The following is a 57,671-nucleotide window of genomic DNA, read 5'->3' as shown; positions in this document are numbered from 1 at the left end:
GAGTAAAAACTCAACAAAGATCGCACGCTGGTCAGCTAAATTATGTTGGTATTGCCTCGCCCTCTGTTAATACGCCCTACACGATTGCACGATAGCCAAAGGCCACCCTACCGGAGCTGCAAATGCCAAAACTGTCCGAACTCACCCGTTACAGCACCTTTGCTGGTGTTGTTGTTCTCACGTTGTTGAGCTTGATCGCGATTTTTTGGTCTGGATGGTTTTTTGTTCCCTTCCTGATATTCGGCGCGCTTTCCTTGCTGGGGCTGCATGACGTTCGCCAAACCTCCCATTCCATTTTGCGAAATTATCCCGTTTTGGGCCACGTACGCTTTCTGCTCGAAAGCATTCGCCCAGAAATTCGCCAATACCTGCTGGAAGACGACCAAGACGAAGAACCCTTTAGCCGTGATGCCCGATCATTGGTTTATCAACGCGCAAAAGGTCAGGAGGACGCCCGCCCCTTTGGTACGAAGAAACGTGTGTATGAGGGCGGCTATAGCTGGGTTACCCATTCAGTTCAGCCAAAACATATCGAAAACACAGATTTTCGCGTCACTATTGGCGGCAAAGACTGTAAAATCCCCTACAGCGCATCAATCTATAACATCTCTGCGATGAGCTTTGGATCGCTTTCAGCAAACGCGATTACGGCGCTGAACAACGGCGCCGCAGCAGGCGGGTTTGCCCATGATACAGGCGAAGGCGGTATCAGCCGTTATCACCGCGAAGCTGGCGGCGACCTGATCTATGAGATCGGGTCTGGCTATTTTGGCTGTCGAACAGAGGATGGGCAATTTAGCCCTGAAAAATTTGCGAAACAGGCAGAACGGGATCAGGTCAAAATGATCGAGGTAAAGCTGTCGCAAGGCGCCAAACCTGGCCACGGCGGGATGTTGCCCGCTGCTAAGATCACCACCGAAATCGCTGAGGCACGCGATATCCCGATGGGAGAAGATTGCATTTCGCCCGCCTCGCATTCCGCCTTTTCAACGCCGATTGAAATGATGGAATTCTTAGGCCAGCTACGCGAACTGTCCGGCGGCAAACCCGTCGGCTTTAAACTATGCATCGGCCACCAGCGGGAATTCATGTGCATGGTCAAAGCAATGCTAAAGACTGGTATCATACCGGATTTTATCGTGGTCGATGGCACCGAAGGGGGCACTGGTGCGGCACCGCTAGAGTTTGCGAACCATATTGGCATGCCAATGGTCGAAGGTCTGTCTTTTGTCCACAATACGTTACGTGGCGCTGGCATTCGTGACGAGATCAAGATCGGCGCAGCTGGCAAAATCATATCAGCCTTTGATATCGCCCGCGCTTTGGCGTTAGGAGCTGATTGGTGTAATTCTGCGCGCGGATTTATGTTTGCGATTGGTTGTATTCAGGCTCAGGCGTGCCACACAAACCATTGTCCGGTCGGCGTAGCGACCCAAGACCCAACACGTGCACAAGCCTTAAATCCTGTCCACAAAGCTGAGCGGGTTGCACGTTTCCACCGAAATACTTTGGACGCGCTAGGCGAAATGACAGGTGCGGCTGGTTTGACAGACCCAAGTCGTTTCCTGCCGCATCATTTGATGCAACGGCAATCTGACCGTTCGATGGTTCAGGGCAATCAGGCATTCCCCTATCTGCCAATCGGCTTCCTTGTCGATGATCATGCTGCTGACCAGATGGGATATAAAGATCGTTGGTCACGTGCGCGCGCCGAAACCTTCACTCCGCCTGAGTATCTATAGCACAGCCCAGCGCGCCAAAAGCATCTTCCAAGCCTTCGGGCGCCGTTTTGAGAACACGCCCGTTCTGAGCACATCGCCGGATCAATGATCCGCCAACCGGCATCTGCGCATCCTGTGCGGTACCGATGATGCCAGAACCATAAATCAAATAGGTTTGCGAAGCGATGGGCAGGGAAGCATGCCCCTGCCACAGGGCCATCTCAACCGCGCCGCCGAACACACCTTTTGCCATTAGCCGAACATCGAGCCCGCCAGTCTGTGGGCCGCCACTCAACATCCAGATCGAATTGCCGAAACCATTCGTCGGCGGTTCGACATTTCGCAGCTCACTCCCGCCTAAACGCATTTCAGTTGGGTCAACAACGCCGGTGAGGTGCCCAAACCAGCCACCGCTCAATTTCTGGAGTCTGGTTGTGATAACCTTTTCACCGCTCCAAAAACCGCTGACGGCAACCCATTGCCCCCGCCTTACCGAAGCATCCGGTGGCAGATAAACGGGGCTTCCCATGACAGTTGCGGTGCCACCCTCAACCCCCGAAATTGGACCAATGACAGGATAAACTTCAAGAACCCGCACCGCTGTCAGCACATCGTCCTTTAGGGTCACCCGAAGAGCCAATGTATCACCCAGCCCTATTTTTTGCCCCTGCCCCAACAAGCTAATGATAGGCACCTCGTCAGGGATAACGATTTCTTGGCCATTCACCGTAAGCGGGGAAAGCCGCTCGACCACACCAAACACTCCGAATTGTTTCGCGCCATCAGCCTGCGCCGATGTTACGAACAATAGAAACAACACTGATAACCACAGACGCATGAGAAGGCCTCCTCGTCCTCTAGTACCCTCAGGGCGCAATTATCGGTACGAAAAACCGCCGCCCGTTTTCCCCGAAAACCTTCCGCAGCCAAATGAGCATCATTCGCCCAAAACAGAACCAATCACATGCTTATCAATTTGGGCATTCACAACCGCACCCAACAAAATCAAAAAGCTACTGAGCCATAGCCAAAGTAGCATCGCAATCACGGCACCGATCGAACCGTAAACCTGATTATAGTTACCAAAATTGGCCACGTAATAAGAAAATAATACGGATAGGCTGCCCCAACTCACCACTGCAAATATCGCCCCCCACAGAACCGACCGATATGAAGGGCGATCCAGATTTGGGCCAAACCGATAGAGAACACTAACCCCCATCAAAAGAACGCTGACCGCGATCAACCAGCGTAGGGTTTCAACAATGATACCAGCACCCCCCTCCAAAGGGAAAAACGCAAGGGCAATTGGCGCAACAACCAAGGTCAAAAGAGCGACGATACCCACAGTTACAAGGCCAAGCGTCAAAAGCAGCGCTCTGAAATAATGCGAGGCGGCATTGCGGTTATCCTCGCCATAGACCTCGTTTAGGCCCATCATAATCGCAGCCACCCCTGCCCGCGCAGACCAAAGCGCCGCGGCAATCGAAATCGCACCAGCCCACCCCAATGTATCCGAACTAGCTGTGACAAGGCTCACGATCTGTTCGTGCAAAATGAGGTAGACATCTTGGGGCAAAAAGCCCTGCATCTGTTCAAGCTGCGCAATGACGACAGACGGATTAGAAATCAGGCTCAGCAAAGCAATCAGCGCGGCGATAGCTGGGAAAAGGGACAACATGCAATAAAACGCGACACCCGCTGAAATCAACGCAAGGTTCGTCGCTCTGATTTGCACAAACCCATCCCGCAGCGCAGCACGAGTCCTTTTCAGAATTGATGTCATTATCATTTATCCGCCGCATCCCATTTGATGCGAGATTGTCTGTTTCGCCGTGATCCGTAAAGCACCGCGTGAAACTCCAACGCGCTTCGTTGCTTTAATCAAACGCCGTTTGTGCAGCCAAGCTGAGGCCGTCCACGATCGCTGTCAAAGCCGACCCATGATGGGCTGCCGCCTTTGGAAATACAGCTTGCAACGACTCTCTTGTGACGTTCATCAGGCTAGACCCGCCAACGAAAACCAAATGGGTTACCCCGGCCGGTTCGATCCCCGCTTGCGCAACCGTTGCCAATGCTGCGTTCGCCATTTCCTGTGTCAAAGGCTCTAACAGGTCGACCACCGTTTCACCCGACAAGGAAGGTACCAGCCCGCGTTCAACGATTTTTAGATCGATATCACCAGCACCATCGTTGTTCGCATCAATTTTGCCCTGCTCAACGGCAAAGGCAATGTCATGCCCCAACTCATCCGTAAGGACCGAAACCAGCCGCGCGAACTTTTCCGGCTCGACCGCGTATTTTTCCAAATCCTTGGCAAGGCGACGGCTTTCTGGCGCGTAAAGAAACTGGATTTTCTGCCACGTTGCGAGATCATTAAAAATTGTCGCGGGGGCGACATGTGTTTCGTCCCCAAAGGCATGTCGAATGGCACTGCCACGTCCCAGATGCGGCATGACGGTTTCGATACTCAGGACCCGATCAAAATCTGTTCCGCCTAGGCGCACACCGTGGCTGACCAAAATATCAATCGCTTCAGCGCGATTTCGAAACAGGGTAAAATCCGATGTACCACCACCAATGTCGACGATCAGCCCCAGATCCCCTTCGGCCAACAGCGAACGGTTTGCTAGGGCTGCTGCCTCTGGTTCAAACATAAACGTCACATCGTCAAAACCCGCACGCGTATAGGCTTCACGCAGATCAACCTCTGCTTGGGCGTTGCGCGCATCATCGGGATGAAACCGGACAGGGCGCCCTGACAAAGCGCGGTCAAATCTCTCTCCGGTTGCTTTTTCGGCCTGCTGTTTCACCCGCTGCAAAAACCGCGCGACGATGTCGATAAAGTCTAGCTTTTCACCCAGAAGATTTCGTTTTTCCCGCATCAATGGCGCCCCAAGAAGGCTTTTGAGCGCCCGCATATAGCGCCCCTCTTCACCCGCTAACAAAGCAGTGCCCGCCGCTCCGCCGATCAGCATCTTCTTTTCTTCAAAGTCGAAAAAGACCGCTGTGGGCAGGGTCGATTGACCCGTTTCCAATGCAATCAAATAGGGCTCGCCATCTCGCACGATCCCTGCTGCCGAGTTGGACGTACCAAAATCTATGCCTAGAACCGCCATGTTCTGCCCCTTTATTCGTCAGAAGACGACGCCCTAACCCAGCAGGCGACCTGCCGCAAGGTTTCTCCTAGCCAGAAAGGGTTTAGTCCCATAACCTTCTCGTAATCATAAACGTAAGGGAGCTAAAAATGTTGAATCTTCGTACCCTTCTGCTGGGTGTTAGTGCCGCTGCATTGATTGCAGGAACCGCAAGTGCAAAAGACGATATCACCATCGCAATCCAGCTGGAGCCACCTCACCTAGACCCAACCAGTGCTGCGGCTGGTGCGATCGACTCGGTCCTTTATTCAAACGTTTTCGAAGGTCTGACCCGTTTTGACAGCGATGGCGGCGTGATCCCCGGCCTCGCCAAAAGCTGGAATATTTCCGAAGACGGGCTCACCTATACCTTTATGCTGAACGAGGGTGTGACCTTTCATGATGGTTCAACGATGGATGCCGAGGATGTGAAATTCTCGCTGGATCGCATCGGCGCCGAAGACAGCGCCAATGCGCAAAAGGCGCTTTATGCTGCAATCAGCGAAGTGAACGTCATCGACCCAATGACAGTCGAGGTCAAACTGGCCGAGGCGAACGGCAACATGCTGTTCAACCTTGCATGGGGTGATGCCGTGATCGTTGCACCTGAAAGCATCGAAGGCATCAAACAAACGCCCATCGGCACAGGCGCGTTCAAGTTTGACAGCTGGACGCAGGGCGACAAGATCGAGCTTAGCCGCAATGACAGCTACTGGGGCACCCCAGCCGTTCTAACAAAGGCCACGTTCAAGTTCATCTCGGATCCAACGGCCGCGTTTTCTGCCATGATGGCCGAAGACATTGATGTCTTTTCCGGCTTTCCCGCGCCAGAAAACCTGCCCCAGTTTGAGGCCGATCCCCGTTTTCAGGTTCTCACCGGATCAACCGAAGGCGAAACCATCCTGTCCACCAACAACAAGATGCCGCCGTTTGACAACGTAAAGGTCCGCGAGGCTTTGGCCCACGCGATTGACCGCCAAGCGATCATCGACGGCGCCATGTTCGGCTATGGCACCCCAATCGGCACCCACTTTGCGCCGCATAACCCGGCCTATGTCGATTTCACAGGGATGAGCAGCTACGACCCAGAAAAGGCCAAAGCGCTGTTGGCCGAAGCAGGGTTTGCTGACGGGTTTGAAACAACACTCTTCTTGCCTCCACCCTCCTATGCACGCCGCGGCGGAGAAATCATCGCTGCTCAGCTGGCGCAGGTTGGCATCAAGGCCGAGATCACAAATGTCGAATGGGCGCAGTGGTTGGAATCTGTTTTCAAGGGTAAGAACTTTGGCCTGACCATCGTTAGCCATACCGAACCAATGGATATCGGCATCTATGCCAACCCTGAGTATTACTTCCAATACGACAACCCAACCTTCCAAGAGTTGATGACCAAGCTGAACGCAACAACAGACCCCGACATGCGCAAAACCATGCTGGGCGACGCGCAAAAAATCATCTCTGAGGATTATGTGAACGGCTACTTGTTCCAGCTTGCTGCATTGTCTGTCGCAAAATCAGGCCTTCAGGGTCTGTGGGCGAATGCGCCAACACAGGCGAACGATTTAACGGCGGTTAGCTGGGCCGAGTAATCCCACTATTCCGCTTTTGAAATTTGCAAAGGCCCCACAACGTTGGGGCCTTTGCCCTTAACGAGTTTGGGTTTGTTATTGATGTTACTGTTCAAGATGGGGCTGGCCTATGCCGCCCTGATCAATCTGATTACCTTTGGCGTTTTCGCCCACGACAAGCGGCGCGCGCGCCAAAGCGGGAGACGGGTTCCCGAAAAACGGCTGCTGATTCTCGCCGCTCTGGGCGGTTGGGGTGGTGCAAAATTTGCACAACAGCGCTTGCGCCACAAATCATCCAAACAACCCTTCGGAAGGCAGTTAAACGCGATCGGCGTTATATTGGTTTTTGGCATCGCCTGTGCTGGTTACATAGGCATCAAATTTCTTTAACCGCCAATACCCTAAGAGAAACCCAACGTTTTTCTGGCAACTCTTAAATCACACTGGACCACCGCAGATTGACGGCCTACGCTTCCTTCAATGTTGCGCTATACACTCAAACGATTGCTATCATTGGTGATCAGCCTCGCGGTTGCGTCGCTGGTGATTTTTGCAGTGATCGAAATCGCTCCGGGTGATCCGGCATCGTTTATGTTGGGCCTAAACGCGCAACCGGAAACATTGGCAGCTCTGCGCAGTGAGCTGGGACTCGATCAATCAAAACTGCAACGCTACTTTAGCTGGGTCAGCGGCATGCTGGCCGGAGATTTCGGGACCTCCTACACCTACCGAACCCCTGTCGCAGATATGATTGCTCAAAGGCTTTGGGTTTCTTTACCGCTGGCAATTTACGCGCTTACCCTATCGACCCTCATTGCCTTTCCAGCAGGTATTTTCGCTGCGTCGCGTCGCGGTAAGGCAGGCGATATTGGCGTGATGGGGGCGACCCAACTGGGGGTGGCTATTCCCAATTTCTGGTTCGCAATGATGCTGGTGCTGCTATTTGCCATTAACCTGCGATGGTTTTCGGCAGGTGGGTTTGTCGGTTGGGATGAGGGCCTATTCACTGGACTCCACTCCCTCACGTTACCTGCTATTGCTCTTGCCCTGCCACAGGCGGCAATCCTTGCGCGGGTGATGCGATCATCTTTGTTGGATGTTTTGGGCGAAGATTTCATGCGCACCGCCCGTGCAAAAGGCCTTAACGCGCGTCAGGCCCTTTGGCGGCACGGGTTGCGCAATGCCATGATCCCTGTGCTGACGATCATCGGCTTGCAGTTCTCCTTCCTTCTCGCGGGTGCGATTATCATTGAACAGGTCTTTTACCTGCCCGGACTTGGGCGGCTCATTTTTCAATCTATCTCTGCCCGGGATCTGATCGTTGTGGAAAGCGTAACCATGCTGCTGGTCTTTGCCGTGATCTTTGTGAATTTCACGGTCGATCTGGCCTATGCTGTCGTTGACCCAAGACTAAGGTCGCGCACATGATCCGTAATCTAATTTTAGGCGGCACGTTAACCGCCGTTTTCCTGCTGGCCGCGATCATTTCCTTTGTTTGGACGCCCTTTGATCACACCGCGCTGAACATCCCGTCAAAGCTGCAATCGCCGAACCTCACCCATCTTCTGGGCACTGATCATTTCGGCCGCGATATCCTAAGCCTAATCATGGTCGGTGCCAGAACATCCATTGCAGTCGCTTTGGTTGCTGTGGGCATCGGCATGGGGCTTGGTATTCCGCTGGGTCTGTGGGCTGCGGCGCGGCGTGGTAGCTTGATTGATGAGGTGATTATGCGCGGCAATGATCTGGTCTTTGCCTTCCCTAGCCTCGTCATCGCGATCCTGATCACCGCTGTCTTTGGCGCAGGTGCCATCAATGCCATCATCGCCATCGGGATTTTCAACATCCCCGTCTTTGCACGCATTACCAGAGGCGCCGCCCTGTCCCTTTGGGAGCGCGAATTTATCCTCGCTGCCCGTGTTGCTGGGAAATCCGCCACCCGCATTTCAATCGAACACATCCTCCCCAACATCACCAATCTGCTGATCGTGCAGGGCACCATTCAGTTCAGCTTGGGGATTCTCGCCGAAGCTGGCCTAAGCTATGTCGGCCTTGGTGCTCAACCCCCGATCCCGTCATGGGGGCGGATGCTGGCCGATGCGCAAACCATGGTCAGCTTTGCGCCCCATATGGCCCTAATGCCCGGTTTTGCGATCATCCTGACGGTGCTAGGCCTCAACCTAATGGGGGACGGGTTGCGCGATTACCTCGATCCCCGCCTAAGGGTGAGCCGTACATGACCCTGCTTTCTGTTCAGAACCTGAGCCTGTCGATTCACCAATTCGACATCCTGCACGATGTCACCTTTGACATCGCGAGCGGTGAAATTGTTGCGATCACGGGTGAAAGCGGGTCAGGCAAATCAATGACCGCACTAGCCGCGATGCAGCTGCTACCTACTGGCGCACAGACCAGCGGCAAAATTCTGTTAGGCGATAAAGACGTAACATCCCTGAGTGAGCCGCAGCTTTGTGACCTGCGGGGCAATGACGTTGGCATGGTGTTTCAGGAACCCATGACCGCGCTCAATCCTGTGAAAACAATCGGGGATCAGGTTGCCGAAACCATCCGCATTCATGAAGCCGTTTCCAAGGTGGACGCCATGGAGCGCGCAGCAGAAACATTGGAACGGGTGGGGCTCCCCCAATCCAGATTTCCGCTCTCGCGGTTTCCGCATGAACTCTCTGGTGGGCAGCGACAGCGGGTTGTGATCGCCATGGCCATCGCGCTTCGCCCGCGCCTGTTGATAGCCGACGAACCCACAACAGCCCTAGATGTGACGACACAGGCCCAGATTTTGGCCCTGCTTACCAAACTTGCACGCGAAGACGGTATGGGCCTGATGATGATCACCCATGATCTGGCCGTTGTTGCCGAAATGGCCGACCGCATCATCGTCATGAGAAATGGCGAAATCGTCGAGCAAGGCCCGACCCGCGATTTGCTAGATAATATGCAGCACGACTATACGAAAATGCTGTTCGCGGCCTCTTCTCACACCGTGCAATTGCCAGCGGGCGGGCCATCCTCTGCCTTGTTAAACGTCACAAATGTCATCCGAGAATACACCACACCGCGAAAAACGTTGTTTGGCAAACCAGGGTCGTTTCGCGCAGTGAACAACGTCAGCTTTACGCTCAATCATGGGGAGCGCTTGGGTCTGGTTGGGGAAAGCGGCTGTGGGAAATCTACGCTTACACGCGCGTTGCTGGGGCTTGATCCCGTTCAAAGCGGCAGTATCCTTTTGGGTGGCGAACCGGTTTTCACCGGCAACAAACCCAATCTGGATGTTCGACGCCGCATTCAAGTTGTCTTCCAAGACCCCTTTGGCAGCTTTAATCCGCGCCACCGCGTAGGGCGCCAAATAACCGAGCCTTTCCACCTGCTTGATAGCCCGCCCATGGGTGCGCAACGCCAGAAAGCCATTGATGAGGCGCTGGTGGCTGTTGGCCTTTCTCCATCTGATGCAAACAAATTCATTCACGAGTTTTCGGGCGGTCAGCGACAGCGTATCGCCATCGCGCGGGCGCTGATTATCCGACCAGAGCTAATCCTATTCGACGAAGCCGTTAGCGCCCTTGATGTATCGGTTCGGGCGCAAATCCTCGATCTGCTGGTAGAGCTTTGCGAGTCCTACGCGCTGAGCTATCTTTTCATCTCCCACGACCTTAGCGTGGTGCGCACGATCACCGATCGTGTTCTGGTGATGAAATCAGGCGAGATCGTCGAGCAGGGAGAGACCGAGACCGTGTTTTCAAACCCGCAACATAGTTACACCCAAACACTTATCGATGCGGCCCCCGTGCTTCCGGAACTGAAAGGCCAACGACCATGAAAACAGGCCCAACCAACAGCATAACAGACATCAAAGGGCTGCGTGTGGGGAACGCGCAGGACCATGCGATCAAAACGGGCACAACCGTCATTGTTGCAGATGAACCGTTTGTCGCCTCCTCTGTTGTCATGGGCGGGGCGCCGGGAACCCGTGAAACCGACCTACTTGCGCCGGACAAATCCGTTGCGGCGGTGGATGCGCTGGTGCTGTCTGGCGGTTCTGCCTTTGGGCTAGATGCCTGTTCCGGCGTTGTTGATGGCCTGCGCGCGCACGGGCGCGGGTTTTCTATTGGCCCCGCGCAAATCCCGCTTGTCCCCGGCGCGATCCTGTTTGATCTGCTGAACGGTGGTGACAAAGGTTGGAGCGAGAACCCCTACCGCGCGCTTGGCCGCGCTGCATATGATGCGGCACAGTTTGAATTCGAAATTGGCACAGTTGGCGCAGGAACAGGGGCGCTCACGGCTATGTTAAAGGGCGGTTTAGGAACTGCCTCACTGCAACTTCCCGATGGAAGCATGGTTGCGGCATTGGTCGCGGCAAATCCAGTTGGCGCTGTTACCACACCAGGGGATCGGCATTTCTATGCAGCCCCCTTCGAGATGGGCGACGAATTTGGCGGCATTGGCCCTGATCCAAATGGGGGGCTTGGCCTCACATTGGAAAGCCGCAAACAACAGGCGATGGTCGCACGGTCAAACACAACCATTGCCATCGTTGCCACCGACGCCGCCCTGACAAAGGCAGAGTGCCACCGCGTTGCCACGGCCGCCCATGACGGCATTGGGCGCGCTTGTGTTCCCGCCCATACGCCACATGACGGCGATTTGGTTTTTGCTCTTTCGACGGCTGAAAAAGAACCCGCTGATGTGCTGTTAACAGGGCACGCCGCCGCCCTATGCCTTAGCCGCGCAATTGCGCGCGCTGTCTATGCGGCCACACCGCAGGACGGAGACATCATGCCTTGTTGGAAAACCGCCAATGCCGATCTTTGAACGCGATACCCTTTCCCTCTATTACGAGATCTCTGGCGCGGGGCCACCCCTGTTGATGATCGCAGGGATGATGAGTGACAGCGCCAGCTGGGCACCCCTAATCCCCTTGTTAGAGCCACATTTCACCCTAATCTGCCCTGATAACCGAACCACTGGTCGCACCACGCCTTGGGACGCTCCTGCATCTGTTGATCTATTCGCAAGCGACTGCGCCGCGCTGCTAAAGCATCTGGAAGTCGGGCCTGCCCATGTCTTGGGTCATTCACTAGGGGGGATGATCGGCATGCGGCTTGCCTGTAAACACCCCAGTGCAGTGAAAACACTAACCCTTGCCGCTTCGGCCCCGTTGAGATTGGAAAGAAACGTTGCCCTGTTCAAAGCATTGCTGGCAATCCGGCGTAGTGATGCGGCCCCTGACGCGTGGCTGAACGCGCTTTTCCCTTGGCTGTTCTCTCCCGCGCTCTACGAAATTGCGGGCGCCGTCGAACAAGCGGCGGCGGCTTCACTGGCCTATCCGTTTGCCCAATCAAGTGATGCCATGGCCCATCAAATTGACGCGCTAGACGGATACACCCCCGAACTCGCGGCAAGCATCCCCTGCCCAACTCAAGCTCTGTTGGCAAAGGATGACCTTTTGCTACCCTATGAACTCGCCCAGCCAACGCTTGGCGGGACGGCATTCCATTCTATCGAAAACGCGGGGCATTCCATCCATTGGGACGCAGCAGACGAGGTCGCAAAGCATGTGAAACGTTTCATCACGCAGCACGAGGGAGCCAACAAATGACAACCGATCTTTATGGCCTTGGCGTGAGTGTCGAAAACCCAAGGACGCTAGAAGGGATCAATGACTTTATTCACGGCTTTCTCAGCTACCAACCCAAGGCCGCAAACATTCTGGCGGCTGCTGATGCCGATCCTGACTGCGCATTAGCAAATGCCTATGCGGCCCTGTTATGGATGTTTTTGGAAGCCCCCATCGCCCCGCAAAAGGCTGCCCCCTATTTGGCCCGCGCCCAAGCCGCCCGCGAAACCGTGACCCAACGCGAGGCGCTCATCATCGATGCGGCGGCGGCGTGGACGCGTGGGGAAATTCCGGCGCTTTTGGACATTTGCGAAAAGATTTTGAATGATTATCCCCGCGACATGGCGGTCCTCAAGCTGGCGCAGTGTCATTATTTCAATCTAGGCGATGCAACGGGCATGCTACGGGTCGCCCTGAAATCCCTCCCCGAGGCGCAAGACATTGCCTATACCCACGGCATGATTGCCTTTGGTTATGAGCAATGCCACCTACTGGATCGCGCCGAAGAATCCGCCCGTCAGGCCATGACATTGCAGCATGACGATGCTTGGGCACACCATGCGATTGCGCATGTCATGCTCACACAGGGGCGGGTGCAAGAAGGTGTCACGTTTCTAGAGAGCGTCTCTGACACTTGGGCCGATCTGAATAGCTTTATGCGCAGCCATAACTGGTGGCACCTTGCATTGTTTTACCTCAGCCTCGGGCGTCATGAAGATGTGCGCCGCACTTATGATACGAACGTCTGGGGGCTGGAAAAGGACATGGCCCAAGATCAGGTTGGCGCGGCCTCTTTGTTGGCGCGGATGGAATTTGCCGGTGTCGACGTTGAGGACCGTTGGGCGGATGTTGCGGAACACATCGCCCAGCGCGGTGCGGATACCGTAAATGCCTTTCTCACCTTGCAATACCTTTATGCGCTGGCCCGCACGAACCACCCCAAAACCGACCTTTTGATGAAAGCCATTCAAGATCGCGCAAATGATGACACCCAACATGATTTTATCGCGTGGCGTGACGTGGCCCTGCCCGCCGCTGAGGCCATCATGGCGCATGCAAAAAACGATTGGGACACGGCCATCACCAAAATGTCGCGCGCCCTGCCTCGGATGTCAGAATGCGGAGGCAGCCACGCCCAACGCGACCTATTCGAACAGATACACCTTGATGCGCTAATCCAAGACGGCCGCGCATCTATGGCCCAACAGGTATTGGAAATGCGACGCGCCTATGACCCCGATGGGGTGCCCCTGAACCTGCAATTGGGCGAGGTCTATTCAAAAACCGGCCTCCCCCGCCTTGCAGAAGAAGCACGCGAACGCGCAGCAAACACTCTGGCCAATCAGCTTCGCTGAAACCGTTGCCCCAATTGATAACGGGGTCTAGGATTAGGATATTGAATTAAGGGATAGATCGATCATGAGTAACGAATGGTATTATGCGGTTGAGGGGACCTCGCACGGCCCAGTCAGCCAAGAAGAATTTGATCAACTGGTAACTGTTGGCACAATCCGTCGAGACACGTTGGTCTGGCAGGAAGGCATGGAGGATTGGTTGCCATTCGGTCGTGCAAACAACAACCAAAACGCCAGCGCAATGCCCCCTAACGCCCCCATCAGCGATACCGTTGATCCTGCAAGGCCCGATGCCAATACCTTTCTAGGTGCCTTGAAGGATGGCTTTGCCCGATACGTAGATTTCAAAACCCGCTCAACACGGTCTCAGTTTTGGTGGTGGACCCTTTGGTCACTCATCTTAAGCATTGGCACAGCCATATTGGATACGATGATCGGTTTTGGGGATAGCGGGCCAATCGGGCTGATATTCTCTTTGGCAACGGTTTTGCCCACGACTGCAGTAGCGATCCGCCGCTTGCACGATACTGGCCGCGTTGGGTGGTGGTACCTGTTGGTTTGCATCCCAATTATTGGCTGGATCGTGTTGATTGTTTTCTTCTGCGGACAAACACAAGCGCACGCCAACCAATGGGGCAACCCACCCAGCCTAGAGTAATCTTGTGGTGAAAAAGCCCAGCCGCAAAACCTTTGACTAGAAAGTCAGAGGTTTTGCTAGGCGCGCGGGCCTATCGTGACCTCAAGCTCTGCAATCCCCTCAACACCTCCGGTGATCACATCGCCCGTCACAACAGCGCCAACACCGGCAGGTGTGCCGGTCATAATCAAATCACCAGCAGCCAAGGTTACGCTCTCGCTCAACGTGGCGATATGTTCGGATACGGACCAGATCAAATCAGCAATGTCACCGTCTTGGCGAACCTCACCGTTTACGGCCAGCCATATGCGGCCTTTTGTCAGGCTCGGCACGTCCTTGATCGGCTTGATCGGGGCGATGGGCGCTGAATAGTCAAATGCCTTTGCCCAATCCCATGGCCGCCGCGTTTTCTTTGCGTCAGCCTGAAGATCACGGCGCGTTAGGTCGATCCCCACAGATGCCCCCCATATGTGGTTCGCAACATCATCAACCGCGATGTTTGCCCCGCCCTTTCCAATCGCAATGACCAGTTCAATCTCGTGATGCAGATCATTGGTCAGCGGAGGGTATGGAAGAGTGCACGGCGTGTCACAGGCAGCATCAGCTGGTTTTGTGAAAAAGAACGGCGGTTCGCGATCTGGGTCATTCCCCATCTCGCGGGCGTGGGCCTCATAGTTGCGCCCAACACAGAAAATCCTGCGCACTGGGAAACGGGCCTCTTCACCCTGAACAGCTAAACTAGCCTGAGGTGGAGCGGCAAACACATAGGACATATCAAAGGCCTTTCAGAATACGCTGGAAACCAACCCCAAGGATCAATCACCCAGCTTGGCGTGAACCTCATCAAGGTCGATCTCACCAATCGGCATTTTATTCCCGGGGTTCTCGAAATCATACTTAAACAGGTTAAAGTCCCGCTTGTAGATTTCATAAACCAGATGCATCGAAAGATCGTCGAAATAGTCTTCGACTGGATGCGCGCGTTTTGGCCCGTGGCCTTCGCTTTCGTTAAAGCGGGGAATCTTGGCTAGGTCGATTGCATGCGGTGTTTCCACCGATTGAAGAACGTCTTGCATGCCGTCATTGAATGCCTCGGTCCAAATAATTTTGTCATAGCGGCCACCATTCACGATAAACGTGCTGACGTGCCCTGACATCCCAGACCAGTGAATATCGGGGTCCATGGGGCGGCGCCAGCGGATGGTATCACGCGCAAACAACAAAAACCGGCGAAAGCTGGCGATCTGGTCAAACTCTTGTTTACCGTCGTCACCGCCGACTTCGATCCCGTATTTCTGAACCAAAAGCGGGACCAAATTGCCACGGTAACGGCGCCCGTTACGCTGGATGCCGCAAATTTTATCAAAAAACGAACTCAGGATCCGCGTGTAAGGATTTCGCACACAAGTGAACGCAAACGATTGGTGGTTTTGCACATTTCGCGAAATCGGCTCTTGGCTTTCGTCGAGGGCCCATTTGTGCATTCCGCCCTTTGCATCATGGATGTCACCATCAAAAAACTCACCATGATCAGAATAATACATGATTTGCCCGATGGTCGAACATGCGCACTTTGGGACAACCCTGTACACAACGCTCTCACTTTCGGTCATCCAAGTTCCCGGAAAACCCATGCCGCTAAACTCCTGCTCATACTGCTCATACTACCTCTGGGGGCAGCTTTTCATCTACAAAAGCAAATATTTGCTGTTTATTCAATGAGTGTTCACCATTATCTATGTAAACAATCGAGCAAATATACGGTGAATAGTTCCTGAATGGCAAAAATCGCCTACATACTCCTGTGTCACAAAGACCCCGACGCCATCATCAAACAGGCTGAGCGGTTGACGGCTGTCGGCGACTATATGGCGATCCACTTTGATGCCAGCGCGGACCCTGCGCAGTACAAGGCCATTCGCGACGCACTTGATGACAACCCAAATGTTACCTTTGCCGCAAAACGCATTCGCTGCGGGTGGGGTGAATGGTCGCTGGTTCAGGCGACCTTGCATGCTGTTGAATCCGCCGTCGAAGCATTCCCGCGAGCGACCCATTTTTACATGCTGTCAGGTGACTGCATGGCCATTAAATCTGCCGAATACACGCATAAATTCCTCGATAATAATGACGCGGACTTCGTCGAAAGCTTTGACTATTTCGAAAGTGACTGGATCAAAACTGGCTGGAAAGAAGAACGCCTGATATACAGACACTGGTTCAATGAACGGACGCAAAAGAAACTCTTTTACGGCATGTTCAATCTTCAGAAAAAGCTGGGCCTCACGCGTGAGATCCCTGCCGATCTGCAAATTCAGATTGGTAGCCAATGGTGGTGCCTAAGACGCCAAACCATCGAATGGATTCTGGATTTTTGCAAAAAGCGCCGTGATGTCATCCGGTTTTTCCGCACGACATGGATTCCGGACGAAACATTCTTCCAGACCTTGGTTCGCCACCTCGTCCCCGAAGACCAGATTAGGGGCCGCACCCTGACGTTTTTGATGTTCACTGACTATGGAATGCCAGTGACGTTTTATAACGATCACTACGATCTATTACTCAGTCAGGACTATTTATTCGCCCGCAAAATCAGCCCAGATGCGTCTGACCTCAAACGTCGTCTAGGGCTGCTATACGCGGCCCAAGGTGTGCATTTCCAAATCAGTAACGAAGGTCGCAGCCTGTTCCGTTTCCTTACTGGTCGTGGTCGGATCGGCCGCCGTTTTGCGACGCGGTTCTGGGAAACCGAAAGCACACTGGGCCGTGAGCGCGAGCTGCTCATTGTCGTTTGCAAGAAATGGCACGTGGCAAAGCGCGTATTGGAACGGATCAGGCAGACCACAAATGTGCCGGCAATCGAATATGTCTTTAACGAAGAAGACGCCCAGCTGCCCGCCCTTGGCGGTATCGAAAAAACCATTGGCAAACGCACACGGCACCGCCGTGCGTTGATGCGTATGCTGTTCGACTATTTTGAAACCGACCGCCTGATCGTCTGCATGGACCCCAGCAATCTGGATCTGCTGGAAGATTTTTCGTCGGATCGCTCAGTGACGCGTATTCTGGAAATTGATTGCAGCTTTACCGATGACTACCTTGTCGGCCATGCAATGCGTGTTGGCCTAGCGGGTGAGCAAACTTCCCAAGAAACATTGGACCGTCTTCTACCCACCATTCGCAATGACATGGTTTTCGAAAGCGACGCCATTCGGGATGCGCAGTTTGAAAACCATTGCCGCATCCGTGAATCCGCTTCTTCCGAGGAAAACGCTGATGAGCTGGTGAAGTTTCTAGGTATCGCGGGTGACAAAGCCCTCGAAATCACCAACACAGATTATCTTTTTTCCGACTAAGGAGTCTCCCTTTGGACTACGCCTACGACGACCAAAATATCTTTGCCAAAATTCTGCGCGGCGAAATCCCCAACACCACCGTGTTAGAGACCGAGCATTCGCTCGCTTTTCGCGACCTTTATCCGCAGGCATCTGTTCATGTCTTGGTGATCCCGAAAGGGCCATACATTAGCTATGACCACTTTGCAGCGGCCGCATCAGATGCCGAGATCGTCGATTTCACCCGCGCCGTTGGCGAAGTTTGCCGCCTTGAGGGTGTATCCCTAGATGCAAATGACGGCTTTCGCCTGATCAGCAATGCAGGCGAACACGGCGTTCAGGAAGTGCCGCATTTGCACGTTCACATCCTTGGCGGCGAACGTATGGGCCGTATGGTGCAGCCCAAGGGCTGACACCTTTATCTAACAACGAAAAAGAGCTGGGGCGGCCCTAGCTCTTTTTACGCCACGATCCTAGCCAGCTGGAAACAGCACCCGACGCATCGGCCAGATCATCTTCGATCGCTTCCATGGTCGGATCGATCCGCGCAATGCGGAACCGACGCCAGCGCACCCAGATCCCATAAACCACCGTCAAGAAGATGGTGATGATAAAGATGTTCAGCCACGGGATACCTTTGGACGCATCAGGCCCATCCACAGGCTTTACGCTGATCGCATTCGGGAAAATTGTCAGGAACTCATTGCGCCAGCCGTAGTGTTTGATCGCGACATAACGGGGCTCTTCCTCGGTTGATTTCAAATCCCCCGCCTCAGCCTGCAGGTTGGACGTGTCGAATTTAAAATACGGCGGCCATCCCCAACCCGTGTCTTCATTGCGGTAGACCATCACATCGCCCTTAACGCGGCGCGTCTGGATAAAAAACACATCGCGGTTCGCGACCGTCCCATCAGACCCAACATCAGCCTGCGCCCAAAACATCGAGTTCTCACCTGGGTCGACACGTTTTTCATAGGTGTCCGTAACCCGAACGATGTCAACTTGCGGGAGCGTATAGTGGAAGGTCGCTGCGATCAGCACCCAAACCGTAATCCAAAACACCCAACGGATAAGACCAAACATGTGGAACCCTTTTAACTAAAATTTGTAAGATAGATGATCACTGACACAAGGATCACCGGAATAACATAGACAGACAGGATCAATTTTCGGCGCAAGGATTGGTCATAGTCCTCCAGCCCCTCGTCCAAAAACTCTTCCAATGTCTGGTCCTGTGGTCCCTCATGCCATTCGGCACGCAGCTTACCTTTGCGCACCGCGCGGGAATAGAGCGACAGGCAGACATAGATCACCGACAGCACGATGAATCCGACAACCATCAATCGGGCAAGTGCGAACATCGGCCTATCTCCTCTTCACAGCGCCCCAAGGGCCAACTGCCGCGATGCGGTCCGGCACGGGGGGTGGTTTTTTGCGTTTACGTGGCAGCGGTGGTGCCTCTAACGCGGGTTCATGACCAAATAGTGCGTCACGCACCCCCGCCTTGTCCACCTGATACTCGCGCTCAAGAAAATCAGCAACATAGGCCTTTTTGGCCTCGGGCCAGCCTGCATAAGTCTCATAGAACAGGTCTTTGTGGCAGATAAACAGCTGGCGGATGTCCTTTGGCGCAAGCTGCGCCAGCAGCATATTCACCAGCTCGGCATCCGGCGTATCGGCGGCGCGCAGCGTATAGAAATACACCGGATCATCGCTGTCGATGCTGGGAAAAGCACCGCCATTTTCGGCCCAATTCACCAACTGCCCCAGCGTGTGGAATTCGGGCGGTAGTTTATCCGCATGCTGGCGCGCAAGGCGGCGCAGATCACCACGGCTCAGGTCGCTCAGATCAGCGCCCTGCCCCGCCACCGCGTCAATCAGGACAAAGTCCAACTTTTGCCGCAGGATCGCAGCCGATTTAATCCCCCGCGCCTCTAGGATGGTTTCGGTCAACCCGTTCAGGCGAAAGAACTGGGCGATGCGGTTACGTTGGGAGGTGTCGAACACATACTCCATCGGAATATCGCCAAGGTCTTCTTTGCTTTCACTGGCGATCACGGCGGGGTGCTCGACATCCTGAAACACATAGAGCCCGCCAAAATGCGCCGTCCAGAAATTGCGCTGATCAAAGCTCATGGATTTGAGCTTGACCGGATTGCGCACAACATCCCCCGTCTTACCCGCAAGCGAGATCATCTCGGCGATGAGCACATCATCGTACCACCCGTCATCGGTATCGCGAAACTGGTCCACCATCTCGGCCAGTTTGGATGCGTCTTTGACGGTGCCGCCTGTGGTGTCGGCGTCAATCGTGATGCGGCGAATATCAAACAGGCGCTTGGGGTCAGACACATCATAGACCGAGTTCACCAGCTCTCCCGCGACGGCATCCTTGGCCGTGAGGGCAAACAGCGCCGCCTCGTTTTCCGCGATGAACTCCTGCAAAATCGCCTTGGAGGTCGAGAACTGCGTATTGAGCAGCGGCGCCGTACGCTGATCCACACTCAGCAAGATAAACTGACGGTTCACGCCCTTGTGGTTGAGATACAGCGGATCGCCCAACTCATCCCCGACCTCGGGCGAATAGCCAGAGATATCGACGTAGAAATCAGAGAGCTTCGTCCGCTGCCCCGTCAGATGATGCAGCGCGCGGTTATACCGCTCGACCAGCGCGGGCGAGTGGACATGAAAGAGGTTGCCGAACATCAGGCCGGCGCGGATGAGGCGGTTCATCTAAATACCCTCAAACCATGATGTATCAATATGGACCTGTTCAACCATCTTCGTCGAAACACCTAGTCCATTTTCCTTCAAAAGCTCACAAAGCCGCGGACCATCAATCAAGTCCAACGCCGTAGCACCATCCCGAGTAGCCTCGTCACGAGCTTGGGCAGTGTAATGGCCTGTTGTAATAAACAACCCTTTATCCGCCCGCCCTTGCATTGCCCCCCGAAAATCCCGAATTTCCCCTGCAGCAACGCCACCTTTGTACCGTTTACATTGGAAATATACTTGGAACGATACCAGATTAACCCGAAGAACTCCGACGCCGTCAATGCCTCCGTCCCCTGATTTTCCACGCACTTCAACCTTTGTAAAACCAGCCTCCCTTAGAAGCCGTTGAGCAAGCCTTTCAAAGGCACTTGGGTCCATTTTACGCAGCACGGACAGTAGCACTTCATCCCAAGTCAGCTCAGATGGACGATCGGGTGTATTTTTAGACTCCGAAACATCTTGTGGGACAACAACTTTTTCTAAAGCTAGGCTCTTATTCTTTGCTTGCCGTTTTTCACGGGCCTTCTCTCGCTCATCTGCTAGAACAAGATCATAAAGGTGTTTGGATTTTTGGTACGAAGTAACATTAGAACCAGCGCTGGTTAGCGACCAAACTCCTTTTGTTGAGTTTTCTAATGCTCCCCCTTTTTTTAGATAAGTTCGGGACCACGCCAAATAATAGTTCAACCGAGGACTGTTCCCGTCCGACATCATATAGGATTGCTCCTCTTCAGAGCACCCTTCTAACTCAGCAACCTTTTCATCCAATTCAGAAATAGCAGCCGAGCCACCCATTTCTTTTAAGGCCTGAATTGTGATCAGCATCATGCCCGCTAAATCAGGGAAACCACTCTCTCCAATTTCGAAGGTTCTACTCATCTCCTACCCTCCAAATACCGCTCCCACTTTCCATCCGACCCAACGCTCTCACGACCGGCCCAAACGGAACACAAACGGCACCGCCAAGGCAAACAACGGCAGGGCAAATGCACGGTAGGTGAGTTGCAAATTATACCCCACATAAGACGCCCATGATTCATTAAAAAACACCAGCGTCTCCGCAAACGGCAGCCCTTCATAGCCCCCTGCGGTACTAACCCCCGCCTGCGCAATAAAGAGAGCGGCACTCGCGGCCAGAAACCCCCACAGGTGCCACCGCAACGGCAGGAAAATTCCCACGGCCAATGCCACCGCGATCATCACATATAGCGTCATCCATCTTCTCCTAAAAATCGCTTCTTCGCCTCAACACTCCGGCCCATATCCCGCACCATGTTTTCAATCGCCACCTCATCCGATTTATCGGCATAGCGGAATTCGGAATCCGCGTAGCGGTTGATCTCTTGCACGACCATGTCCACCGTGATCGGCTGGCGCATGTCTTCGATCATTGCTTTCTTTTCATCGTAGTTTTTGAACAGGAACAGGTCGGGTTGTTCCATCCATTCATCGGGCAGTTCAAAATCCATCGCGCGGACTTTTACCGCGTCGGTGATGTTTTTAATCGCGCGTCCAGTGAACCTTGGGTCGGCCTCTTGGATGCCTTTTAGGTAGGTGCCCAGCTTGTTGATTGTATCCAGCTCTCCGACCTTTTCGCGCACGGCGTCATAAACGGTGAGCAGCCCTGCTTCATGCGGTTTTGAGTGGCCTTCAAACGATGCGGCGACTGCTTTCTTGATTGCCTGCGCCTCAAACACCTCGTGATCGCCCAGCGGGATATCGTGGTTTTTGCCCATCAGCAGATAAAGGATATCGACATAATCATCACGTGTTTGCGGACCATCCACAAGGAAACGCGCACCCGCCCGTTGGCGCAGCGCATCATCCACGTTTTCGGGATAGTTCGAGAACATGCCAAAGGTGCAATTCCCGCGCACAACGGTGTTCGCGCCTGCAAAGCTCTCCATCAGCACAGCGGTGATTTCCAACTGGCCCGCGCTGGATTGGCGATCACCCCGCTTACCCGCCAGCTGGTCGATATCGTCGATCGTGCCAAAGCCAATGACCGAAGGATCAATCACGTTGTTGATAAATGCCTTGGCGTTCTGGCCCGATTTCCCCTGATAGCTGTCGATGTTATCGGTGCTCAGGTTTTGATAGCGGAACGGGTAATCCACGTTGCCGCAATAATCGGAAATCAGCCCCGCCATCATCTGGATCAGGGTGGTTTTACCCGTCCCCGGTGCGCCATCCCCCATGAAGGTAAAGATGAACCCTCCAAGTTCTGCAAACGGGTTCAAGCGGCGGTCAAAGTCATAGGCCATCAGCATTTTGGCCAGCTTCATCGCCTGATATTTTGCGATGTGGTTGCCGACAACCTCATTCGGTTTTTTGAAGGTCATGGTCAGCTTGGATGACTTTGCCTTGGACGCGGGGCTAAACCCGCGCACAGTGAAATCATCCGCCTCGACGTGCCATGCGGCCGCCGAAAACGCCTCTAGCCGCGGGGCAGAGGCGGCGCGAAGGGCGACCTTTTCCATCAACATTTCGGCAAAGGCGCTAACCGTGGCGACAAGGCGCGGGTCATCTTGGGCATGAGCGGCGATGTCCTGATCCAGCTCCCACAGCGCGCCGTGCAGCGCGGTCTGGCCGTTATCGGTCAGCACCTCTTCGACCTCGCCAACCTCAACGGTGGCTTCGGTCAGGTGGGACGACAACAGATAGGCGGTCGCATTGCCAAAGACATATAGCGTGACAAGCGCCTCTGCCGCCAACAGCTCGGAAAATTCGGCCTTGCGCGCCGCAGGAAGAGACCCTTCGAGGTTAGCGCGTTTGAGATCGCCAAGGCTGGACTGCTCGGCAAAGTTTTCGGCCACGGCCAATGCAATGGCAATCGCGCGACGCAGCGCGTGAAGCACTGTAGATTGCAGCGGCGACATCAACGCATCGTCATCGTCAGCCCCCTCAACCCGCGCGATCAACTGAACAGCGCCAGAGGCCGTGCGCCGCTGTGTCACCAACCCTGGCGTGGTTGACCGAAAACGCCGACGCGTACCAACGCCCGATGAACGCTCGGGTGTGGGTTCATCAGCCGATTTACCAATGCGCGGCGCATGATCGAACCCTTCGATCAGTGACTGTGCCATGCTGATGTGTTTGGCGATGTCTTCTTCGCGGAGTTCCATCTGATCTGATGTTTGGCTCATGATAAATTCTCCAAAATTCTAAAATGCCATTGGGCTAAAAATCTGACGCTCGGAAATACGAGGCCTAATATTGCAATACGCGCCCCGCGTTGTTCACAACAAATTTGCGCACACCGGCAAACCCCGGCGGATTGTGTTCTTCGAGGACTTGATAAGGGCGCTGGGGCAAGATGATGCTACGCTCGGTTCTTGTCGCGCCCATGTCGGGCATTTGCCCGCCCATTGGGTCGAGCGCAAAAATCTGACGTTCGACCTTTGAAAACCAGCCTGACTTTTCATGGATCACGCTATCAGACAGCAAATCTTCTTCGGTCCAGACCATCGCCCAATCATCGCCCTCGGGCGCTTTTGCCTCGGCCAGCACATCGCGCAGCGGCCCGTTTTGACGGGTATACGCATGGCTATACATTGGCCCCAAATGGAATCTGCGCAGGCGTTTGGGGTGCAGGTCGTCAAAGTCTTCGTCAAAGCCACGGGCGATGGTCACCAACTTCAGTCCGCCCAGCGCCTGCGCACTGAGGTGGGCCTGCACTTCGGGCCATCTGCGCGTATCGCGAGGCAAGGCTTCGCGGCCTGAATCCTCAACCTCCATGATGTAGATAACTGGCAGGTTCACTTGGCTGTCATAAGTCGCCCAATGGATGCGATAGCTTCGACGGCCATCCTTTTCACCGATCCATTCGATCTGCGCATCATTGCGGACCCAAAACAGATCGCCCCTCAGTAATTCCTCGTAATAGAGCCTTTGTGAGAGACTAAACTGGAGTTTTGTCGGCAGCTTTTGCTCGCTTAGGATGGTCTGGACCATACGATCCTTGTGCACCTCAACCGATGGCATTGTCGAAAGATGTACCTTGGCCTGTTGTGCATCATTCGCCATGGTCATCAATTCTTCGGTGACGGGAAAACCACTATCGCGGCCGTCAATCATAAGAGAGCCGAAAAAGCGCCCTGTTTCGCGCCCAACCAAGAGGTACTTCCAACTCAGCGCTTTGAATGTATAGGTCAGTTTTACCGCATAGCTTGCGAGGATATTCACCTCGTCACGCGACAGTTTACCTTCGGCCTCCATCACACCTGCAACACGCAGCATATGCTGCATGATGCCTTGAAACTTGGCAAAGTAACGGCGGCTGGCGAAAGTATCTTTTAGGCCGTAATGATCGGCGGTTGGGTCCGTCATCGACTTACCCAACCTATAATTTCACGTGGGATCACCAGAATTAGATCAAAAACCAAAGACCAGTTAAACCAACGCCTTGTGGTTTTGGTTATGGCAACTTCAGGTGTTTTGCCATCGGGATCATTCGCCATACGCATTGCTGTCGTGCTTTTCGATGATCTTTTGGAAACGGCGCGCAAAACGTTCGTCTGCTTTGGCTTTCTGCTCTAACACGTCGCGGGCAAACACCATGTGATCTTCGTGCTTTTCCATCATTTCAGCCATACGCGCATTGGTAGCAGAGCCAATACCCGCCATCGCTGATTGCGCCTCTTGGTCTGTCTTTACACCGATCTCGTTAATCCGGTGCGCGACATCCTGTTGCTGCGCGGTTTTTAGGGATTTGGTCAACGCATCGTACAGAACGACACGCTGTTTGGTGTCGGTCTGCAATTTGTTGATCAGCACCATCTGGGTCGCCGCTTGGTTCTGCAAACTGTCTACCCAAGTTTTACCTTTGTCGATGTAGCGTTCCAACGTCTGGGATTTCGCAAGCTTTACCTGCTCTTCCTGAACCATCGCATTGTAGCGGCTGTTTGCCTCGGCCAATTGCGTTTCCAACGCCGTACGCTTTGCCGCATCCGTTTCCGAGGCAATGGCATTTTCCAGCTTGATGATCTCTGGGTCCATGCCAGCAATATCGTTGCGCAACGCTTCCAGCTCGGCCACAGTCATTTCGCGGTCATCCAGAGTTTCGACCAAATTGCCTTCAACCTTGGTTTTCTGCTCTTCCAAAACGGCAAGCTGCCCTTCAAGAAGCTGAACAATTGTATCCGACTTTGCGATCAGATCCTGCAACTTGTCGTCGATCGAGGCCGAGCGAACGCGCTCTTGGCGCATGCTGTCAGACTTTGCAGAAGAGAAAATGCCGATAATGCTTTCCCATCCGGTCTTTGAGCGCATCTCGTCAAAATCTCGGGAAAAGCCCGCAGTAACATCGTCGAGCCCCATAATCAGTTCGGCAATATTGGCGTTCATCACCTCAGTGTGGGCGTGCACATCTTCAAGGGAGGCGTTTTCGATATCAATTTCAGCCGCCTCGCCCGATTTCAGCTTGGCACGTGCTGTTTCAATCCTGCTCGTCAGCTCAGCAATTTTGCCTTGTGCTTCGGCCACCTGAGCCTGAGATTCGCGGACCTGCGCATCGAGATTAGCCATTAAAAACTCCGTATAATCAATTATTTTCACATATATAGGCAATGTAAACTGAATTTACATCCCCTGCATTCATTCTATGAGGGAAGTTTTGCAAAACACCGCCACAATGTGAAGCCTGAACAGCCCCGCCACGAAATGACCTCGGTTAAATAGTGCTACTTTAACCCCAACAGCGCCTTGGTCATCGGGCTATCTGGGTCTGCTAATGAATCAATCACATCAAAATGGTGCTTCCCCTCTTCGGCCACACGTTTTGCACCCCAGCTTCGCGCCAATTTTTCAGATTGCTCCAAAAACGCGGGGCGCTCATCTGCACCAACCCATATCGTCAAATCCAACCCATGGGGGGGCTGCATGTTCACGGGGCTTTCTGCAATTGCTTCTGCCGCATCAATATATAGATCCTCGTTCATGGTGGTTTGCATCAAAGGTTCCAAATCGGCGACAGGAGAGATTGATACAATCTGTTTTATCCGCCCTCTGATTTCCGATGGCAGGATCAACGGATCAGTCATCCGGCATACCAAATGCCCGCCCGCGGAATGCCCTGCCAAAGCCATCGGGCCAAATGTTCGATCAGCAATCTTACTTACCGCAGCGGCGATTTGGCGCGTTATATCGGCGATACGCACATCAGGGCATAAATCATAGCTTGGGATCGCAACGGCCCATCCGCGTGCCAAAGCCCCCGCCGCAAGATGTGACCAAGAAGATTTATCAAATGCTTTCCAATATCCACCATGCACAAAAACCATGGTTCCGCGCCCGACGCCCGACGGTTGAAAGAAATCGAATGTTTGGCGCGCCGATGGCCCATATGAAACACCTAGCTGCGCCCGAGCGCCCAGTTTTTCACGAAAGGCTAAAGCCGCCTCTTCCCAACGGTCTGGATAGGCATCTGCCCCGTCGATATAGGCCCCGTTTGCATAAGCATCGTCGAATTTCATCCCGTGGTTCCTTTCAAAGCGAACTGGACAATCATATCCAGAGTTGATTTCCCTGCCAGTAAGAATTCAAGGAGAATGCGCAATGACTGCTTTGACGACCGATCTAAAATCAATGCTAGCTGACCCTAGCCTATTGGAAACACGTGCTTATGTTGGCGGAAAATGGATCGACGGGGAAGACGGCACATTCGACGTCACCAACCCGTCGCGCGGCGATATCGTTGCAAAAGTCGCTGATCTGAGTCGCGCTCAGGTCGCTGGCGCCATTGCGCAAGCCGAAGCTGCACAGAAAGAATGGGCAAGCTGGACAGGTAAAGAACGCGCTGGTGTTCTGCGCAAATGGTTCGACCTGATGATGGCAAACCAAGACGATTTAGGCATGATCCTGACCGCTGAGCAGGGCAAACCCCTTGCCGAAGCAAAGGGTGAAATCGCTTATGGCGCGTCCTTTATCGAATTCTTTGGTGAAGAAGCCAAACGCATCTATGGCGAAACCATTCCAGGTCACCAGCGTGACAAGCGCATTACAGTCCTAAAGCAACCCATCGGTGTGGCGGCTTCGATCACTCCCTGGAACTTCCCCAACGCGATGATCACACGCAAGGCGGCACCGGCCTTGGCCGCTGGCTGTTCCTTTGTTGCTCGCCCTGCTGCAGAAACGCCGCTCAGCGCGATCGTCATGGGGGTGTTGGCCGAACGCGCGGGCATCCCCGCTGGCGTTTTCAACGTGGTGCCGTCCAGCTCCTCCTCTGCGATCGGCAAAGAGTTCTGCGAAAACCCTGCCGTACGCAAACTGACCTTTACCGGTTCTACCGAAGTTGGCCGCATCCTGATGAAGCAAGCCGCTGATCAGGTCATGAAGTGTTCGATGGAATTGGGCGGCAACGCGCCATTTATCGTGTTTGATGACGCCGATCTGGATGCCGCCGTCGAAGGCGCCATCCTGTGCAAGTTCCGCAACAACGGCCAGACGTGTGTCTGCGCAAACCGCATCTATGTGCAGTCGGGAGTTTATGACGCCTTCGCCAAAAAGCTGACCGCTGCTGTTGAAAAAATGAAGGTCGGTGATGGGTTTGAAGCAGGTGTTGATCTAGGGCCGTTGATCACCCCAGAGGCTGGCAGTAAGGTCAAAGAGCACATCGACGACGCAAAAGCCAAAGGCGCGGAAATCGTGTTGGGTGCGAATGGCGCCATGGACGGCAACTTCCTCGCTCCGACCATCATGACAGGTGTGACACAGGACATGAAAGTCGCCCAAGAAGAAACCTTTGGTCCGCTTGCGCCCCTGTTCAAATTTGATGACGTTGATGACGTGATCGCCATGGCCAATGACACCATCTTTGGTCTGGCCAGCTATTTCTACGCCAACGACCTCAGCCGCGTTTACAAAGTCGCAGAGGCATTGGAATACGGCATCGTAGGCGTCAACACAGGCATCATATCAACCGAGGTAGCCCCCTTTGGTGGTGTCAAACAATCAGGCCTAGGCCGCGAAGGCAGCCACCACGGGATCGAAGACTATCTGGAAATGAAATACATCTGCATGAGCGTTTAACCAAACGCTTTGCCGCCGCCATCGTTCATCTTTAGCGGCGGTTCTATTCCGCAAAGGCCTGCGCCATCTGCGCATCAAATCGTGCCCATGTCATACTGGCCTTATTGCCCGCATAACCTGCATAATGCGACTTGCCCGTATCATTCGGCAAACCCGCCCAAATTTTTGCGAGGTTATTCATAAACGCCCGTCGGCTCAGCCGACCTGCTTTGATGTCGTGAATACCGGCATCAGCCAGCAATACATCTGCCAGTTGATCCTGAAGTTGCGGCGAAAACCGTTGCTGGGGAGAGGCCCCAACCTCTGCCATCACCCGCCGCAAGGTTGCGGGGATGAACTGGTACCGCCCAATAGCATGCGGCTGGTTCGGCGTTGCTGCAATCCAGGCGTAAATCTCGGCAACAGTCATTTGTGTGGGACGTTTGGGCGGCTTAATCCGCGCCCCATGCTGCACCGCGTCATAACCATCATGGCGCGATTCAGCTTGTTCGATGATCTGCCGAACAATCGTAACCGCATCCCCTTTCAAACCAGACCCAGAGTGCAAGAGAGCCTTTTCCACCCGTGGCGGGTGAGCAAACAAACTGGCCCCTTCGCGTCCGATAAACAGGCTGGCGGGCACAGCCGCCTTTTCAGAGGCAGGAGCAGATTTGGGCGTAATCAATGCACCACGCGAGCTGCCAGCCTCAAACAGTGAAACGGCCCCTGCATAAAGGCTTGTCGCGGTGAAAAGACCAACCACCGCGCCCGCACACCAAGACAAATTGAACACCAGACTGCCCTCCTCTGCATCTATTCACAAAAAGATCGCAGCCAGGTCTTTATATTTCGTATGCATCACCCCCAAAAAACGCAAAAGAGGCCCAGCGCCAATTGCGCCGGACCTCTCCGATTTCTAAGGGTCTGGGAAATCAGTTCACAGGTTTTGCACCCGCAACATCCTTGGTGATCTGCGCCCGTTCGGAGGCAATTTGGATCTGTCGCGGCTTTAGCGCGTCGGGCACCTGCCGCTCTAGCTCAATGTGCAGCATGCCATCGGTGTGGGCCGCACCTGTCACAACGACATGGTCAGCCAGATGGAAACGGCGCTCGAACGCGCGCGTTGCAATGCCGCGGTGCAGATAGGATTTTCCCTCGTCTTCATCTGCTTTTTTGGCGGAAACGATCAGAGATTTTTCACGGACCTCGACGCTCAAATCCGCATCGGAAAACCCTGCAACCGCGATTGAAATCCGGTACGCATCGTTTTCCAGTTTCTCGATATTGTAAGGGGGATAGCTTGGCTGGCTGTTGTCGGTTGTTAGCACGCGGTCCATCATATTCGCGATTTGGTCAAAGCCAACAGTCGAGCGGTAAAGCGGGGCAAAATCAAAATTACGCATGTTTTATCCTCATCATAGAGCGATTATCAGTACGGGCCTTCCATGTTGGACAGACCCAATTGCTAAACCGACAAGACCCTATCTAGGCGTCCTGTCCCAAATGATGTGGGGATCGTTTTTCAGGTTTCAAGAGGTAGCCGGGCGAACCTAGGGGCGAACAAACTTTGCGCCTGTATCCGATTTTTCATCGCCAACGCGAATGCGGCGTTCGCCGCGCTTTGCCCCCATATAGACAGCACGCCCTGCAACCAATTCAGCTTGCAGCTCGGCCAATGGTTGGCCCAGCGCAGTCCCCAGCGACACTTGTTCGCCGCGCACTTCGGCCTTGGCCGAGACAACAGACACGATTTGCGCTTCGCCATTTTCAATCACAAAAATAGGCGCCCCGCTGGAGCCAAAATCAACAGCACAAGACGTCACCAGAACACCGTCCTGCCGCGCCAGCACCGAACATACTTCCTGCAATGACGGGGCCTCGGCACGATCAAGCGCATAACTTACAACGCCAACACGATCGCCCGTTCTAGGCCGTGACGTGGTCTTAAAAGGTCGAATGGAATTATTTCTAATGGGTTGATCCAGCTCCAAAAGCGCCAGATCATTTCTTACCCGCTCTGACGACAGGGACTCATCATAGATATACTCAGGGTGCACAACGACACGAGAAATGTTGCGATACGCTCCTGCGCGGCCATTTCGCCATCCTGCAAGGAATTCGATATGGCCTTTGCCGATGTGTTCACCTGTATCACTGTCAAACATGCAATGCGCAGCGGTCAGGACCAGTTTCGGCGCGATCAAAGCGCCGGTGCAAAAGCCTTTTCCGTTGATATCAAGGCGGCCAACTGCTTCCCATGCTTTCGCATCGTCACCAGTATCCAATCTTTTTAGCCGGCCATCCTGCGCCAAAGCGCCAGAGGTCAGGATACAGCCAAAAACCAACATGGTAATCCAACGACGCAAATGACTTCCCCAAACTAATTCTTAGGCCCATCCTCTACATAGAGGTTACGGCGAAATTAGGGCAATCAGTTTATCGCAAGCGGGGGATTTCATCTTTCTGTGTGACCCGCCCCTCTAAGGCTGCAGGTTTTGGTCCGCCCCATGCCCAGTCCAGCAATTCTACCGAATGAACGATGGGCGTTGTTGCGGCCGAACCGATCTGCATCATGCAGCCGATGTTCCCTGCTGCAATCACATCAGGATTTTTTGCTTCTAACGTCTTGACCTTGCGTTCCTTTAACTGGCCTGAAATCTCTGGCTGCATCAAGTTATAGGTCCCAGCGGACCCACAACACAGGTGGGGGTCCGCGGGTTCGACAACAGTGAAGCCCGCCTTTTTCAATAGCGTTTTGGGATGGGTTTTGATCTGCTGCCCATGCTGCAACGAACAGGCCGCGTGATAAGCAACAACCATGCCTTGCCCCAAAACATCAGGCCAGCTCGGGTCTGCATTCCAATCGGTTTGCCCTGTCAATTTCATCAAGACTTCGGAAACATCACAGGCAATTCCAGCGACCCGCGCAGCATCAGCCGCCATTGGATCATTGCGAAACATATGACCGTAATCCTTTACGGTAGTACCGCAGCCAGACGTATTGATCACAATAGCATCCAAGCCGCCATTATCCATCTCTTTGGTCCACGCGCGGATGTTGTTAGCCGCCGAGTCATGGCTTTCGGTTGTTTTGCCCATGTGGTGTGTCAACGCACCACAACAGCCCGCCCCCTCGGCCACGACGACTTCGGCACCTAAACGGGTGAGCAAGCGAATGGTGGCATCATTAATATCCGTGTTCAGCGCCTTTTGCGCACAGCCCGTCATGAGCGCCACGCGCATTTTCTTTGAGACCTGCGGCGCAAATGTTTGCGGATCGTCGTTCCGGCTCACGGGGGGGATATGTTTTGGTGCCATATCCAACATCGCACGCAGCCGTTCATCCGGCAGAAACCGAGCAAAGGGGCGGCCGATCTTGGCGCCTAGCAAAGCGATACGGAAACGCGTGGGATAGGGCAGGATTTTGGCCAAAACCCACCGCAAGGCGCGATCCGAAAACGGCCTCTTGTAACGTTGTTCGATATAGTCCCGCGCGTGGTCCACCAAATGCATATAATGCACCCCTGACGGGCAAGTGGTCATGCAGGCAAGGCAGCTTAGACAGCGGTCGATGTGCTTTACGGTTTTGGCATCAGGGACACGCTCGTTTTCCAGCATGTCTTTGATCAGGTAAATACGCCCGCGTGGGCTATCCAACTCATCCCCCAAAACCTGATAGGTGGGACAGGTCGCCGTGCAAAAACCGCAGTGGACACAGGCGCGCAAGATTTCATTTGCGCGACTTGTTCCAGCGTCTTTTAGCTGCTCATCGGTAAAAGTCGTCTGCATCCCGCTCTCCTAGGTTGCCAGCAAATTGGCGCTGGCCAATCCAAACCAAGGAACCGTTGTACCAACAGATCCCATCACAGCGGTCCATCTGCGCATTCGCAAACCCCCATCCATTCGTCGCATGGCCTGCGCCCCATAGGCCAGCACCCCAATCCAGCCGCCCCAGATAAAGGTAACGCCAGTCCCCGTCACCACAAGGTTTTCACCCCACAATTCAGCAAACCCATACCGCAATGCCAGTCCGGTCGCTGCGCAGATCGCTGTAAACATCGTTAATCGGCGAAATGCCTTTGGCGAAGGGCCACCGTTTGTCAAAGCGCGGAAAGCCAAAGGCCCGCCTACAAAAACGATCAAGAAGACGACGATATAGCTCACCCCATCAGTCCCTTATTGAACAAACCGCGCGGATCAAACCGGGCACGAAGCCCTGCTGACAAGCGCGCAACACCTGCTGTTTCCGGTTCAAACATCGCTTGCCCGTTACCACGCACCAATGTCGCATGACCGTCATAAGACCCAAGCGCCTTTCGCAAATCATACCCTGCGGTTGTTCGCAGCCAGATCAGACCCCCTGCCCAGTCGTATCTAACGCCCAGCGCGCCAGATTTCGCAGCGAGCAGCGGCCCATCAGATGGCTTGCACGATACCCGCCAAACATCGTCACCTTCTTCTGCAAAACCTGTCACATCTCGCCAAGCCTTCCATCGCTCTGCGCATGTTTCATCCACAGAGGTTTCGCCGCCCAATAATGCTTGAAGGGATTGGATGCGGTAGTTCACGGATGCCTCAAAACCTTCAAGACGCAGCATGGTTTGCTTTTCCGCTGGATCATGTGCAGCCGCGGACACCTCAAAGGGGCTACCCAACGCCTTTGCAAGGGCGTTGATCGCGGCAACATCCTCTAGCCCATGCAAAACCAGCGTTGCTTGCGTTTCGGGCTTTGGCAGCACCTTCAAGGAAACCTCGCTCAGCACACCTAACGTCCCATAGGAGCCTGCCATCAGCTTGACGAGGTCATACCCCGTGACATTCTTCATCACGCGACCGCCATTTTTGATGACGCGACCCAAGCCATCGACATACCGCACACCCAGCAAAAAATCCCGAGCCGCCCCAACAGAGATCCGCCGTGGCCCGCTGACATTCGCCGCCATCACGCCCCCTATTGTTGGCTCACCAGTTGTGGAAAGTAGGCCGCGATGATCCATAGGTTCAAACGCAAGACGCTGGTTTTCCGCATCTAAGGCCTGCTCAATATCAGCAACAGGTGTTCCCGCCTGTGCAACCACTGTCATGGCACCAGGTTCATAAAGAGTGATCCCATTTAGCGCAGATGTGCTAAGACCAATACCTTCAACAGAAACGTTGCGCGTTCCACCGCCCCGAATGGCAAACGGATCGGTAGCCGCCGCAATCAGTTCTGCCAATTCACCTTCTGTGGAAGGAATATTTAATACATCTTTGGCCATAAATCCTCAGAGGGTTAACTGGGCGGCGCCCATGATCAATTTACCCAGCATCTGTTACCTGCGCCCGACGCGTTTCAGATGCGTCCAAAGGAAATACCTTTGCCGGATTAAGCAACCATTGCGGATCAAAAACATCTTTCACCGCCATCTGGGCATCCAAATCTACTGGTTCGTATTGAACATGCATCAGGTCGCGCTTTTCAATGCCAACACCATGTTCGCCGGTTAGGCAACCACCCACCTCGACACATAGTTTCAGAATGTCGGCCCCAAAGGCTTCGCATAGCTCCAGGTCACCAGGTTTGTTCGCGTTGAACAGGATCAAAGGATGCATATTTCCATCCCCAGCATGGAATACGTTCCCAACCTTCAGGCCATACTCCTCTGACATCTCACCGATACGCCGCAGCACCTGAGGGAGGCTCGAAACGGGGATCGTACCATCCAGACACATATAATCGTTTATCTGCCCCATGGCGCCAAACGCGCTTTTTCGCCCCAACCAGATTGCGGCGCTTTCCTCGGCAGAGCGGCTTTGGCGCAGTTCAACCGGATTATGCCGCTGTGCAATTTCCATAATCAGTTCTAGCTGGTGGTCAATCTCGGCATCCGAACCTTCGACCTCAACGATCAACAAAGCCTCGCACATCGGATAACCCGCTTTGGCAAAGGCTTCGGTCGCCTCGATGCAGGGTCGATCCATAAATTCGATGGCTACCGGCAGCACACCCGCTTTGATGATATCCGAAACGCATTGGCCTGCGACTTCGTTGTCATCAAACCCCATCAAAACAGGCCGCGCCCCTTCGGGTTTGTGCAAGATGCGCAGCGTTGCTTCGGTTACGACACCTAGCTGCCCCTCGGACCCGCAGATCAGGCCGAGCATATCCAACCCACCCGCATCAAGATGAGCACCGCCGATTTCGACAATCTCGCCATCCATCATAACCATGGTCACACCCATCAGGTTATTTGTGGTGACACCGTATTTCAGGCAATGCGCCCCACCGGAATTCATCGCGATATTGCCCGCAATTGCGCAGGCCAACTGGCTGGAGGGATCGGGCGCATAGAAAAACCCGTCTTCTTCGACAGCACCTGTAACACTAAGGTTTGTACGACCCGTCTGGACACGAATGATCCGGTTGTCATAATCTGTTTCGATAACATCGCTCATGCGGGCCACGCCCAGCACCACACTGTCAGCCGTAGGCAAAGCCCCCCCAGCAAGCGACGTACCCGAGCCCCGCGGCACAACTGGCACACCCTCTTCATGGCAAATCTTCAGAATGGCCGAAACCTCCTGAGTGGTGCGCGGCAGAACAGCAACCATTGGCGGGCAACGGTAGGCCGTCAAAGCGTCGCATTCATAGGCGCGAGTCTCTGCTATATCCTGAATGACAGCATCAGCTGGTAAAACCGCACTCAGCCGCTCAACAACGCGCTGCTTACGGGCCAATACATTTGCATTCGGGATTGGCATTTCCATCAGACGTCTCCGAAACGGTGTGTAAGTAGATTTGGTAAAATAATATTACCAATCTCTGAAAAGTGCAAGCACTCCAGTTATAATACCAGCTTTCAGCCCCCCGCTTCAACGCTCCCCACCTCTCACCAAAGAATTACTGGCCTTACCTCCCGCCACCTCTTAGGGAGAAAGCATGACCCTTTTTGAAAACCTGTCATTTCTCAACCTTTACGACTTTGGGGCGATTTTGCTCCTTTTCACTTTGTGGTGCGGTTTAGGCTGGCGCATTGAACACCCCTCCTCCACAAACCCTTCCACATCGTTCATCATGGCCAACTACCGCCGCGAGTGGATGAACCAGATGATCGACCGTCAGGTTCGGATATTTGACGCACAAACCGTAGGCACCCTGCGCCAAGGCACTTCCTTTTTCGCCTCAACATGCGTCATCGCAATCGGCGGCACACTTGCCCTTATCGGCAACGCTGAACAGGTCGCTGGTGTCGCGGCTGATCTTACCGTTGCTCAGGCGCCAGCGATTGTTTGGGAACTGAAACTTCTTGTGATCGTGCTTTTCCTCACCAATGCGTTTTTGAAATTCGTCTGGTCCAATCGGTTGTTTGGATATTGCTCGGTCATGATGGGCGCTTCTCCGAATGACCCAGCCCACGAAAAAGCCGCCTCATATGCAAAAAAGGCGGCAGAGCTGAATATTACAGCTGCGCGCAGCTTTAATCGCGGGCTAAGAGCGATCTATTTTGCATTAGCAACAGTGGCATGGTTAGCTGGGCCTATACCTCTGATTGCAGCGACCATTGTTACATCCGTTGTCATCTGGCGGCGGGAATTCGCCTCACAATCGCGTAAGGCCCTCTTGGAAGACAACCTGTAAACACCTATGTTCGCTACCTATAGTTGGACAAAGATTATGATAAAACAAAGCACTTTTTTATTAGCACTATGCGCTTCACCGGCATTCGCCGACCCCGCCAAAGTACAGCACGTTTCTGTTGCGAAAAGAGGCGATAGCTATACCTTCAATGTCACAATCCGGCATTCAGATACCGGCTGGGATGACTATGCTGATGCATGGCGCATCAAAGATATGGATGGCAAGGTTCTGGGCGAACGCATTCTCGCGCACCCCCACGTCAACGAACAACCTTTCACTCGGTCGCTTTCCGGCGTCAAAATTCCTGACGGCTTAAAAGAAGTCGTTGTGCAGGCCCGCGACAGCGTCACCGGATGGGCCGAAATGGAAAAAACGGTAAAGCTGCCCTAAGTACGGTGATAAGGCCCGCCAGACAGGATAGAGGCCGCGCGGTATAGCTGTTCGGCCAGCATGACGCGGACCATCATGTGCGGCCAGACCATTGAGCCGAAGGAAAGCAGGTGGTCTGCCTGCGCCCGCAGCTCTGGGTCGATCCCATCTGCGCCGCCAATGATAAACGTCAAATCACTGCGACCCGCATCGCGCCAGTTTTCGATCCGCCGTGCAAATTTCGGCGAGGTTTCTACTGTACCGCGTTCATCCAAAGCGCAAATAATCGCACCTTGCGGCACTGCACGCCGCAGCAATGCAGCCTCGGCAGGCATCCCGCCGCCTTTGCGGTCTTCCACCTCCAAAACAGAAACCGGCCCAAGGGAAAGCCCTCGGCCGGTTCTGTCAAATCGCGTTAGATAGTCGTCGATCAGTGTTTTTTCAGGCCCAGCGCGCAACCGACCAACGGCACAAATCTGTACCTTCATCCGACCTTAAGAAGCGGTATCGCCTTGCGGCAACCACATCTTTTCCAGTTGGTAGAATTCGCGCACTTCCGGACGGAAGACATGTACAATCACGTCGCCGGTATCAATCAAAACCCAGTCGCCAGATTCTTTACCTTCGGTACGGGCCACATGGCCAAACTCATCCTTAACGCGTTGAGCCAATCTTTCAGACATTGCGCTAACCTGACGCGTTGAGCGCCCCGAGCAGATGATCATATAATCACCAATCTCGGTTTTACCGCGCAGATCAATCTGCACGATGTCTTCGGCCTTATCTTCGTTCAAAGATGCCAGAACGGTTTCCAGCAGCAAATCGCTGGTCGCTTGTTTGTGGCCAGCCATTACAACTGCACCGACATGCGCAGGTGAGCCTGCGTGAATTTGCGTAGACAGGACATTGTCCTCCTTAAGGGGCGCCGCCAGACCCCCGGCGCTGGGGATTGCTGGGTAGTTAGCAATGCATTCGCTACAATTCAATGACAGCTGGCATCTTAGCGAGCTCCTGTCCCACCCTGTGGCGATTTTGTTAGCGTCAATTATGCACAATGAAATTTAGGTTCAGATAATGGCAACGCAAAAATCCCGCAAACTCTTTAAAAATCAGTAAATTACTCAATGCTTCCCCAGCGCCCCATCCAACGGCACCACAGCTTTTTGCACCTGCATTTATTTGCCCATGAAGACATCATCGCAGAGGCGCGCCAATAGAAACCCTCATTTCCGCCAGCCTAGCAGCCCGTTTATATCCCAAAGAGAATCAGCCCTAGCAGCGAAAACCCCAGCGTTTAACGGTCATCTAACATCCGCACTTCTCTTTGCGGGAAAGGTATCGAGATGTCGTTTTCCTGAAACGCATCCCATAAAGCCAGATAAACATTGCCGCGAATATTGGTTAGCCCCCCTGTCGGGTCTTCGATCCAGAACCGGAGGATATAATCAACGGAACTATCGCCAAAACCGATGATATGACAAACAGGCGGACGGTGGCTCAGCACGCGATCCACTGACAAAGCCGCGCCTTTTGCCAGCTCTCTCACTTTGTGCGGGTCATCATCATAGGCGGTGCCAAAATAGATATCCAACCTCACAAAATCATTGGAGTGAGACCAGTTAACCACCTGCCCCGTAATCAAGTCTTCGTTCGGGATCAGATACTCTTTGCCGTCGCGCGTCACCACCGAGGCGTATCGCGCACCCAATGTTTGGATCCAGCCAAACGTCTCACCTAGCGAGATAACATCCCCTGGCTTGATGGATTTATCGAGCAAAATAATCACACCCGAAACAAGGTTGGAGACGACTTTTTGCAAACCAAACCCAAGGCCGACACCAATCGCACCAGACAAAACCGCAAGCCCCGTCAGGTCGATGCCAACCGCATTGATCCCCATATAAAACGCAAAGCCATACATCGCCAACTGAACCGCCTTAACGGCTAGCACCTGCATAGAGGGGCTGATCTCATCATTCTTGCGAATGGTGCTCGCGGTGGCTTGGGAGATGATCCGCGCGATCGCGATCAACACACCAATTATTATAACAGCAGAAATCAGGGACAGCACAGACAGCCGGAACTCTCCCAGCTCTAGCGCGATGTTATCCAGAAATGCGGTTACCTTCTCTGATACGTTTAGCAGATAGAGTGTCGCGTATATCCACAAAAACCACATCACGATGCGACGGATCGGTCGGTTGCGAACCATTTGGGTTGCAAATGCGATGCAAACCCAGACGCTGGCCAGCTTTGCCGCAATACCAATAAGGTAGGAATATGAGGGCCATGTGATGTTTTGCATCACCGCATAAACACACCACGCCAATACAGCGAACCAGATTAAGCCCAGACGCCTTTTGAATTGAACAAAGATGCGCAGCCGCCATTTCGGCCACTTCTCACGCGAACGCACCCAATTCCTAAGAAAAAGGCCCGTCCAACGATGCAAGCACCAAGCAACAAACACCAAAGCCGCAATAATCAGTATTTGGTTTTGTCTGGGGCCTGACTCTAAAATCCCAGTCAGAAAGGCACCTATTTCAACCCAAAGTGCCTGCATCGTTGCGATGAATTCAGCAAATGGATCTGTTGGGTCTTGCATCGGTTTTCCTTATTTCGGAAATCGTCGCATGAAGGTGCATAGCCTGCAACCCTTGCAGCATTGAGCAATGCGCTATATCTGCTCTCTTATGAACCATGTTTTCAATCGGACAGACCGTGCGCGACTGCGTGAACGGTTTTTCGGCGCCACCCACACTGTGCTGGCCCGACTATAATGATTCCCGGCGCATAGCCTCTATCGCGCTGCCCTGTCGTTAAATCCATACATTCTTAATCTCCAAGGGAGAGGTCCCAATGTCCCCCAAAACGCTCTATGATAAAATCTGGGATGCGCACGTAGCCCATGAAGCCGAAGACGGCACATGCCTGTTGTACATCGACCGCCACCTCGTACACGAAGTCACCAGCCCGCAGGCCTTTGAAGGGCTGCGCATGACCAACCGTTCGGTCCGCGCACCTGACAAAACAATTGCCGTTCCCGATCACAACGTTCCGACAACGCTGGATCGCGCCGATGCAACGACGATGACCGAAGACAGCCGCATTCAGGTTGAAGCGCTCGACAAGAACGCAAAAGACTTTGGCATCCACTACTACCCCGTTTCTGACGTGCGTCAGGGCATCGTGCATATCGTTGGCCCCGAACAGGGCTGGACCTTGCCCGGTATGACAGTCGTTTGCGGCGACAGCCACACCGCCACCCACGGTGCCTTCGGCGCATTGGCACACGGCATCGGCACTTCTGAGGTTGAGCACGTTCTGGCCACGCAAACGCTGATCCAGAAAAAGTCCAAAAACATGAAGGTCGAGATCACCGGCAAATTGCGCCCGGGTGTGACCGCAAAAGACATCACATTGTCTGTCATCGGTGCCACAGGCACCGCGGGCGGTACGGGTTATGTCATCGAATATTGCGGCGAAGCCATTCGCGATCTTTCCATGGAAGGCCGCATGACCGTCTGCAACATGGCGATTGAGGGCGGCGCGCGCGCTGGCATCATCGCACCAGACGAAAAGACCTTTGAATACTGCAAGGGCCGCCCCCACGCACCAAAAGGCGCCCAGTGGGAAGCTGCCCTTGACTGGTGGAAGACCCTCTATTCAGACGACGATGCTGCATGGGATTTGGTTCTGACGTTGAAAGCCGAAGACATCGCTCCAGTGGTCACATGGGGCACATCCCCAGAGGACGTTCTGCCAATCACTGCAAACGTCCCTGCCGCCTCTGAATTTGAAGGCGGTAAAGTAGACGCCGCCCAGCGTTCGCTTGACTACATGGGCCTGACTGCGGGTTCACCGCTGACAGACGTAGAGATCGACACCGTCTTTATCGGTTCGTGCACAAACGGCCGCATCGAAGATTTGCGTGCCGCAGCCGAAATCCTGAAAGGCAAAAAGATCAAAGACGGCATGCGTGCCATGATCGTTCCAGGCTCGGGCCTTGTGCGTGCACAGGCCGAGGAAGAGGGCCTTGCCGATATCTTTAAGGATGCAGGTTTTGAATGGCGTCTTGCGGGATGCTCCATGTGTCTGGCGATGAACCCCGATCAGCTTGCCCCCGGCGAGCGCTGCGCGGCCACATCCAACCGCAACTTTGAAGGCCGTCAGGGCCGTGGCGGACGCACACACCTGATGTCACCTGCAATGGCAGCGGCAGCCGCGATCACCGGTAAGCTCACCGATGTCCGCGACATGATGTAATGCGCGACCTTCCTGTGCCTTTCGTCAAAAGGGCACAGGAAACCGCGATGGAGAAGATGATGCAAAGACGGAATTTTCTGACCATGATGGGGGCTACGGCGCTTGCGCCAGTCCTGCCATCGCTTGGTGGCTCTGGAGCTACTGCAGCGGCGGCAGGGTACAACCGCTATCAATATGGTCTGGCCGTTTTTCATGCCCGCACCCGCGCCAACATCAGCGCCGCAGGCATTGCGCATCGTCTGAAAGTCTCTGTTCCGCAGGCCGAAGCCATGATTGGCGAGATGATCGAAAGCAATTTCGTGAAACCCGTTATTGGTGGCTCAAAGGTAAAAGCGGTCAGCAACATCACCAAGCCAGATATGTTGGGATTTGAACGTGCGGCGCGTCAGTCATCTGCCTCGGCAGGCAACGCACCACAACGCGCCCCAACGCATTCCAAAAGTCCGACACACTCCGAAAGGACCACACCAATGAATAAATTCACAACCCTCAGCGGCATCGCCGCGCCGATGCCATTGATCAACATCGACACCGATATGATCATCCCAAAGCAGTTTCTGAAGACCATCAAACGTTCCGGCCTTGGCGTGAACCTGTTTGACGAAATGCGCTATGACGATGACCGCAACGAAATCCCTGATTTCGTTCTGAACAAACCACAGTACCGCGAAGCACAAATCCTTGTTGCTGGCGATAACTTTGGCTGTGGTTCCTCGCGCGAACACGCACCGTGGGCGATCGCCGATTTCGGCATCACCTGCGTCATCGCACCCAGCTTCGCCGACATCTTCTATAACAACTGCTTCAAGAACGGCATCTTGCCAATCGTACTGCCACAAGAGCAGGTAGATGTGTTGATGAAAGACGCAGAAAAAGGCGCAAATGCGCGGATCGAAGTGGATCTGGAAAACCAGAACATTACATCCTCTGATGGCGATACTTTCACCTTCGAAGTAGATGCATTCAAAAAGCACTGCCTGATGAACGGTTTGGACGACATCGGTCTGACAATGGAAAAAGCCGCCTCAATCGATACATTCGAAGCAGCGGCCGAACAAAGCCGCCCATGGGTTTAATATTAAATTAATCTTTGCTCAAATTTGAGCTGATTTTCTAGTGGCCGCGCAGGCCGTGGCCACTAGATGTTGCCCTTGCCACATTTCGGCCTCTGAAATGATGCAAGAACGCACCACCTCTTCCCTCAAAACGCCCTACCTCTGGGGTCATCTGACGCAATAGTCTTGAGAACTAAGGCGAAAGAAGGCACGATTGTGACAACAATGAGGCAGGCCTTCTCGACCCGAAGGCATCAAGTTGGAACAAGCACGCGAAAAACGCGGCTGGCCAGTTTGAAAGGGATAGAACGTTGATAGTACGTATGACCAGCGCAGCTGCGCGTGGACTTTTGGTTGCGACCCTAATTATGACTCCGGCACTTGTTTTGCCTGGTCTGGCGAACGATTCGACACAGATTGTGTTGCTGGTGGCGCTTTTGGCTGCGGTCCTGACATTTGTTGAATACAACTCGGTCTTTCCCAGCATTGTCGAATTCCGAGATGCGGCGCCTTTTAACCGGCTGCGCTTTGCCTCTCTCTTTGCGACGGTCTTTTTACTGAGCGCGATCCTGAAAGGGATGACGTCCCCAACCCTTTTGACCTCGGCCCTTACATCCATCGGAATGATCGTTGGGAACGCTATTGATTTCCCATATTCGCCTGTTCGCCTTGTTGTTCTGATGTTACCTGCGGATTCGTCTTACGAAACAGTCACTTTTGTTCGCACGGCTGCTGGTCTGGCCTATATGATTTCCCTCATTGCGATGACCGCGTTTTTGATCCTTGTTCGCATCCTGAACTGGCCTGCACGGTCTGGCGCGTTTAACGTTTGGGTGAACCTGCCCTTGTTTGACCCAACCGCTGGCGGAGATGTTCTTGAGCGTCTTCAGCGCGACGCACGGATCAACATCGCCCTTGGATTTTTGTTGCCATTCCTCGTGCCGGCAATAGTCAAGCTAGCCGATGACCTGCTAGAGCCTATTACATTACAAAACCCGCAAACCTTGATTTGGACAATTGCAGCATGGGCCTTTCTTCCCGCAAGCATCATTATGCGCGGCATTGCTATGGGCAAAATCGCCGAGATGATCGAAGAGAAACGCAAACGCACCTATGCAGAGGCCGAAGACGGCTTGCAGGTCGCCTAAGCCGAATATTTTTTGCGATTGCCCTTGCTTGCTCAGGGGCCATTGCCACGGCTGAACAAGACAGCATTCGCGTTGCCACCTTCAATGCCGAGCTTATTCGCAAAGGGCCAGGATTGCTGTTGCGTGATGCGTTGAAAGGCGACGATCCGCAGATCGCTGCATTTAGAACCGCTCTCACAACCCTTCAGCCAGACATCATCGCGCTGCAAGGTGTCGACTATGACTTGCGTCTAACCGCCCTTAGGGCATTGGCTGATGGCCTGAACTACCCGTTCCTGTATTCTGCGCGACCAAATGCGGGGCAGTCCACGGGGTTGGACATGAACGGCAACGGCAGGTTTGGCGATGCGGACGATGCTCAGGGGTATGGGCGGTTCTATGGAATGGGTAGCATGGCCGTTATGTCCCGTTTTCCAATCGAAACTGATGCCGTCGAAGACTATTCAGCTTTCTTGTGGCGCGATCTGCCAAACCACCTTTATCCGATGACAACTACCGGACCTTTTGGTGGTGCAGAGGTTTTCGCAAGCCATCGGTTGTCCTCTCGGGGGCATTGGGTCGTACCGATTACAGTCCCCGACATTGGTGCCTTGCGCCTGATGACCTATCACGCAACGCCTCCGCTATATGACGGCCCAGAGGATCGAAACGGGCGGCGAAACCACGACGAAACCGCATTTTGGCTGGATTACCTGTCCAAAGACGCCAGCGATGCGCCGTTCATATTGGCAGGAACAGCCAATACCGATCCCGACAGAGGAAGCGGACGCCCCGAGGCGATCCTTCACCTTCTGTCTCGCCCTGAGCTGCAAAACCCTTTTGACGCATCCCCAACGGCCGACTTCAAAGACCCCAAACCAGGCGATCTTCGTGTGGATTACCTACTGCCCTCTATCCATTGGACAGTTCTGGATCACGGCATGTTAAGGGTGCCAGATGCCAGCCGCCATTCGATCCTGTGGGTAGATGTCACATTGCGCCATCCTTGACGCCCCAGCCTTGCCACGTTAGGCCAACTGCAACCAATTTCAGGAGCATTTCGCATGGCAAATCCAACCCTTTTGATCCTCGCCGGTGACGGCATCGGCCCCGAAGTAATGGAGCAAGTCACCCGCATTATCGACTGGTTCGGCGCCAAGCGCGATCTGGCCTTTGATGTAGAACATGATCTGGTCGGCGGTTCGGCCTATGACAAACACGGCACGCCGCTGCACGACGACACAATGGCAAAGGCGCTGGAGGCGGACGCGGTTCTGCTGGGTGCTGTTGGCGGCCCAAAATACGACGATCTGGATTTCTCGGTAAAGCCCGAGCGCGGCCTGCTGCGTCTGCGCAAGGAAATGGACCTGTTTTCCAACTTGCGCCCAGCACAGTGTTTTGACGCGCTGGCAGATTTCTCCTCGCTCAAGAAAGATCTGATTGCCGGTCTGGACATCATGATCGTGCGCGAACTGACCTCGGGTGTGTATTTCGGCGAGCCGCGCGGCATCTTCGAAGAAGGTAACGAGCGCGTCGGCATCAACACCCAGCGCTATACCGAAAGCGAAATCGACCGCGTTGCGCGTTCGGCCTTTGAACTGGCGCGCCGCCGTGGCAACAAAGTGTGCTCGATGGAAAAAGCCAACGTGATGGAGAGCGGCATCCTGTGGCGCGAAGTGGTGCAAAAAGTGCACGACACAGATTACCCCGATGTTGAGTTATCCCACATGTACGCCGACAACGGCGCGATGCAGTTGGTGCGCGCACCAAAGCAGTTTGACGTGATCCTGACCGACAACCTGTTTGGCGACATCCTGTCTGATTGTGCTGCTATGTTGACGGGTTCGCTGGGCATGCTGCCCTCTGCCTCCCTTGGCGCGCCAAACGCCGATGGCCGCCCAAAGGCGCTGTACGAACCCGTACACGGCTCGGCGCCAGACATCACAGGCCAAGGCAAAGCAAACCCGATCGCTTGTATCCTCAGCTTTGCTATGGCGCTGCGCTATTCCTTCGATCAGGGCAATGAGGCGACCCGCCTAGAGCAGGCTATCGAAAAAGTTCTGGCCGATGGCGCGCGCACAGCTGACCTGATGGGCGAAGAAGGTGGCACACCTATCTCGACCTCAGAAATGGGCGACGTGATCCTAGCGGCGCTAGACGCAAGCCTGTAATTCCCAATCGAAACGGGCGCATCCTAGATAGGGTGCGCCCGTTTTCATTTTCTGTGACCCGACAATCGGACAAGGATCAAACGATCCTGCTTGAGCCACCTCAGAAAAACTGACAGCATCCATAGCAACACCATTACAGGACGTTGCCATGACCCGCCCTCCGATCCTTGCTGAATTTCTACTCCCCACGACCGAGCTGCGCGATGACTTGCCCTTTTTCACCAAAACCTTGGGCATGCGGTTGGAAAATATCTTTCCCGCCGATGATCCATCGGTGGCCAGCTTTTCAGGGCATGGCATTCGCGTGCGGATCGAAAAAGGCGCTGATGTAACCGCGGGGCATTTGCGGATCCTGACGGATGATGTTGAAGGTTTCGCAGAAGGCAAAACGCAACTGACCGCGCCCAATGGCACTAAAATCTCCATCGTCCCCCTAACTCCGCAAGTGGAACACATCACGACACAGCATGAATTCGCTGTGCGCAGATTGGCCGATGAGGCGCCTTGGGTCATTGGCCGTGCAGGTATGCATTACCGCGATCTGATCCCCTCTCGTTTGGGCGGTTCTATTATCGCAAGCCACATTCGCATCCCAGATGGTGGCCCCGTGCCTGACATGGTTCATTATCACACCGTCGGCTTCCAGCTTATCTTTTGCTATCGCGGCTGGGTGGATGTCCTCTATGAGGATCAAGGCGACATGATCCGCCTGCATGCAGGGGATTGCGTCACTCAACCTCCCGGTATTCGTCACCGCGTCGTCGAGGCTTCACCAAACATCGAGGTGATCGAAATCGGTGTTCCCGCCGAACACGTCACCACCATCGACCACGATTTCACACTGCCCAACGGCAAAGGTGATCCAGCGCGCGAATGGGACGGGCAAACATTTGTGCACCACGTCAAGGACACAGCCACATGGCAGCCGTTTCGCATTGGCGGCTTTACGGCGCGTGATACAGGTATTTCAAAGGGCACCAAAGGCGTTGCAGGTATTCAGGTGGTTCGGCGCGCAGAGGGTGATCCGCCCGCCTTTACCCATGATGCCGACATCCATTTCACCTTTGTTATGGAAGGCACGATGACCTTACATGCTGACGGGCAAGCAGACCGCGCGCTGGAGGCCGGAGACGGGTTCGTCATTCCGCCAGATATGGTTGTTCAATATCTCGACGCCTCAGATGATATTGAACTGCTCGAGGTTGCCTTGCGCGGTGATTTCACCACAACACTGGTTTGAAAGCCCTCTTCAAACCAGTGACTTGAATGCTGGGTAAAGCCGTTGGAAACGTTGATAGGCATCGTCATATGCCCCTACCAATTCACTTGTAGGCTGTAGAACTTCCTCTACATCGGGTACTTGCATCACGTCCTCTACCGATGCCCCTGTGGCGGCAACCATGCCCAGACGTGCAGCCCCCATCGCCGCGCCAAACTCTCCCCCTTTGGGCAGATACAACGCTGTATTCAGGATCGTTGAAAGCATCTGCAACCAATAGCGCGACTGGCTACCCCCACCAACTGCGTAAAGCCCCTCGAATTTGGCCCCTGTTTCACGCATTGCCTCCAACCCGTCTCGCAGACCAAAACACACACCCTCCAGAACCGCATGAGTTAGATCTGTAACAGTGGTGCCCGCGCTTAACCCACTAAACCCACCCCGCACAAAAGCATCGTTATGCGGTGTCCTTTCCCCAGAAAGATACGGCGCAAAGCTCACACTTCCCGGTGCTTGTAGCGTTTCACCAAGAGCATTGGTCATCTCGGCAGGTGTGCGCCCAGTGATGTTGGAAAGCCAACTCAAACTATCTGCGGCAGATAACATGACAGACATCTGATACCAGCGATCTGGCACCGCATGACAAAATGTATGAAGCGCGGTTTCCGGTGCCGCCCGCATTTGATCACGCGCCAAAAGCACCACACCAGATGTTCCAAGCGAGACAAATCCCTGCCCCTCGTTCAAAACGCCCATACCACAGGCAGCAGCAGCATTGTCCCCCGCTCCTCCGGCGACAATGACCTCACCAGAGACACCCCATGCGGCTGCGATCTCAGGCCGCAGGCTTCCTGCTTTGCTGGACCCTTCAACCAAACGTGGCATTTGCTGTGGCTCCATCCCGCTTTGATCCAACAACGCCTCAGACCACGCGCGGTTTTCCAAATCGAACCATACCGTGCCTGCGCTGTCAGACATGTCTGCCACATGCTCACCCGTCAGGTAAAAATTCAGATAGGCCGCGGGCAGAAGAACCTTGGAGACCTTTGAAAACAGCTCTGGTTCATGGTTGTGGACCCAAGCAAGTTTGGGCGCGGTAAAGCCAGGAAAAACAATGTTCCCGCTAATGCGCTGGTACAAAGGGTTTTCGTTCATCTCCTTGGCTTGGGCTGAACTGCGGGTGTCATTCCACAAAATGCAGGGCCTTAGCACATTGTTTTCTATATCCAACAGGGTCGCACCATGCATATGGCCCGCCACCCCTATACCTCTCAAATTCTGAAACTCTGGCTGGGACCCCCTAAGCGCTTCGACAACTTTTTCCAACCCGATGATCCAGCTACTTGGGTCTTGCTCAGACCAACCATCCTGCAAATGCTGCGTCTCGTAACGCGCTTCGGCATCACCCAGCACGGCGCCACCATCATCAAGCAATACTGCGCGAATGCCTGATGTCCCCAAATCCAGTCCCAAAAAACTCATTCCTGTATCCTTTGTTTTTTGATCTCGATTATTGAAGCTACAAACACCACACATAATCTCTTTTAGGAGAATGCTATAGGTGGAAAAGAAACCGAATTTCCGCGGCTCCGGACATGGGAAAATGAGAGAGGCACGTCAAAAAGAACACACAGCCAAATTTGCGCCAAATATCTGGCGACCCCGGCAGGATTCGAACCTGCAACCTGCCCCTTAGGAGACGGAGATTGCCAACTCTCCCCGGCCCTCCCACAACCTATTTATATTAGCTTTTTCAGCTAGTTGGTCGTATACCTACCCTTAAGTGCTCGCTTGATCCCTTACGCCACCCGGTTCGTAAACGGTTCTACCTGAGGGCAGATAGACGGTTCGGAAAGGGAGAGAGTAATGCCAGAAAGATTGACAGAAGGGTTCGTCAAAGGGCTTCGATTTGAAGGAAAACCCAGTGTTGTTAGGGACGCCAAAGTGACGGGCTTGATGGTGGCTGTGAACAAAACGGGAAAATCCTACAAAATACAACGAGACCTCTGGCAAGGTCAGCGGGGACGGCGCAAGCTTGTTAAAACTGTGCGCCACACCCTCGGCACCACCAAAGAAATGTCATTGGAAGATGCCCGCAGTCGTGCCACCGCAGTAATTGAGCAAATCAAGTTGGGTATCGACCCGAACGCATCACCGATGGACCCGGCGGCAGATGCAGGTGCTTGGACCGTGCGCCGCCTCTATGAGGAATACATAGCCGACATGCGCGCCCGGGATTGTTCTGAGCGTTCAGTGGAGAACATGCTTGATCGGCTGGATCGTTACATCATCGCTTGGGCAGACAAACCAATTGGTGAGATTAAACGGTCCATGGCTAGAGAGGAACATCGCCGCATAACCCGTGATCACGGCGGCCCATCCGCAAACAAGACCATGCGGGACTTCCGGGCTGCCTACAACTTCGCGCTAAAGGTGGTCGATGACCCTGACTCTCTGCCGGGCAACCCAGTTGCAGCGGTCACGTTCAACAAGGAGCGGGCCAGCAACCGCGTCATCATGCCAGACGACCTGCCGGACTGGTGGGCGCGGGTGCAAGCGCTGCCCAACCCGCTGCGCCGAGATATGCACACGCTCGGTTTGTTGTCTGGCCTGCGCCCGGGCACGCTGGTTTCGCTGCGCCGTGAATGGGTCAACTTGACTGATCGTGGCATCTCGATCCCCCGGATGAAGTCGGGCCGCTCCTTCGACCTGCCTTTGTCGGCTACAATGATCGAGGTTGTGGGCCGGACAATGAACGCTGGTGAGGTGTTATTCCCAAAGTCAGAATGGCTGTTCCCAACGCGTTCAAGCAAAACAGGCGAGGTCATCGCGACACAGGTTTGGAAAGAGAAGGCTCTGCCCAGCGAGACGGGCCATATTCTGCGGCACACATACCGGACCATCGCCCAGCGCGAGGGCATCGACCATGTAAATGCCCGCCTGCTGCTTGACCACACGGTGCCGGGAATTGATGGCGTCTACATCCACGAGAGCGCCCTTTTCGACAAGCTTCTGGCAGAGCAAGATCGCATGACAGCGGCAATCTTTGCCCTGCTTGAACCGGAACCAACAAGAGATTCAGGCGTGTAGAGGGGGATTCAGGGTTTCCCAAAACGCGCCCGAGAGGGTAATATAGGGTGATTGACTAGATAACTGCGTCGGCTGGCTGGGACGTGCCGCGCGCGGGGAGCGCCCAAGGAACATAAAGGGCGCGGGGCAACCCAGTTGGCGCTATGCGCCTGCGCCCTGTCACCAAACCTTCCGTCAAGATGAGGCGGTCTGGACTGGTGACGAAAATGGACCAACAGACTATCGAAACTATCTCGGAGGCTGTCGCTGAACGCATCCTGCGGGAACTGCCGCGCGGGCGTGTTCCCGTGACGCCTGAATACCTGACTGCTGATCAGGTTTCCCAAATGACGGGCTTCTCTCCCAAGGCGCTTGAAAACTACCGCTCAAAGCGTTCCGGGCCGCCCTTCCTCAAGGTCGGACACTGCGTCCGCTACCGCGCTGATGACGTGCGGGCGTGGGTTGAGTCTGGGGAGGTGTCGGAATGAACCGCCGCGAAGATGAACGCACCCCCGGCTCTGGGACGGAAACCGGGGGCGCAGGAGAGCATGACAAAAGTCACTCGAACATCATCCCCGAAACTATACCCGACGTCGTGTCCGAGGCAGACCAAAAAGACTTGTCGCCCGTAGGGCGCACATCAGATGCAGTCCAGTTCTTGCAGACGTGGGTAGAGGGCGGCCCTTGGGTGCTGACGGCAATCGACCCAGACAGCGGGAGGATAACCACGACGACGTTTGAAGCCGGAAAACAGTCTGAGATGCAGAATTGGATTGAACATCGGCAGGGCAAACAAAATCTTTACTTCACGGTGAACCCGGTAATCCGCCCAGTCCTGTCAAAGCCCAAAAAGACCGACATGCGGGGAATGCGGTGCCTGCACGTTGATGTGGACCCACGCCCGGGCGAAAGGCTTGAAAGCGAACGTGTTCGGGCGTTGAAGCTTCTCCGGGAGTTCGAGCCTAAGCCAACTGTCATCATCGACAGCGGCGGTGGCTATCAAGGCTTCTGGATGTTGGACAAGGAACATGAGACCAATGGCGATGAGGCGACGGCAGCAGAGTTGGAAGCCTACAACTTGAACATCGAAACGATGCTACAAGGCGATGCCTGCCACAACATCGACCGTATCATGCGATTGCCCGGAACCGTCAATCTGCCCGGCAAGAAGAAGCGCGAGAAGGGCCGCAAGGCAGCGCTCGCATCGGTCGTTGAGGTTGATTGGGCGCGTGTCTACCCCATTTCAGTATTCAAGGCAGCGGAAAAGTTAGGTGCCCAGAATGTACCCCTGAGCAAAGTCGACCTGTCCGCCAACCTACCCCAAGTGGTGCTGGACGACCTTCCGCCCGCTGTGTCGTCTCGCACCAAAATGCTCATCGTCAACGGTGGCGATCCGGACGACCCAGCAAAGTACCCTTCCCGGTCAGAGGTCTTGTTTGCAGTGTTGTGCGAAATGGTGCGGGCCGATGTGCCCGACGATGTGATGGCTGCCTGCGTGATGGATCGCGATCATGCGATCAGCGCCCACGTCCACGACCAGCCCCGTCCCCAGCAGTATGTCGCCCGCCAGATGCGGCGCGCGCGCGAGCAGGCGATTGACCCAAAGCTGCGCGAGCTGAATGACCTCCACGCCGTTTTGAGCAACCAAGACAGCAAGTGTCGGGTGATGGAGTTTGTCGAGATGCCAACTGGTAAAAAGGGCATGACTCGCCTTGTGCCATCGCTTCAAAGCTTTGAAGACGTTCGCAACCGCTACCTAAACCAGAGGGTAGTGGTCGGGCAGGACAGAGAAGGAAATGAGCGCTTCATGCCATTGGGCAAGTGGTGGCTTGAAAACCCTCTGCGCCGCCAATTTCACTCCCTGACATTTCAACCCCGTGCGGGCGAAGTCGTTGGCGAAGGCGCAAAACGTAGACTGAACCTTTGGCAGGGATTTGCGGTTAAGCCCGAACCCGGCGATTGGCATCTGATGCGCGCCCACATCCGCGACGTCCTCGCAGGCGGTGACGCTAAGCTTGCCGCGTACATTGAAAGATGGATGGCATGGACCGTCCAGAACCCTGATGAACCTGCCGAGGTTGCCCTTGTCTTCCGAGGCGAGCCCGGCACGGGCAAGGGGGTCTTTGGCCGCGCAATGGCGCAGCTTTTTGGGCAGCACGGCCTACACACCGGCGGCAGCGAATTGATCACCGGTCGATTCAACCTGCACTTCCGGGACTGCTGCCTCCTGTTCGCTGATGAGGTGATCTGGGACGGCGACCGCAAGGCTGAGGCCAAGATCAAGACATTCCTGACCGAACCAACCTTGACCATTGAGGGAAAGGGTAAGGATGCAGTGTCGTGGCCCAACATGCTGCACGTCGTAATTTCAAGCAACAGCGAGTGGATCGTGCCTGCTGGCCCCTATGAGCGGCGCTATGCCGTCTTCGACGTGTCGGACGCACACCGGCAAGAGAAGGCATACTTCAAGCCGCTCTATGCCGAGATCGACGGCGCGGGTTTGTCCGCAATGCTACACGACCTGCTTGCGATGGACTTGGGCGACTGGCACCCAAGGGACGACCGGCCCGACACCGCCGCGTTGGAAGACCAGAGGGCACGTGGCCTTGATCCGGTGAAGGCGGCGGTTCTGGACATGCTGCGAGAGGGTTCGCTTCCGTTCGAAGCGGGCAGTGATCCGCGAGGCACTGAAGCCCGCCCATTCATTGCGACCAACGAGTTCAGAGATGCCATCCAGCGACAGACACGCGGCGCAGTGACCGCAAATGCCGTTTCGGATGCGTTGAAACAGATCGGTGCTGAGAAGAGCCGGAAGGGGCGGCCCTCGGGATACGTCTTGCCGATCTTGGGTGAGGCCCGGGCGGCGTGGAACGCGTGCCCGGAACTGCCGACGCAGGAATGGGACGATGCGCTGGACTGGACCGGGGGCGAGCCATTCTGAACCGCCTTTACCGACCCTCAACCGACCCCGGCTCTGGGGTCGAAAATGATAGACTGTTGAATAAAAAGCGTTTTCCCGACTTAACCGACTTACCGGCCTTAGATCGAGTTCGCCCGAGCCGACCCGGTGAACCCAGAAAAGAAAAGCTCTAGGAAGCGTTCCCTATACCTCCTCTTAAGTCGGTAAGGTCGGTAAAGTCGGGAAACTATAGAATATACAGAGACTTACTAACAGCCGACATTTACCGGCTTTACCGCCCCCTATCATTCTGGCCCGCTCCCACTTGGGCAGTTGAACACTGCAACACGCGCTTGCCGCTCTCCTAAAAGGGACTGGAGGCATTCGCCCTGCGCAATCCGTGCCAACTTCCACCTACCCCGAAAGGGGTTGTCGTGTCGCATCGGCCAAACCCCACGCTTGTTGGGCTTTCTTTGCCACCAGAAACCGACCCTCCAACCGAACGGTTCCGGGGGTAGACGCGCCAACATTGTTCACGCTACGTTCTCGTATTGAGTTAACGGAACATGGAGCAACAAGGATGAAAAAACGCGCCGCGATATATGCCCGCGTCAGCACTGGCGAGCAATCCTCAGAGAACCAGCTGCGCGCCCTGAAAGCCGTGGCAGAACGGGCCGGTTGGGATGTTGTGGGCATCTATGATGAAACCGTCTCCGGCGTGGCGGGCCGCGCCAAACGGACGGCGCTTGAGGCTGTCATGACCGATGCCGCCCGGCGAAAGTTCGACGTGCTGATGGCGTGGGATGTTTCCCGCCTCGGGCGCTCTCTGGCGCAGCTTGTTGGGCTGTTTGAAGAACTGCGTTCTTTGAACGTGGACCTCTACCTTGACCAGCAGGGCGTTGACACCACGACACCCTCTGGCCGCGCCCTCTTGGGCATGGCAGCCGTCTTCGCGGAGTTTGAACGGGCGATGATCGTCGAGCGCACGAAAGCCGGGATGGAACGCGCCCGCGCCCGGGGTGCGCAGATCGGGCGGCCACCGGCGGGCGACGGCATTGTTGCCGCCATCCGCTCTTTGCGCAGCCAGAAGATGGGAATGGACCGGATCGCGAAGACCCTCAAATGCGGCAAAGGGTTGAGCCAGCGGGTCTGCACCGAATACGACCGCGAGATGAAGGAGGCGGCGCAATGACCGACCTGCCAGCCCGCCGCGTGGTCAATGACATCGGCAAGAGCGAATACGTCGTCACCGACACCGGCCTCAAAGTGGTGGGCGATCTTGCCGCCCGGGGATGCAGCGTCGTGACCATTGCCCGCGCCTTGGGCATGGGCCGCGATGCCTTTCGGGCCGTGCGTGGACGCCAGCCGGAGGTTGAAGACGCGCTGGAACAGGGCCGCGCAGTTGAGCATGACGTCCTCGTGGGCAACCTCCGCGCCGCCGCCGATGAAGGCAACATCGTCGCGAACATCTTCCTGTTGAAGGCCCGCCACCAGTACCGCGAAGGCGAAGCGATAGAGGCAAACCTAAGCGTCAACGTCAACACCGGCGGCGTCTTGGTTGTTCCGGCAAAGCAGAGCGTTGAGGACTTCTTGCGGGATGCTGAGAAGAGGGATGTGACGCCGCCAGCGGCGCAGGACCGTTAAAGCCCCTTACTGGTTGCCTGTTTCCGGCTCATTCCCGTGGAAAATTGCTTTCATTGAAACTATACATACAAGCGGCACCTTGCAGGTGTTCTCTGTATAATTTCAATTTCTAATTGTCTTTGGGCAAGTATTTAAGGAAAGCCAATGGGCATTGTAAAAGCTCTAATGATGGAAATGGAGGAAGCTCAATGGGAAGCGAGCGATGTGACATTCTTTTGCCCAGAATGTAAATCAGAGGTTGATGGAACCGTTGAACTGCCAGTTGTCTACGACGATGGCGATAGCACTCATCTTCCCGTTAACGTGCAGTGTTTCAGTGGTGGGCACAATTTTGACGGATGGGTGAAAACCGATTGGGATAGCTGCGAAATTGAGCTCGATGACTATCCCGAAAAGACAATCACAACTGATCCTATGCGTGGTTTCGCCAGTGACTACGATGACTATGACCACGAATACTACGAGTGGTTAGAACAGCAAGAACTGCTTTCTCGACCAGTTTACCGCGCCTTCAATCAAACAATCGGTGATGTGAAGGCCCTGACTGCTCAAGTCTTGCTCGACGATCAGTCTCAAATGTTGGCGCGGATGCTTTTGGCACAGAGCATTACGGCACTTGAAGCCTTTCTTGCGGACACGTTGATCCTGACCGTGGCTAACCACCCAAAAGCCCAAGAAAAGCTACTCGGGTCCAAGAGTTTGGGGATTGGCAGCAAAAAGTTCGAACTTGCGGACGCTATCGGTGTTGAAGACTTTGCGAAAACCCGGCTGCTTGAATACCTTAGGGCGGTATCATTCCACGATGTGCAAAAAGCGAACAGCCTTTTCCGTGTCGGGCTGGGAATCAACATTCTCCCGGAGGGAGAAGAACTGGAGATAATCCAGAAGGCGATCAAAATGCGCCACGATTGCGTCCATAGGAACGGCGTGGACAGAGAGACCGGTGAGTTGCACCAAATTGATCAGGCGTTGCTGTTGAGTTTAGCCACAACGCTGGAAAACTTGGTCAGGTCAGTGGATCAAAAGGTCGATGACATTGATGCGCCAATGTAGCAAGCCACTGAACTGACGTAGGCAACAAGTCTTTCCAATCGCCTCTCCCCCAGACGGCGCGGTATCTTCTGATGCAGGAATAGGCCGCCCAGCGGAGGGCGCAAGCACACTGGCGGCCCCAAGCAGAGGAGCCTTGATCAGTGAACCAAACCGCCCCCGACAACACCCCACCATTGCCCCCGCCCGGCAAACTGCTCGCCAGTGCTGAGATCATCAGCCTTGCCGACCACGCCACCAAGCGGGCCGCGAAGCTCGGCACCGTGATTGACGGCCTTGAGGCTGGCATCGCAAGCCGTGGCGAGGATGCAGCCAAGTCCGCCGCTGCCGCAGGTTTCCCGCCCGAGGATCAGGCATCAGCCGCCCGCAAGGTGGCCGCCAAGGCCCGGGGCGAGGTTGCCGCCAACAGCGAAGACACCCGCTGGGGCTACATCAAAGAGGTCAACGCCGCCGCTGACACAGTCGCGTTGACCGCCACCTTGTTCGCCTCGCCGCAGGCTGTCCTTGCCCGTGCTGGCTTGGGCACACCGGAGCGCACCAACTATCAGGCCCAGCTCAGCGGCGCGGGAAATGTCGAGTTGCGCAACATGGCCGCCTTCGCAGTCGCAACCGGCAACAAACCCCTCGGTGCCGCAATCGTCGCCGTTGTTGACCGGATGCCCCGGCGCGACCGGCCCTTGTCCACCGCCGAACTGGCCGAACGGCTGGTAGGTGATGAAACGCGCGCTGTTCAGGACGCCGTCACCAAGATCAAACTGGCGGCCCAGTCCGCCCTCAACATCAACCGCGAGTTTCAAGTCGGGCGGCGCGACCCGCTGGCCCGCGTGAAGCTGGCGCTCAACAAAAAGGAGAACGCAAGATGCCCCTCTTCCTCGTGACCCGGCCCAAGGGGGCCGAGCATCTCAAGAACCCCGCGACACTGCATGGCGCAGTCGTTGAGGCCGCCGACGGCACCGCAGCCATTGCGGCCGCAAATGCCCTCGCCACGCGCCACAACACACCCTTCGCCGGTTTCGACACAACTCAGGTTGCCGCGACCGCAGAGGCCGGTTTCGTCCCGGCCCTGATTCAGGGCAATGTCTTGGGCGATGCCTACTCTGGCCCGGGACGCGGCGCATGAACCGCCCCGCGCACATTGACGCCATGACACAGGCGGAGCGCGACCAGTGGATTGTCGATGGTTACGCGAGCGCCTTCGCGCCGGAGCTTCGCCTTGCGCAGGCGGCGTTGCTCGCTTGGGCATCGGAAGCACCAGAGAGCGACGGCTGGCCCATGCCCGCTGACGTGATCCGCTTCGCCAAATGTTACGGCGTTACCCCTGCCGCCTTGGGCGGTCTGGTTGGCCTGTTGCCACACAAGGTCGGTCGCCGCACGGTCTGGGCTGACATGGTCCGCACTCCCTATGTTGGCCACACCGTCGGCATCGAAACCTTCCCCCGAGAGGCATTGCGCGGATATGGCCTGTTCCGGGCTGCATCGGCATTGATCGAACGTGAAGCAGCCACACTACACTGAGGCGGGCCGCGCTGGCGGCCTTGCTACCGCAGACAAGATGCGCGCCGACCCAAAGGCGGATGTCCAGTGGCGCAAGAATGTCGGGGCTGCGTCAACCGACAGGTTCCGCGACCCCGCATTCAAAGCCCGCCATGCCGCTGCCTGCAAAGCCGCTGCGTTGCGGCGCTGGCAGAGTGCGGAACCCGGCGGCGGGAAAGACTGACCCCGCAAACGGTCGGTTCGAGGGTGAAAGCGGCCGCATCCGCAGCGTCCACAAGAATTGGGCTACACTAGTGAGAACCAGCACCGCCATTTTAGGGTGGGTTGGAAATGCCGACCGATCACCGCAGCGCGAAACTATCCAGCGTCTTCCCAACCTTGCCCCACAACAAGCCGCAATTTTGGCTTAGCCTTAACCTTCGGTGCATCTAAACCGTGCATTTCCGCAAACTCTTGAGGGCTTGTCCGAGTTGCTTCCGCGAGTTCTTCAAGTGAATAGCCAAGCTCTGAAATGTGGAGGTTGACCAGTTGAGATGCAAGCATCCCCCTCTCAGCTTCAAAGTCAAACTCGTGCGGTTCTCTTGTTCTGTATCCGTAGTAACTCATTTTCTTGTATAGAGACGTCGCGGCTTCGTTTGAAACCGCACCCAGCGTCTTAGCTCGATAGATTAGAGCTGACATGGCAACCCGCCACTTTAGCTTAAGTTGCCCCAACCGTGGAATAGACAAACCGCGCTTGAGATCAGATAAAACTCCAGCTTTAGGCATCAGCAACTCTGCTGCAAATTCATTGGCTTCTTTTTCCATGGCGTCATACGGAAATGGATGGAGGATCACGTGGCCGTATTCATGCGCCAAGCTGAATCGCTTTCTGTCAGCTGGTCTTGAGGAATTGAGAACGACCACTGGCTTCATTCCAGGAGGGCGCAGCGTCACTCCATCTATGTCAGCACCGCCAAAGTCTCCTTCGACTACAAAAATCCCAGTGGCCTCAACATAGCGAACCAAGTTCACCAGAGGACCATCGTCCAACTGCCAAGATTCACGGACTTTCCGAGCCGCTTCACTCGCAGAGTTAACTGCACTTGCATGTTCACTTACGCTGGACTTGCTATCAACCACTTCAAATTGAAGGAGCGGATATTGCGGTTCAAGGTCAATGGCTTCTAGCATCTTTCGGAAATGCAATACCAAATGGTTCGCCAACGAGATGACGGCGTCTTGATCTTTCGCGGAGACAGCAGATTTCTTTCGAAAAGCTGCGCCGTGAATACTCAATGGAGTTTTGTATAGCGGCTCCTGCTCATAGAAAAAGCTTACCGGGAATCCCAAAGAACGCGCTACCGACTGGATTTCCTCCTGCGAGAGCACGTCCCTTGTACCGTTCTCAATTCTGGAAAGCGCAGCTTGCGGCACCCCAGTTTCGGCAGCCAAGTCTTTTTGAGTTTTTCTACGTCTCTTACGAGCTAGAAGCAGCATCCCCCCGTTTATTTGTCTTGATGCCATCTTCTTTCTTTTCTCCC

At 54.7% G+C, this 57,671-nt stretch carries 58 protein-coding genes (1 of these 58 cut by a window edge); 31 read left to right on the top strand and 27 right to left on the bottom strand.

The window, feature by feature from the left end; genetic code table 11:
* Positions 1-122 precede the first annotated feature (122 nt).
* Positions 123-1,742, top strand: a complete 1,620-nt coding sequence (locus tag Z948_RS0108990; protein ID WP_025059233.1) for an FMN-binding glutamate synthase family protein — start codon at positions 123-125, stop codon at positions 1,740-1,742.
* Here Z948_RS0108990 and Z948_RS0108985 read toward each other — a convergent pair.
* From Z948_RS0108985 to Z948_RS0108975, 3 genes are all read right to left on the bottom strand, one after another.
* Entirely contained in the window at positions 1,720-2,559 is an 840-nt protein-coding gene (locus Z948_RS0108985) for a hypothetical protein (protein ID WP_025059232.1), read from the bottom strand. The genes Z948_RS0108990 and Z948_RS0108985 overlap by 23 nt on opposite strands.
* A 99-nt stretch (positions 2,560-2,658) precedes the next feature.
* Positions 2,659-3,507 (bottom strand): YihY/virulence factor BrkB family protein, encoded by an 849-nt coding sequence (locus tag Z948_RS0108980; RefSeq protein ID WP_025059231.1) that lies wholly within the window; start codon positions 3,505-3,507, stop codon positions 2,659-2,661.
* Between the two features lie 94 nt (positions 3,508-3,601).
* Positions 3,602-4,840 (bottom strand): Hsp70 family protein, encoded by a 1,239-nt coding sequence (locus Z948_RS0108975; protein WP_025059230.1) that lies wholly within the window; start codon positions 4,838-4,840, stop codon positions 3,602-3,604.
* 128 nt (positions 4,841-4,968) lie between these two features.
* Between Z948_RS0108975 and Z948_RS0108970 the strand changes: the two genes are divergently transcribed.
* The 9 genes from Z948_RS0108970 to Z948_RS18735 all read left to right on the top strand — a co-directional run bounded on the left by Z948_RS0108970 (position 4,969) and on the right by Z948_RS18735 (position 14,071).
* Entirely contained in the window at positions 4,969-6,447 is a 1,479-nt protein-coding gene (locus Z948_RS0108970) for an ABC transporter substrate-binding protein (RefSeq protein ID WP_025059229.1), read from the top strand.
* A 42-nt stretch (positions 6,448-6,489) separates the two neighbouring features.
* Positions 6,490-6,816 (top strand): DUF1294 domain-containing protein, encoded by a 327-nt coding sequence (locus Z948_RS0108965; protein WP_211250473.1) that lies wholly within the window; start codon positions 6,490-6,492, stop codon positions 6,814-6,816.
* 90 nt (positions 6,817-6,906) lie between these two features.
* Positions 6,907-7,854 carry an ABC transporter permease gene (locus tag Z948_RS0108960; protein ID WP_025059227.1) on the top strand — a complete coding sequence of 316 codons (948 nt, stop codon included), beginning with the start codon at positions 6,907-6,909 and terminating at the stop codon, positions 7,852-7,854.
* Complete coding sequence (locus Z948_RS0108955; protein WP_025059226.1) at positions 7,851-8,666, top strand: ABC transporter permease; 816 nt, start codon at positions 7,851-7,853, stop codon at positions 8,664-8,666. The genes Z948_RS0108960 and Z948_RS0108955 overlap by 4 nt, the downstream gene beginning before the upstream one ends.
* The gene (locus Z948_RS0108950) at positions 8,663-10,261 is read left to right on the top strand and encodes an ABC transporter ATP-binding protein (RefSeq protein WP_025059225.1); all 1,599 of its coding nucleotides are present in this window, start codon (positions 8,663-8,665) and stop codon (positions 10,259-10,261) included. Before Z948_RS0108955 ends, Z948_RS0108950 begins: the two co-directional genes overlap by 4 nt.
* The gene (locus Z948_RS0108945; protein ID WP_025059224.1) at positions 10,258-11,253 is read left to right on the top strand and encodes a P1 family peptidase; all 996 of its coding nucleotides are present in this window, start codon (positions 10,258-10,260) and stop codon (positions 11,251-11,253) included. Before Z948_RS0108950 ends, Z948_RS0108945 begins: the two co-directional genes overlap by 4 nt.
* Complete coding sequence (locus tag Z948_RS0108940; RefSeq protein ID WP_025059223.1) at positions 11,240-12,040, top strand: alpha/beta fold hydrolase; 801 nt, start codon at positions 11,240-11,242, stop codon at positions 12,038-12,040. The genes Z948_RS0108945 and Z948_RS0108940 overlap by 14 nt, the downstream gene beginning before the upstream one ends.
* Positions 12,037-13,413 carry a tetratricopeptide repeat protein gene (locus Z948_RS0108935; RefSeq protein WP_025059222.1) on the top strand — a complete coding sequence of 459 codons (1,377 nt, stop codon included), beginning with the start codon at positions 12,037-12,039 and terminating at the stop codon, positions 13,411-13,413. Before Z948_RS0108940 ends, Z948_RS0108935 begins: the two co-directional genes overlap by 4 nt.
* A 64-nt stretch (positions 13,414-13,477) precedes the next feature.
* A complete protein-coding gene (locus Z948_RS18735; protein WP_025059221.1) occupies positions 13,478-14,071 on the top strand; it encodes a DUF805 domain-containing protein in 594 nt (197 codons plus the stop codon).
* A gap of 56 nt (positions 14,072-14,127) precedes the next feature.
* Here Z948_RS18735 and Z948_RS0108925 read toward each other — a convergent pair whose 3' ends face one another.
* Positions 14,128-14,823: a fumarylacetoacetate hydrolase family protein gene (locus tag Z948_RS0108925; protein ID WP_025059220.1), complete on the bottom strand. Its 696-nt coding sequence runs from the start codon at positions 14,821-14,823 to the stop codon at positions 14,128-14,130.
* Between the two features lie 42 nt (positions 14,824-14,865).
* Positions 14,866-15,684, bottom strand: coding sequence for a sulfotransferase family protein (locus Z948_RS0108920; RefSeq protein ID WP_025059219.1), 819 nt, complete (start codon positions 15,682-15,684; stop codon positions 14,866-14,868).
* A 144-nt stretch (positions 15,685-15,828) separates the two neighbouring features.
* On the opposite strand from Z948_RS0108920, the gene Z948_RS0108915 reads away from it, so the two are divergent.
* Both Z948_RS0108915 and Z948_RS0108910 read left to right on the top strand, forming a co-directional pair.
* Positions 15,829-17,406, top strand: coding sequence for a DUF5928 domain-containing protein (locus tag Z948_RS0108915; RefSeq protein ID WP_025059218.1), 1,578 nt, complete (start codon positions 15,829-15,831; stop codon positions 17,404-17,406).
* Positions 17,407-17,417: 11 nt separating this feature from the next.
* Positions 17,418-17,798, top strand: coding sequence for an HIT domain-containing protein (locus Z948_RS0108910; protein ID WP_025059217.1), 381 nt, complete (start codon positions 17,418-17,420; stop codon positions 17,796-17,798).
* 37 nt (positions 17,799-17,835) lie between these two features.
* On the opposite strand, the gene Z948_RS0108905 is transcribed toward Z948_RS0108910, so the two are convergent.
* The 9 genes from Z948_RS0108905 to Z948_RS0108860 form a co-directional block, all read right to left on the bottom strand.
* Positions 17,836-18,468, bottom strand: coding sequence for a DUF1523 family protein (locus Z948_RS0108905; protein ID WP_025059216.1), 633 nt, complete (start codon positions 18,466-18,468; stop codon positions 17,836-17,838).
* Positions 18,469-18,479: 11 nt separating this feature from the next.
* Positions 18,480-18,746 carry a hypothetical protein gene (locus Z948_RS0108900; protein WP_025059215.1) on the bottom strand — a complete coding sequence of 89 codons (267 nt, stop codon included), beginning with the start codon at positions 18,744-18,746 and terminating at the stop codon, positions 18,480-18,482.
* A gap of 4 nt (positions 18,747-18,750) precedes the next feature.
* Positions 18,751-20,118, bottom strand: coding sequence for a DUF6638 family protein (locus tag Z948_RS0108895; RefSeq protein WP_025059214.1), 1,368 nt, complete (start codon positions 20,116-20,118; stop codon positions 18,751-18,753).
* The gene (locus Z948_RS0108890) at positions 20,119-21,039 is read right to left on the bottom strand and encodes a restriction endonuclease (RefSeq protein ID WP_025059213.1); all 921 of its coding nucleotides are present in this window, start codon (positions 21,037-21,039) and stop codon (positions 20,119-20,121) included.
* A 48-nt stretch (positions 21,040-21,087) separates the two neighbouring features.
* A complete protein-coding gene (locus tag Z948_RS0108885) occupies positions 21,088-21,375 on the bottom strand; it encodes a hypothetical protein (protein WP_025059212.1) in 288 nt (95 codons plus the stop codon).
* Entirely contained in the window at positions 21,372-23,306 is a 1,935-nt protein-coding gene (locus Z948_RS0108880) for an AAA family ATPase (RefSeq protein ID WP_025059211.1), read from the bottom strand. Before Z948_RS0108880 ends, Z948_RS0108885 begins: the two co-directional genes overlap by 4 nt.
* A 64-nt stretch (positions 23,307-23,370) precedes the next feature.
* Positions 23,371-24,489, bottom strand: coding sequence for a hypothetical protein (locus Z948_RS0108875; RefSeq protein WP_025059210.1), 1,119 nt, complete (start codon positions 24,487-24,489; stop codon positions 23,371-23,373).
* A 120-nt stretch (positions 24,490-24,609) separates the two neighbouring features.
* Positions 24,610-25,686, bottom strand: a complete 1,077-nt coding sequence (locus Z948_RS0108865) for a coiled-coil domain-containing protein (RefSeq protein ID WP_025059209.1) — start codon at positions 25,684-25,686, stop codon at positions 24,610-24,612.
* Between the two features lie 155 nt (positions 25,687-25,841).
* Positions 25,842-26,633 (bottom strand): alpha/beta hydrolase, encoded by a 792-nt coding sequence (locus tag Z948_RS0108860; protein WP_025059208.1) that lies wholly within the window; start codon positions 26,631-26,633, stop codon positions 25,842-25,844.
* An 82-nt stretch (positions 26,634-26,715) separates the two neighbouring features.
* On the opposite strand from Z948_RS0108860, the gene Z948_RS0108855 reads away from it, so the two are divergent.
* The gene (locus Z948_RS0108855; RefSeq protein WP_025059207.1) at positions 26,716-28,188 is read left to right on the top strand and encodes an NAD-dependent succinate-semialdehyde dehydrogenase; all 1,473 of its coding nucleotides are present in this window, start codon (positions 26,716-26,718) and stop codon (positions 28,186-28,188) included.
* Between the two features lie 43 nt (positions 28,189-28,231).
* On the opposite strand, the gene Z948_RS17975 is transcribed toward Z948_RS0108855, so the two are convergent.
* The 7 genes from Z948_RS17975 to Z948_RS0108820 form a co-directional block, all read right to left on the bottom strand.
* Positions 28,232-28,960, bottom strand: coding sequence for a lysozyme family protein (locus tag Z948_RS17975; protein WP_025059206.1), 729 nt, complete (start codon positions 28,958-28,960; stop codon positions 28,232-28,234).
* 139 nt (positions 28,961-29,099) lie between these two features.
* Entirely contained in the window at positions 29,100-29,570 is a 471-nt protein-coding gene (locus Z948_RS0108845; protein ID WP_025059205.1) for an Hsp20 family protein, read from the bottom strand.
* Between the two features lie 147 nt (positions 29,571-29,717).
* Positions 29,718-30,515 carry a trypsin-like serine peptidase gene (locus Z948_RS0108840; RefSeq protein WP_025059204.1) on the bottom strand — a complete coding sequence of 266 codons (798 nt, stop codon included), beginning with the start codon at positions 30,513-30,515 and terminating at the stop codon, positions 29,718-29,720.
* Between the two features lie 88 nt (positions 30,516-30,603).
* Entirely contained in the window at positions 30,604-31,956 is a 1,353-nt protein-coding gene (glcF, locus tag Z948_RS0108835; RefSeq protein WP_025059203.1) for a glycolate oxidase subunit GlcF, read from the bottom strand.
* 9 nt (positions 31,957-31,965) lie between these two features.
* The gene (locus Z948_RS0108830) at positions 31,966-32,331 is read right to left on the bottom strand and encodes a hypothetical protein (protein WP_025059202.1); all 366 of its coding nucleotides are present in this window, start codon (positions 32,329-32,331) and stop codon (positions 31,966-31,968) included.
* On the bottom strand, positions 32,328-33,425 hold the full coding sequence (locus Z948_RS0108825; RefSeq protein WP_025059201.1) for an FAD-binding protein: 1,098 nt from the start codon (positions 33,423-33,425) through the stop codon (positions 32,328-32,330). Before Z948_RS0108825 ends, Z948_RS0108830 begins: the two co-directional genes overlap by 4 nt.
* Positions 33,426-33,465: 40 nt before the next feature.
* Positions 33,466-34,914 (bottom strand): FAD-linked oxidase C-terminal domain-containing protein, encoded by a 1,449-nt coding sequence (locus Z948_RS0108820; protein WP_025059200.1) that lies wholly within the window; start codon positions 34,912-34,914, stop codon positions 33,466-33,468.
* Between the two features lie 172 nt (positions 34,915-35,086).
* Here Z948_RS0108820 and Z948_RS0108815 point away from each other — a divergent pair, with 172 nt between their 5' ends.
* Together Z948_RS0108815 and Z948_RS0108810 are read left to right on the top strand one after the other, a co-directional pair.
* Positions 35,087-35,785: a DUF599 domain-containing protein gene (locus tag Z948_RS0108815; RefSeq protein ID WP_025059199.1), complete on the top strand. Its 699-nt coding sequence runs from the start codon at positions 35,087-35,089 to the stop codon at positions 35,783-35,785.
* A gap of 6 nt (positions 35,786-35,791) precedes the next feature.
* Complete coding sequence (locus Z948_RS0108810) at positions 35,792-36,175, top strand: hypothetical protein (protein ID WP_025059198.1); 384 nt, start codon at positions 35,792-35,794, stop codon at positions 36,173-36,175.
* Here Z948_RS0108810 and rlmH read toward each other — a convergent pair.
* The 3 genes from rlmH to Z948_RS0108795 form a co-directional block, all read right to left on the bottom strand.
* Positions 36,172-36,642, bottom strand: a complete 471-nt coding sequence (gene rlmH, locus Z948_RS0108805) for a 23S rRNA (pseudouridine(1915)-N(3))-methyltransferase RlmH (protein WP_025059197.1) — start codon at positions 36,640-36,642, stop codon at positions 36,172-36,174. The genes Z948_RS0108810 and rlmH overlap by 4 nt on opposite strands.
* Positions 36,643-36,648: 6 nt before the next feature.
* Positions 36,649-37,005 (bottom strand): ribosome silencing factor, encoded by a 357-nt coding sequence (gene rsfS / locus Z948_RS0108800; RefSeq protein ID WP_025059196.1) that lies wholly within the window; start codon positions 37,003-37,005, stop codon positions 36,649-36,651.
* Between the two features lie 443 nt (positions 37,006-37,448).
* On the bottom strand, positions 37,449-38,759 hold the full coding sequence (locus Z948_RS0108795) for a mechanosensitive ion channel family protein (RefSeq protein WP_025059195.1): 1,311 nt from the start codon (positions 38,757-38,759) through the stop codon (positions 37,449-37,451).
* A gap of 254 nt (positions 38,760-39,013) precedes the next feature.
* On the opposite strand from Z948_RS0108795, the gene leuC reads away from it, so the two are divergent.
* The 6 genes from leuC (at position 39,014) to Z948_RS0108765 (ending at position 46,013) form a co-directional block, all read left to right on the top strand.
* A complete protein-coding gene (gene leuC, locus Z948_RS0108790) occupies positions 39,014-40,420 on the top strand; it encodes a 3-isopropylmalate dehydratase large subunit (protein ID WP_025059194.1) in 1,407 nt (468 codons plus the stop codon).
* Between the two features lie 470 nt (positions 40,421-40,890).
* Positions 40,891-41,496 (top strand): 3-isopropylmalate dehydratase small subunit, encoded by a 606-nt coding sequence (gene leuD, locus Z948_RS0108785; protein WP_025059193.1) that lies wholly within the window; start codon positions 40,891-40,893, stop codon positions 41,494-41,496.
* 347 nt (positions 41,497-41,843) lie between these two features.
* Entirely contained in the window at positions 41,844-42,623 is a 780-nt protein-coding gene (locus Z948_RS0108780; protein WP_425427121.1) for a hypothetical protein, read from the top strand.
* Between the two features lie 5 nt (positions 42,624-42,628).
* Positions 42,629-43,612, top strand: a complete 984-nt coding sequence (locus Z948_RS0108775; RefSeq protein WP_156023473.1) for an endonuclease/exonuclease/phosphatase family protein — start codon at positions 42,629-42,631, stop codon at positions 43,610-43,612.
* Positions 43,613-43,666: 54 nt separating this feature from the next.
* A complete protein-coding gene (gene leuB / locus Z948_RS0108770; protein ID WP_025059190.1) occupies positions 43,667-44,773 on the top strand; it encodes a 3-isopropylmalate dehydrogenase in 1,107 nt (368 codons plus the stop codon).
* Positions 44,774-44,921: 148 nt separating this feature from the next.
* Positions 44,922-46,013 carry a cupin domain-containing protein gene (locus Z948_RS0108765; RefSeq protein WP_025059189.1) on the top strand — a complete coding sequence of 364 codons (1,092 nt, stop codon included), beginning with the start codon at positions 44,922-44,924 and terminating at the stop codon, positions 46,011-46,013.
* Positions 46,014-46,022: 9 nt separating this feature from the next.
* Here the strand turns inward: Z948_RS0108765 and xylB are convergent, their stop codons facing one another.
* Positions 46,023-47,474 (bottom strand): xylulokinase, encoded by a 1,452-nt coding sequence (gene xylB / locus Z948_RS0108760; RefSeq protein WP_025059188.1) that lies wholly within the window; start codon positions 47,472-47,474, stop codon positions 46,023-46,025.
* Positions 47,475-47,858: 384 nt separating this feature from the next.
* Between xylB and Z948_RS0108755 the strand changes: the two genes are divergently transcribed.
* The 10 genes from Z948_RS0108755 (at position 47,859) to Z948_RS18910 (ending at position 56,371) form a co-directional block, all read left to right on the top strand.
* A complete protein-coding gene (locus Z948_RS0108755) occupies positions 47,859-49,082 on the top strand; it encodes a tyrosine-type recombinase/integrase (RefSeq protein WP_025059187.1) in 1,224 nt (407 codons plus the stop codon).
* Between the two features lie 206 nt (positions 49,083-49,288).
* The gene (locus tag Z948_RS18440; RefSeq protein ID WP_156023464.1) at positions 49,289-49,549 is read left to right on the top strand and encodes a helix-turn-helix transcriptional regulator; all 261 of its coding nucleotides are present in this window, start codon (positions 49,289-49,291) and stop codon (positions 49,547-49,549) included.
* Complete coding sequence (locus Z948_RS17965) at positions 49,546-52,002, top strand: DUF5906 domain-containing protein (protein WP_025059185.1); 2,457 nt, start codon at positions 49,546-49,548, stop codon at positions 52,000-52,002. Before Z948_RS18440 ends, Z948_RS17965 begins: the two co-directional genes overlap by 4 nt.
* A gap of 538 nt (positions 52,003-52,540) precedes the next feature.
* Entirely contained in the window at positions 52,541-53,152 is a 612-nt protein-coding gene (locus Z948_RS0108740; protein ID WP_025059184.1) for a recombinase family protein, read from the top strand.
* On the top strand, positions 53,149-53,604 hold the full coding sequence (locus Z948_RS18435; protein WP_025059183.1) for a hypothetical protein: 456 nt from the start codon (positions 53,149-53,151) through the stop codon (positions 53,602-53,604). The genes Z948_RS0108740 and Z948_RS18435 overlap by 4 nt, the downstream gene beginning before the upstream one ends.
* A 144-nt stretch (positions 53,605-53,748) precedes the next feature.
* Entirely contained in the window at positions 53,749-54,657 is a 909-nt protein-coding gene (locus tag Z948_RS0108730) for a hypothetical protein (RefSeq protein WP_025059182.1), read from the top strand.
* A 140-nt stretch (positions 54,658-54,797) separates the two neighbouring features.
* Entirely contained in the window at positions 54,798-55,532 is a 735-nt protein-coding gene (locus tag Z948_RS18430) for a hypothetical protein (RefSeq protein WP_025059181.1), read from the top strand.
* Complete coding sequence (locus tag Z948_RS0108720; RefSeq protein WP_025059180.1) at positions 55,514-55,774, top strand: hypothetical protein; 261 nt, start codon at positions 55,514-55,516, stop codon at positions 55,772-55,774. The genes Z948_RS18430 and Z948_RS0108720 overlap by 19 nt, the downstream gene beginning before the upstream one ends.
* Positions 55,771-56,169, top strand: coding sequence for a hypothetical protein (locus Z948_RS0108715; RefSeq protein WP_025059179.1), 399 nt, complete (start codon positions 55,771-55,773; stop codon positions 56,167-56,169). The genes Z948_RS0108720 and Z948_RS0108715 overlap by 4 nt, the downstream gene beginning before the upstream one ends.
* Positions 56,147-56,371 (top strand): hypothetical protein, encoded by a 225-nt coding sequence (locus Z948_RS18910; protein ID WP_156023463.1) that lies wholly within the window; start codon positions 56,147-56,149, stop codon positions 56,369-56,371. Before Z948_RS0108715 ends, Z948_RS18910 begins: the two co-directional genes overlap by 23 nt.
* Positions 56,372-56,505: 134 nt before the next feature.
* Here the strand turns inward: Z948_RS18910 and Z948_RS0108705 are convergent, their stop codons facing one another.
* Positions 56,506-57,582 (bottom strand): ImmA/IrrE family metallo-endopeptidase, encoded by a 1,077-nt coding sequence (locus Z948_RS0108705; RefSeq protein WP_245604567.1) that lies wholly within the window; start codon positions 57,580-57,582, stop codon positions 56,506-56,508.
* A gap of 25 nt (positions 57,583-57,607) precedes the next feature.
* Positions 57,608-57,671 carry the final stretch of a hypothetical protein gene (locus Z948_RS0108700; RefSeq protein ID WP_156023462.1) on the bottom strand. It continues 677 nt past the right edge of the window, so only the last 64 of its 741 coding nucleotides appear in the window; its start codon lies beyond the right edge, outside the window; its stop codon occupies positions 57,608-57,610.

Origin of the sequence: Sulfitobacter donghicola DSW-25 = KCTC 12864 = JCM 14565 (assembly GCF_000622405.1) — a bacterium.
GTDB lineage: Bacteria > Pseudomonadota > Alphaproteobacteria > Rhodobacterales > Rhodobacteraceae > Sulfitobacter > Sulfitobacter donghicola.
This window is presented reverse-complemented; position numbering and strand designations above follow the sequence as displayed.

Bases quoted from the DNA above. Each gene is read 5' to 3' on its own strand.
- Z948_RS0108720 (WP_025059180.1), top strand. From the start codon at position 55,514: ATGCCCCTCTTCCTCGTGACCCGGCCCAAGGGGGCCGAGCATCTCAAG.
- Z948_RS0108925 (WP_025059220.1), bottom strand. From the start codon at position 14,823: ATGTCCTATGTGTTTGCCGCTCCACCTCAGGCTAGTTTAGCTGTTCAG.
- Z948_RS0108945 (WP_025059224.1), top strand. From the start codon at position 10,258: ATGAAAACAGGCCCAACCAACAGCATAACAGACATCAAAGGGCTGCGT.
- Z948_RS0108740 (WP_025059184.1), top strand. From the start codon at position 52,541: ATGAAAAAACGCGCCGCGATATATGCCCGCGTCAGCACTGGCGAGCAA.
- Z948_RS0108860 (WP_025059208.1), bottom strand. From the start codon at position 26,633: ATGAAATTCGACGATGCTTATGCAAACGGGGCCTATATCGACGGGGCA.
- Z948_RS0108890 (WP_025059213.1), bottom strand. From the start codon at position 21,039: ATGAGTAGAACCTTCGAAATTGGAGAGAGTGGTTTCCCTGATTTAGCG.
- Z948_RS0108920 (WP_025059219.1), bottom strand. From the start codon at position 15,684: ATGGGTTTTCCGGGAACTTGGATGACCGAAAGTGAGAGCGTTGTGTAC.
- Z948_RS0108955 (WP_025059226.1), top strand. From the start codon at position 7,851: ATGATCCGTAATCTAATTTTAGGCGGCACGTTAACCGCCGTTTTCCTG.
- leuB (WP_025059190.1), top strand. From the start codon at position 43,667: ATGGCAAATCCAACCCTTTTGATCCTCGCCGGTGACGGCATCGGCCCC.
- Z948_RS0108840 (WP_025059204.1), bottom strand. From the start codon at position 30,515: ATGTTGGTTTTTGGCTGTATCCTGACCTCTGGCGCTTTGGCGCAGGAT.
- Z948_RS0108985 (WP_025059232.1), bottom strand. From the start codon at position 2,559: ATGCGTCTGTGGTTATCAGTGTTGTTTCTATTGTTCGTAACATCGGCG.
- Z948_RS0108845 (WP_025059205.1), bottom strand. From the start codon at position 29,570: ATGCGTAATTTTGATTTTGCCCCGCTTTACCGCTCGACTGTTGGCTTT.
- Z948_RS0108865 (WP_025059209.1), bottom strand. From the start codon at position 25,686: ATGGCTAATCTCGATGCGCAGGTCCGCGAATCTCAGGCTCAGGTGGCC.
- Z948_RS0108970 (WP_025059229.1), top strand. From the start codon at position 4,969: ATGTTGAATCTTCGTACCCTTCTGCTGGGTGTTAGTGCCGCTGCATTG.
- Z948_RS17965 (WP_025059185.1), top strand. From the start codon at position 49,546: ATGAACCGCCGCGAAGATGAACGCACCCCCGGCTCTGGGACGGAAACC.
- Z948_RS0108990 (WP_025059233.1), top strand. From the start codon at position 123: ATGCCAAAACTGTCCGAACTCACCCGTTACAGCACCTTTGCTGGTGTT.
- Z948_RS0108795 (WP_025059195.1), bottom strand. From the start codon at position 38,759: ATGCAAGACCCAACAGATCCATTTGCTGAATTCATCGCAACGATGCAG.
- Z948_RS0108895 (WP_025059214.1), bottom strand. From the start codon at position 20,118: ATGAACCGCCTCATCCGCGCCGGCCTGATGTTCGGCAACCTCTTTCAT.
- Z948_RS0108810 (WP_025059198.1), top strand. From the start codon at position 35,792: ATGTTCGCTACCTATAGTTGGACAAAGATTATGATAAAACAAAGCACT.
- Z948_RS0108905 (WP_025059216.1), bottom strand. From the start codon at position 18,468: ATGTTTGGTCTTATCCGTTGGGTGTTTTGGATTACGGTTTGGGTGCTG.
- Z948_RS18435 (WP_025059183.1), top strand. From the start codon at position 53,149: ATGACCGACCTGCCAGCCCGCCGCGTGGTCAATGACATCGGCAAGAGC.
- Z948_RS0108915 (WP_025059218.1), top strand. From the start codon at position 15,829: ATGGCAAAAATCGCCTACATACTCCTGTGTCACAAAGACCCCGACGCC.
- Z948_RS0108980 (WP_025059231.1), bottom strand. From the start codon at position 3,507: ATGACATCAATTCTGAAAAGGACTCGTGCTGCGCTGCGGGATGGGTTT.
- Z948_RS0108900 (WP_025059215.1), bottom strand. From the start codon at position 18,746: ATGTTCGCACTTGCCCGATTGATGGTTGTCGGATTCATCGTGCTGTCG.
- Z948_RS0108765 (WP_025059189.1), top strand. From the start codon at position 44,922: ATGACCCGCCCTCCGATCCTTGCTGAATTTCTACTCCCCACGACCGAG.
- rsfS (WP_025059196.1), bottom strand. From the start codon at position 37,005: ATGGCTGGCCACAAACAAGCGACCAGCGATTTGCTGCTGGAAACCGTT.
- Z948_RS18735 (WP_025059221.1), top strand. From the start codon at position 13,478: ATGAGTAACGAATGGTATTATGCGGTTGAGGGGACCTCGCACGGCCCA.
- Z948_RS0108755 (WP_025059187.1), top strand. From the start codon at position 47,859: ATGCCAGAAAGATTGACAGAAGGGTTCGTCAAAGGGCTTCGATTTGAA.
- Z948_RS0108885 (WP_025059212.1), bottom strand. From the start codon at position 21,375: ATGACGCTATATGTGATGATCGCGGTGGCATTGGCCGTGGGAATTTTC.
- Z948_RS0108730 (WP_025059182.1), top strand. From the start codon at position 53,749: ATGGGCATTGTAAAAGCTCTAATGATGGAAATGGAGGAAGCTCAATGG.
- leuD (WP_025059193.1), top strand. From the start codon at position 40,891: ATGAATAAATTCACAACCCTCAGCGGCATCGCCGCGCCGATGCCATTG.
- Z948_RS0108855 (WP_025059207.1), top strand. From the start codon at position 26,716: ATGACTGCTTTGACGACCGATCTAAAATCAATGCTAGCTGACCCTAGC.
- rlmH (WP_025059197.1), bottom strand. From the start codon at position 36,642: ATGAAGGTACAGATTTGTGCCGTTGGTCGGTTGCGCGCTGGGCCTGAA.
- Z948_RS0108715 (WP_025059179.1), top strand. From the start codon at position 55,771: ATGAACCGCCCCGCGCACATTGACGCCATGACACAGGCGGAGCGCGAC.
- Z948_RS0108975 (WP_025059230.1), bottom strand. From the start codon at position 4,840: ATGGCGGTTCTAGGCATAGATTTTGGTACGTCCAACTCGGCAGCAGGG.
- Z948_RS0108950 (WP_025059225.1), top strand. From the start codon at position 8,663: ATGACCCTGCTTTCTGTTCAGAACCTGAGCCTGTCGATTCACCAATTC.
- Z948_RS0108875 (WP_025059210.1), bottom strand. From the start codon at position 24,489: ATGACGGACCCAACCGCCGATCATTACGGCCTAAAAGATACTTTCGCC.
- Z948_RS0108825 (WP_025059201.1), bottom strand. From the start codon at position 33,425: ATGGCCAAAGATGTATTAAATATTCCTTCCACAGAAGGTGAATTGGCA.
- leuC (WP_025059194.1), top strand. From the start codon at position 39,014: ATGTCCCCCAAAACGCTCTATGATAAAATCTGGGATGCGCACGTAGCC.
- Z948_RS0108780 (WP_425427121.1), top strand. From the start codon at position 41,844: ATGACTCCGGCACTTGTTTTGCCTGGTCTGGCGAACGATTCGACACAG.
- Z948_RS0108940 (WP_025059223.1), top strand. From the start codon at position 11,240: ATGCCGATCTTTGAACGCGATACCCTTTCCCTCTATTACGAGATCTCT.
- Z948_RS0108960 (WP_025059227.1), top strand. From the start codon at position 6,907: ATGTTGCGCTATACACTCAAACGATTGCTATCATTGGTGATCAGCCTC.
- Z948_RS0108935 (WP_025059222.1), top strand. From the start codon at position 12,037: ATGACAACCGATCTTTATGGCCTTGGCGTGAGTGTCGAAAACCCAAGG.
- Z948_RS18440 (WP_156023464.1), top strand. From the start codon at position 49,289: ATGGACCAACAGACTATCGAAACTATCTCGGAGGCTGTCGCTGAACGC.
- glcF (WP_025059203.1), bottom strand. From the start codon at position 31,956: ATGCAGACGACTTTTACCGATGAGCAGCTAAAAGACGCTGGAACAAGT.
- Z948_RS0108880 (WP_025059211.1), bottom strand. From the start codon at position 23,306: ATGAGCCAAACATCAGATCAGATGGAACTCCGCGAAGAAGACATCGCC.
- xylB (WP_025059188.1), bottom strand. From the start codon at position 47,474: ATGAGTTTTTTGGGACTGGATTTGGGGACATCAGGCATTCGCGCAGTA.
- Z948_RS0108820 (WP_025059200.1), bottom strand. From the start codon at position 34,914: ATGGAAATGCCAATCCCGAATGCAAATGTATTGGCCCGTAAGCAGCGC.
- Z948_RS0108815 (WP_025059199.1), top strand. From the start codon at position 35,087: ATGACCCTTTTTGAAAACCTGTCATTTCTCAACCTTTACGACTTTGGG.